This window comes from Massilistercora timonensis (assembly GCF_048354975.1).
GTDB lineage: Bacteria > Bacillota > Clostridia > Lachnospirales > Lachnospiraceae > Massilistercora > Massilistercora timonensis.
On sequence record NZ_DBGCJQ010000033.1, the window covers coordinates 1 to 46565 of the forward strand.

General features: G+C 54.0%; 45 protein-coding genes, 1 tRNA gene, 1 riboswitch and 1 other annotated feature. Of the genes, 8 read left to right on the top strand and 38 right to left on the bottom strand.

Annotation, left to right across the window (positions count from 1 at the left end; translation table 11 throughout):
* The 3 genes from ACML7B_RS02545 to ACML7B_RS02555 all read right to left on the bottom strand — a co-directional run.
* A partial coding sequence (locus ACML7B_RS02545) for a hypothetical protein (protein ID WP_418539215.1) occupies positions 1-262 on the bottom strand: 262 nt, incomplete at its 3' end.
* A 98-nt stretch (positions 263-360) separates the two neighbouring features.
* Positions 361-1131, bottom strand: a complete 771-nt coding sequence (locus ACML7B_RS02550) for a hypothetical protein (RefSeq protein WP_418539216.1) — start codon at positions 1129-1131, stop codon at positions 361-363.
* A complete protein-coding gene (locus ACML7B_RS02555) occupies positions 1128-1862 on the bottom strand; it encodes a sigma factor (protein ID WP_418539217.1) in 735 nt (244 codons plus the stop codon). The genes ACML7B_RS02550 and ACML7B_RS02555 overlap by 4 nt, the downstream gene beginning before the upstream one ends.
* A 215-nt stretch (positions 1863-2077) precedes the next feature.
* On the opposite strand from ACML7B_RS02555, the gene ACML7B_RS02560 reads away from it, so the two are divergent.
* The 4 genes from ACML7B_RS02560 (at position 2078) to ACML7B_RS02575 (ending at position 5105) form a co-directional block, all read left to right on the top strand.
* Positions 2078-2449, top strand: a complete 372-nt coding sequence (locus ACML7B_RS02560; RefSeq protein WP_418539218.1) for a GntR family transcriptional regulator — start codon at positions 2078-2080, stop codon at positions 2447-2449.
* A gap of 3 nt (positions 2450-2452) precedes the next feature.
* Entirely contained in the window at positions 2453-3301 is an 849-nt protein-coding gene (locus tag ACML7B_RS02565) for an ABC transporter ATP-binding protein (RefSeq protein ID WP_418539243.1), read from the top strand.
* Positions 3302-3955, top strand: coding sequence for an ABC-2 transporter permease (locus ACML7B_RS02570; RefSeq protein WP_418539219.1), 654 nt, complete (start codon positions 3302-3304; stop codon positions 3953-3955).
* Between the two features lie 73 nt (positions 3956-4028).
* The gene (locus ACML7B_RS02575; protein WP_106790360.1) at positions 4029-5105 is read left to right on the top strand and encodes a mandelate racemase/muconate lactonizing enzyme family protein; all 1077 of its coding nucleotides are present in this window, start codon (positions 4029-4031) and stop codon (positions 5103-5105) included.
* Positions 5106-5123: 18 nt separating this feature from the next.
* Here ACML7B_RS02575 and ACML7B_RS02580 read toward each other — a convergent pair whose 3' ends face one another.
* The 14 genes from ACML7B_RS02580 to ACML7B_RS02645 form a co-directional block, all read right to left on the bottom strand.
* The gene (locus tag ACML7B_RS02580) at positions 5124-5561 is read right to left on the bottom strand and encodes a cupin domain-containing protein (RefSeq protein ID WP_418539220.1); all 438 of its coding nucleotides are present in this window, start codon (positions 5559-5561) and stop codon (positions 5124-5126) included.
* A 20-nt stretch (positions 5562-5581) separates the two neighbouring features.
* Entirely contained in the window at positions 5582-6349 is a 768-nt protein-coding gene (locus ACML7B_RS02585; protein ID WP_418539221.1) for a carboxymuconolactone decarboxylase family protein, read from the bottom strand.
* A gap of 137 nt (positions 6350-6486) precedes the next feature.
* On the bottom strand, positions 6487-7359 hold the full coding sequence (locus ACML7B_RS02590; RefSeq protein WP_418539222.1) for a LysR family transcriptional regulator: 873 nt from the start codon (positions 7357-7359) through the stop codon (positions 6487-6489).
* Between the two features lie 54 nt (positions 7360-7413).
* A complete protein-coding gene (locus tag ACML7B_RS02595) occupies positions 7414-8661 on the bottom strand; it encodes a HipA domain-containing protein (RefSeq protein WP_418539223.1) in 1248 nt (415 codons plus the stop codon).
* Between the two features lie 128 nt (positions 8662-8789).
* Entirely contained in the window at positions 8790-9815 is a 1026-nt protein-coding gene (locus ACML7B_RS02600) for a branched-chain amino acid aminotransferase (RefSeq protein WP_106790345.1), read from the bottom strand.
* 89 nt (positions 9816-9904) lie between these two features.
* A complete protein-coding gene (gene ilvN, locus ACML7B_RS02605) occupies positions 9905-10414 on the bottom strand; it encodes an acetolactate synthase small subunit (RefSeq protein WP_418539224.1) in 510 nt (169 codons plus the stop codon).
* An 18-nt stretch (positions 10415-10432) separates the two neighbouring features.
* Complete coding sequence (gene ilvB / locus ACML7B_RS02610; protein WP_106790343.1) at positions 10433-12154, bottom strand: biosynthetic-type acetolactate synthase large subunit; 1722 nt, start codon at positions 12152-12154, stop codon at positions 10433-10435.
* 52 nt (positions 12155-12206) lie between these two features.
* Positions 12207-12464, bottom strand: a binding site (T-box leader).
* 78 nt (positions 12465-12542) lie between these two features.
* Positions 12543-13733 carry a glycosyltransferase family 4 protein gene (locus tag ACML7B_RS02615; protein WP_418539225.1) on the bottom strand — a complete coding sequence of 397 codons (1191 nt, stop codon included), beginning with the start codon at positions 13731-13733 and terminating at the stop codon, positions 12543-12545.
* On the bottom strand, positions 13730-14221 hold the full coding sequence (locus ACML7B_RS02620) for a dihydrofolate reductase (RefSeq protein WP_106790341.1): 492 nt from the start codon (positions 14219-14221) through the stop codon (positions 13730-13732). The genes ACML7B_RS02615 and ACML7B_RS02620 overlap by 4 nt, the downstream gene beginning before the upstream one ends.
* Before the next feature lie 9 nt (positions 14222-14230).
* Positions 14231-15079, bottom strand: coding sequence for a thymidylate synthase (gene thyA / locus ACML7B_RS02625; RefSeq protein ID WP_346708166.1), 849 nt, complete (start codon positions 15077-15079; stop codon positions 14231-14233).
* A 109-nt stretch (positions 15080-15188) separates the two neighbouring features.
* The gene (locus ACML7B_RS02630) at positions 15189-15470 is read right to left on the bottom strand and encodes a DUF2325 domain-containing protein (protein WP_106790339.1); all 282 of its coding nucleotides are present in this window, start codon (positions 15468-15470) and stop codon (positions 15189-15191) included.
* A gap of 102 nt (positions 15471-15572) precedes the next feature.
* Entirely contained in the window at positions 15573-16004 is a 432-nt protein-coding gene (locus tag ACML7B_RS02635) for a MarR family winged helix-turn-helix transcriptional regulator (RefSeq protein WP_106790338.1), read from the bottom strand.
* A gap of 12 nt (positions 16005-16016) precedes the next feature.
* Positions 16017-16577 (bottom strand): folate family ECF transporter S component, encoded by a 561-nt coding sequence (locus ACML7B_RS02640; RefSeq protein ID WP_418539226.1) that lies wholly within the window; start codon positions 16575-16577, stop codon positions 16017-16019.
* A gap of 69 nt (positions 16578-16646) precedes the next feature.
* A riboswitch (THF riboswitch) is annotated at positions 16647-16757 on the bottom strand.
* A 44-nt stretch (positions 16758-16801) separates the two neighbouring features.
* Positions 16802-18088, bottom strand: a complete 1287-nt coding sequence (locus tag ACML7B_RS02645) for a homoserine dehydrogenase (RefSeq protein WP_418539227.1) — start codon at positions 18086-18088, stop codon at positions 16802-16804.
* A gap of 159 nt (positions 18089-18247) precedes the next feature.
* Here ACML7B_RS02645 and ACML7B_RS02650 point away from each other — a divergent pair.
* A tRNA-Gly gene (locus ACML7B_RS02650) sits at positions 18248-18320 on the top strand.
* Between the two features lie 97 nt (positions 18321-18417).
* Here the strand turns inward: ACML7B_RS02650 and aspS are convergent.
* From aspS to spoVT, 12 genes are all read right to left on the bottom strand, one after another.
* Entirely contained in the window at positions 18418-20214 is a 1797-nt protein-coding gene (aspS, locus tag ACML7B_RS02655) for an aspartate--tRNA ligase (RefSeq protein WP_418539228.1), read from the bottom strand.
* A 40-nt stretch (positions 20215-20254) separates the two neighbouring features.
* Positions 20255-21520, bottom strand: a complete 1266-nt coding sequence (gene hisS, locus ACML7B_RS02660) for a histidine--tRNA ligase (RefSeq protein WP_418539229.1) — start codon at positions 21518-21520, stop codon at positions 20255-20257.
* Positions 21517-22938, bottom strand: a complete 1422-nt coding sequence (gene hemZ / locus ACML7B_RS02665) for a coproporphyrinogen dehydrogenase HemZ (protein WP_418539230.1) — start codon at positions 22936-22938, stop codon at positions 21517-21519. Before hemZ ends, hisS begins: the two co-directional genes overlap by 4 nt.
* Before the next feature lie 9 nt (positions 22939-22947).
* A complete protein-coding gene (locus ACML7B_RS02670) occupies positions 22948-23568 on the bottom strand; it encodes an MBL fold metallo-hydrolase (protein ID WP_418539231.1) in 621 nt (206 codons plus the stop codon).
* A 12-nt stretch (positions 23569-23580) separates the two neighbouring features.
* Positions 23581-25869: a RelA/SpoT family protein gene (locus ACML7B_RS02675; protein WP_418539244.1), complete on the bottom strand. Its 2289-nt coding sequence runs from the start codon at positions 25867-25869 to the stop codon at positions 23581-23583.
* Between the two features lie 110 nt (positions 25870-25979).
* Entirely contained in the window at positions 25980-26504 is a 525-nt protein-coding gene (locus ACML7B_RS02680; protein WP_346708159.1) for an adenine phosphoribosyltransferase, read from the bottom strand.
* A 57-nt stretch (positions 26505-26561) separates the two neighbouring features.
* Entirely contained in the window at positions 26562-28280 is a 1719-nt protein-coding gene (recJ, locus tag ACML7B_RS02685) for a single-stranded-DNA-specific exonuclease RecJ (RefSeq protein WP_418539232.1), read from the bottom strand.
* A 99-nt stretch (positions 28281-28379) separates the two neighbouring features.
* The gene (gene secD, locus ACML7B_RS02690; protein WP_418539233.1) at positions 28380-30638 is read right to left on the bottom strand and encodes a protein translocase subunit SecD; all 2259 of its coding nucleotides are present in this window, start codon (positions 30636-30638) and stop codon (positions 28380-28382) included.
* Positions 30639-30659: 21 nt separating this feature from the next.
* Positions 30660-32060: a thioether cross-link-forming SCIFF peptide maturase gene (gene scfB, locus ACML7B_RS02695; protein ID WP_418539234.1), complete on the bottom strand. Its 1401-nt coding sequence runs from the start codon at positions 32058-32060 to the stop codon at positions 30660-30662.
* 100 nt (positions 32061-32160) lie between these two features.
* Positions 32161-32304 carry a six-cysteine ranthipeptide SCIFF gene (gene scfA / locus ACML7B_RS02700; protein WP_106790327.1) on the bottom strand — a complete coding sequence of 48 codons (144 nt, stop codon included), beginning with the start codon at positions 32302-32304 and terminating at the stop codon, positions 32161-32163.
* Positions 32305-32376: 72 nt separating this feature from the next.
* Positions 32377-32751, bottom strand: coding sequence for a TIGR04086 family membrane protein (locus tag ACML7B_RS02705; RefSeq protein WP_346708155.1), 375 nt, complete (start codon positions 32749-32751; stop codon positions 32377-32379).
* A gap of 54 nt (positions 32752-32805) precedes the next feature.
* Complete coding sequence (gene spoVT, locus ACML7B_RS02710) at positions 32806-33354, bottom strand: stage V sporulation protein T (protein WP_418539235.1); 549 nt, start codon at positions 33352-33354, stop codon at positions 32806-32808.
* A 135-nt stretch (positions 33355-33489) separates the two neighbouring features.
* Here spoVT and ACML7B_RS02715 point away from each other — a divergent pair, with 135 nt between their 5' ends.
* Positions 33490-33936: a GatB/YqeY domain-containing protein gene (locus tag ACML7B_RS02715; RefSeq protein ID WP_346708153.1), complete on the top strand. Its 447-nt coding sequence runs from the start codon at positions 33490-33492 to the stop codon at positions 33934-33936.
* Positions 33937-33992: 56 nt separating this feature from the next.
* Here the strand turns inward: ACML7B_RS02715 and ACML7B_RS02720 are convergent, their stop codons facing one another.
* Genes ACML7B_RS02720 through pth form a run of 3 tightly spaced genes read right to left on the bottom strand, consistent with a single transcriptional unit; the run spans position 33993 to position 39055 of the window.
* Complete coding sequence (locus ACML7B_RS02720; RefSeq protein WP_418539245.1) at positions 33993-35072, bottom strand: peptidylprolyl isomerase; 1080 nt, start codon at positions 35070-35072, stop codon at positions 33993-33995.
* A 52-nt stretch (positions 35073-35124) separates the two neighbouring features.
* Entirely contained in the window at positions 35125-38469 is a 3345-nt protein-coding gene (gene mfd / locus ACML7B_RS02725) for a transcription-repair coupling factor (RefSeq protein ID WP_418539236.1), read from the bottom strand.
* Position 38470: 1 nt separating this feature from the next.
* Positions 38471-39055 carry an aminoacyl-tRNA hydrolase gene (gene pth / locus ACML7B_RS02730; protein ID WP_418539237.1) on the bottom strand — a complete coding sequence of 195 codons (585 nt, stop codon included), beginning with the start codon at positions 39053-39055 and terminating at the stop codon, positions 38471-38473.
* Between the two features lie 151 nt (positions 39056-39206).
* Between pth and ACML7B_RS02735 the strand changes: the two genes are divergently transcribed.
* Entirely contained in the window at positions 39207-39641 is a 435-nt protein-coding gene (locus ACML7B_RS02735; RefSeq protein ID WP_346708149.1) for a hypothetical protein, read from the top strand.
* Positions 39642-39712: 71 nt separating this feature from the next.
* Here the strand turns inward: ACML7B_RS02735 and ACML7B_RS02740 are convergent, their stop codons facing one another.
* The 3 genes from ACML7B_RS02740 to sigG all read right to left on the bottom strand — a co-directional run bounded on the left by ACML7B_RS02740 (position 39713) and on the right by sigG (position 41540).
* Complete coding sequence (locus ACML7B_RS02740) at positions 39713-39976, bottom strand: glyoxalase (RefSeq protein WP_346708148.1); 264 nt, start codon at positions 39974-39976, stop codon at positions 39713-39715.
* A gap of 18 nt (positions 39977-39994) precedes the next feature.
* Positions 39995-40651, bottom strand: coding sequence for an HAD family hydrolase (locus ACML7B_RS02745; protein ID WP_418539238.1), 657 nt, complete (start codon positions 40649-40651; stop codon positions 39995-39997).
* 112 nt (positions 40652-40763) lie between these two features.
* On the bottom strand, positions 40764-41540 hold the full coding sequence (gene sigG / locus ACML7B_RS02750; RefSeq protein WP_106790293.1) for an RNA polymerase sporulation sigma factor SigG: 777 nt from the start codon (positions 41538-41540) through the stop codon (positions 40764-40766).
* Positions 41541-41748: 208 nt separating this feature from the next.
* On the opposite strand from sigG, the gene ACML7B_RS02755 reads away from it, so the two are divergent.
* Positions 41749-43371, top strand: a complete 1623-nt coding sequence (locus ACML7B_RS02755; protein ID WP_418539239.1) for a Na/Pi cotransporter family protein — start codon at positions 41749-41751, stop codon at positions 43369-43371.
* Positions 43372-43437: 66 nt separating this feature from the next.
* Here the strand turns inward: ACML7B_RS02755 and ACML7B_RS02760 are convergent, their stop codons facing one another.
* From ACML7B_RS02760 to ACML7B_RS02770, 3 genes are all read right to left on the bottom strand, one after another.
* Positions 43438-45048, bottom strand: coding sequence for an MBL fold metallo-hydrolase RNA specificity domain-containing protein (locus ACML7B_RS02760; RefSeq protein ID WP_418539240.1), 1611 nt, complete (start codon positions 45046-45048; stop codon positions 43438-43440).
* Between the two features lie 50 nt (positions 45049-45098).
* Positions 45099-45839: an RNA polymerase sporulation sigma factor SigE gene (sigE, locus tag ACML7B_RS02765; RefSeq protein WP_418539241.1), complete on the bottom strand. Its 741-nt coding sequence runs from the start codon at positions 45837-45839 to the stop codon at positions 45099-45101.
* An 11-nt stretch (positions 45840-45850) separates the two neighbouring features.
* Positions 45851-46565: sigma-E processing peptidase SpoIIGA (locus ACML7B_RS02770; RefSeq protein ID WP_418539242.1), on the bottom strand; the 715-nt coding region annotated here is incomplete at its 5' end.

Genomic DNA, 46565 nt, shown 5'->3' on the forward strand with positions numbered 1-46565 from the left:
CATAATCTTTGTAAGCTTCCGCCACAGCCACGCCTTCTTCATTGGCGCCCTCAATGGACTTTACCTTTCCCTCTCCGTCATAGGAGATCTCCATCTCCGGGTTTACGCTGAGGAGGATCGTTCCCATGATCTCCTCTGATTTCTGGACGGCCGCTTCCTCTGCCTCGCCTGCCGTTCCTCCGCCCCCACATCCGGTGAAGACCATCATCCCACATACCATCGCTGCTACTGCTGTCCCTTTTAAATTTCTTCTCTTCATCATATCCTTTTTCTCCTTTTTTTGATTTTTTTTAGGTTGTATTGATAGAATACGGGGCTGCTTTTCAGAAAACGGGGTCGAAAGAAATTTTTTTTATTTTTTTAATCATCATCATCGTCATCACCGTCATCATCATCGCCATCGTCGTCATCGTCACCGCCGTCATCATCGTCGTCATTGTCGTCATCACCATCATCGTCGTCATCGTCGTCAATGACCACATTCCCGGAATTTCCGCCACTTCTTCCGCTCCCCGGATCGCTGTAGCTTTCCTGCGGCAAAACCGGATCTTCTCTTTCCATCTCTTCTTCGGCCTCCCCGGCTGTCCGGATCTCTACGGAAGAATCCAGATGGATGGTAAGTTCTGTGATCAGCAGATCCTCTGTGGCTGTCTTCCAGTCCTCATGCTCTGACTCCACCGTCAGGGTGATCTGATCTCCCTCCTCCAGGAAGCCCTGGTCCACCGCCCGGTCCGCCAGTTCATCCGATACCTGATCCACCTTCTTACCTATATAATGATAATCCTCCACAAGTTCTTCTCCATCATCGTTCATCCCTTCCACGTCTACCGCGTAATCCCAGCGGTTTACGGAGATCATTACATCCGGGTTGATCTGGATCCGCACGGTTCCGTAGGGTGAAAGGATATACTGGAATCCTCCCAGAAAGACCAGACACAGGCAGGCTGCCGCTGCAAGAACCGGGATCACCCGCCGGGACGTCCGGCTCTTCTTCCGTTCCTCCTGGAACGGGATCACCGAATCCACCGTCTGTCCCACTGCATAGCCCAGATTCGCTACCTTCAGGAATCTTCCCTGCTGATCCAGCACCACCGCGTAGCTGAATCCGCATTCCATTACTAGATATCTCAAGCCCGTCCGCCTCCTTTCCCCACGGATATCTGGCACAGATGCCCGCGGATGATCTCATAGCCATTGGTATAAGCCAGGAACAAAGCGGCGATATACTTCCTGTGCCGCTCCAGCGTCTTCCTGGACACTCTGGACAACTCCGTAAGATCCTGGATCGGGAGTTTCCTGGTAGCAAGAAACCGTTCCAGAAGCCATGGATTTTCTTTTGCACAGGCCAGCGCCTGATAGCAGGCCTCCAGAGTGCGGTCCTGCTTTGGACAGTTGTCCGCCACGTCGGTAAGAGAGATCACGAATTCCGCCAGCCCTCTGGCATATTCCTCAATCTCTTCCCTTGCCGCCATCCGGATCTGCCCCTCTTCCACGTTACTTTCACCGCTCTCCAGCGTATCCAGCAGTGTCCGGTCCTCATCCTTACTGTCCGGCTGATCAAAGGAGATCACCTTCCCGTGGCGGCTCTCCTTCCGATAGTGATCGATCAGCCGGTTCCTGATCCCCCGGCTGGCAAAAGCCAGAAATGTCCCCCTGGCTTTTTCATAATTCAGGACTGCTTCATAGAAAGCAAACATGGCAATAGAAAGCTCGTCATCCTGCCCTTCCACCGGCGGCCGGTGTAGGAATTTTGCTGTTTCTGCTTTGATAAATGGAAGATAGTCCCTGACCAGACGATCCGCTTCTTCTGAGCTGCTCCTGGCCGCGGCAACCCGCTTCACGATCTCATGTTCCTGGTTCATATAGCTCTCCTGTCTGTAGTATACGTATGGATAAACTGCATTTTCGGGGTCAGTCCCGCATATGCGTATAAATTTGTAAAAGTTTATCATTCCTTTGTTAAATCCATGTATTTTCACTGTTAAATCTATATAAAGTGAAAACAAACAGCATATAACAGTTGACAACAGTTTCTCACTGTTATATACTGTTTATACAGAAAGGGGAGAAAACTACTATGAAGATCATGATCAACCATTCCCTGATGATCCCCATCTACGAGCAGATCACCGATCAGATCAAGACGTTGATCCGCAGCGGGGAACTGAAGGAAAATGATGTACTTCCATCCGTCAGGGCACTTTCCCGGGAGCTTAAGATCAGCGCCCTGACGGTGAAGAAGGCCTATGATGCCCTGGAGGAGGAAGGCTTCACTGTCACCGTCCACGGCAAGGGAACTTACATTGCCGCGACCAACAGAGAACTTCTCCTGGAAGAGCAGAAAAAAGAACTGGAGGAAGCCCTTTACCAGGCCATCCAGAAAGGCCGCCGCTACGGTATCAGCGACGGCGACATCCAAGAGTTGTTTGCATTGCTTATGGAGGAATAAATGATGTTGAAGATCGAACATTTACAGAAAACCTATCCCAATTTTACGCTGGACTGTTCCCTGGAAGTGCCCTCCGGGTGCGTGACCGGACTGATCGGCCAAAACGGCGCCGGGAAGAGCACCACCTTCAAGGCGGTGCTGGGACTGATCAAAAGAGATGAGGGCAGGATCACCCTCCTTGGAAAGGATCTGGACGACTTCACCGCCAGAGACAGAGAGCAGCTGGGAATCGTCCTCTCCGACTCCGGGTTCAGCGGTTATCTCACCATCCGGGACTTAACGCCCATGCTGCAGACCTTCTATCCCACCTTCGACACCGGACGGTTCCTGGAGAAGGTAAAGAAATTCCGGCTTCCTGTGGATAAGCGGATCAAAGAATTCTCCACCGGAATGCGGGCGAAGCTGAAAGTCCTTTCCGCCACCTGCCACGATTCCCGCCTGCTCATCCTGGATGAGCCCACCGCGGGACTGGATGTGATCGCCAGAGATGAGCTTCTGGACATTCTCCGGGAATACCTGGAGGCGGACGAGAGCCGGTCCATCCTGATCAGCTCCCACATCTCCGGCGACCTGGAAGGGATCTGCGACGACCTCTATATGATCCACGATGGGAAGATCGTGCTCCATGAGGAAACCGACGTCCTGCTGGACCGCTACGGGATCCTGAAAATGGATGAATCCCAGTACCAGACACTGGACCGGCAGTTCATCCTGCGCAGCCGCAGGGAGACTTACGGGTACTGCTGCCTTACTGACCAGAGAACCTATTACTCTGAGAATTTCCCGAAGATCGCCGTAGAAAAAGCCGGCATCGATGAAGTGATCACTATGATGGTAAAGGGGGAAGCATAAATGAAAGGATTATTGATCAAAGATTTTAAACTGATGAAAATGCAGCGGAATTTCTTCTTTGTAATCGTCATGATCAGTGTGGGGCAGGCGCTGTTCTCCGACAGTCTCTCCGTCCCCATCGGCTTTGCCACCTTTGTATTTCCTTTGTTTACCCTGAGCACCATCAGCTATGACGAGTTTGACAACGGAAATGCGTTTCTGTTCTCTCTGCCCATAACCCGGGCAGGCTATGTGGTGGAAAAGTACTGCTTTGCCCTGATCCTGGCCCTTTCTGCCTGGACCATCTCCACCCTTCTGGTGGTGATCGCAGGGACGGTCCGGAGAGGCCTGGATGTGATGGAACTTGTCCTGACCGCCGTTGCCATCCTGCCCGTTCTCTTCCTGATCCTGGCGGTCATGCTGCCCGTCCAGTTAAAATTCGGGGGAGAAAAAGGTCGGATCGCCCTGATCATCGGTATAGGAGCTATCTTCCTGCTGGGATTCCTGGCGACAAAGATTTCCGGACTCCTTGGCGTCGACCTGCTGGCCGCGCTGAACAGCCTTCCGGATGTAAGTGCGGGCATGCTGGCCGGATGCGCCATCGGCGTCACAGCCCTGATCCTTCTTGGCTCTGCGCTGCTTAGCATCCGCATTGTCCAGCATAAGGAATTCTAAATTGACAGTTCCAAAAATAAAGCGTACACTTTTATTATCAGAAAATTCCAAAAAATGCACGGAGGGAACCACCATGAAAATTACAGATGTAAAAATGGAAAAGTTTTCTATTGAGCTGGAGGAACCTTTTAATGTGGCGTTTGCCGAGATCACCCATACCGTCAGTATTATCGTAAAGATCGAAACCGACGAAGGGTATACCGGATACGGTGAAGCAGCGCCTTTTGCGCCGGTTACCGGCGAAACGGTTGACGGATGCCTGGAAGTGCTCCGCATGTTCCGCCAGGGGCTCATTGGCATGGATCCTCTGGAGATTGAGAAGATCCACGCAATGATGGACAGCTATGTCCACGGAAACGGTTCCGCCAAATGTGCCATTGATATCGCTCTTTATGATCTGAAGGGGAAATTCATGAACCAGCCCCTGTACCGGGTACTGGGCGGCTATGACAATCAGGTATTGAATGACATTACCGTTGTCATCAATCCTCCTGAGAAAATGGCGGCCCAGGCGAAACATTTTGTCGAGGATCTGGGGTATCACATCCTGAAGATCAAGATGGGGATTTCCCCGCAGGATGATCTGGAAGCCCTGCGCCTCATCCGGGAAGCCGTAGGCCCGGATATCCGCCTGCGGATCGATGCGAACCAGGGCTATGACTACAGTCAGGCGCTCTTTATGCTCCAGGAAATGAAAAAATACGGGGTGGAAGCTGCAGAACAATGTCTTCCCGACTGGGATCTGGACGGCGCCGCAAGGCTTCGCAGACAGTCCAATGGCGTCCAGCTTATGCTGGATGAATCTCTTCATACGATCCGGGACGCAGCCAGGATCTGTAAAGCAGAAGCCGCAGACATTATGAACATCAAACTCATGAAGTGCGGCGGACTCTACCGCGCTTCCCAGATCAACGCCGTTGGAGAAAGCTTTGGCGTTCCCTGTATGGTAGGCTGTATGATCGAAACAAAGATCTCCATTACCGCAGGTCTGAGTCTGGTAGCCGCCAAGAAAAATATTACGGAATCCGACTGTGATACTTTCTTGTTCTACAAAGACGGAGATACCGGAATGCCGGGCGGTTTCCAGATGCAAAACGACCGATTCTTCCTTCTGGACCGCCCGGGACTTGGACTGGACATCTCCTTTTAGCCTAATGGGAAGAAAGTCTTACTCCAGCCCGTTGTAAGCCTCATCGTCCACCGGTTCGCACCACTCGTTCCCGGTCTCCTCGCCGGGCACTTCTACTGCAATGTGGGAAAACCAGCTGTCCTTTTTGGCTCCGTGCCAGTGCTTCACCTCCGCCGGAATGGTGATGACCGTGCCGGGCGTCAGGCTGACGGCAGGTTTTCCCTCCTCCTGATACCAGCCCTCGCCGGCGGTACAGATAAGAAGCTGTCCGCCGCCGCTTTTGGCGTGGTGGATATGCCAGTTGTTGCGGCACCCCGGCTCAAAGGTGACATTTGCCAGAAATACCGGGCATTTTTTCGCCTCTGTCAGGGGATTCAGATAGGAATTCCCCACAAAATACTGAGCATAGGCCGTGTTGGCGCTGCCAAGACCAAATACATTTTCTTTGCTAAATTGTTCTTGATCATTGATACGCATCGTTTTTCTCCTTTTCAATCTTATTCCATTTCCAACAATTCCCTGCACCCGTTCAGCGCATTGAACAAACGGGGAAGCCCCATATATCCGCTGGCATGGACCAAAGCGCAGACCACTTCTTCCCGGCTGTTGCCAGCCTTCAGCGCTCCTTTTACATGACTTCTTAACTGCACTTCCGCGCCGCCCAGAGCCGCCAGCAACACTACCGTGAGCAGCTCTCGGGTCTTGCCGTCGAGGCCGGCGCGAGTCTGAAAGTCCCCGAAGCTCAGCTCAGTCAAGAAGCGGGGCACTGCCTGGGCAAACTCGCCGGGCAGCCAGGTATAACGGTCCGCGATCTCTGTTCCATAGAGAGGCTCCTGGATCTTTAATCCTTTCTGATAGCGCTCCTCATCGTTTTCGCCAGTCAAAGTCTTCTGGGACGGCAGGGGCAGTTCAATTCCATTCTCCGTAAACACTTCATTCATGGCGCCAATAGCATTGAGTGTCTTTGGAAAACCGATAAAGGGCGCACACTGGTAAACTGCCTCCCGGATCTCCACCGGTGTGCAACCGGCGTTGAGGCTGGCCTGCACATGGGCTTTGATCTGGGGCAGGGCGCTAATCGTAGTCAGCACGGTAACCGTGACCAGCTCCCTCATGCGGTTGTCCAGACTGCCTGTATAGCAGACATCTCCAAAAATGTAACCCTGCAGGATCTGCATGAATTCGCCGTCCGTTCCTTCATCCCCGGCAGCATGGCTGTGAAACAGCTCCTGCATTTTCTGTTCTGTTTTTTCTTTTCGATTCATGATTTACCTCTTTTTTTATTCATTATCCCCCGTCTTCTGTATCCTGTCTAATACCTGTCCGCTATGAAAAACCATACGTTTTCCGTATATTAAAAAAAGCCATGGCACCAGCGCTTTCACTGATACCATGACCATTTCTAATATTCCTGAATTGTCTGTACGAAAAGGGACGTCGCCTGGGAAAACAGATGGTTCTTTTTCCACAGGATCACACTCCTTGTTGTGTGCTCCGGCAAGATCTTACGAAAACAAAGATTGGGATCCGCATGTATGGACAATGCGCCGTCCAGACAGACTGCGCAGCCCATCCCGGCCTCTACCAGCAATGCGGCGTTGGAAAGAAGATTGTAAAAAGCCGGGATGTTCAGGTGCCTTTCCTCGCACTGCATCCAGTGAAGAACTTCCTCTTTTGCATTCTCTCTTCCCGGCATGATCAGCGGATACTGCCGGATCTCCTCCACGGTTAAGGTTTCCTTTTCCGCAAGTTCATGATCCTTTCTTAAAAGAAGTCCCCAGGTCTCTTTCTGGGGAAGCCTTACATATTCAAATTTTGCAGTATCAATGGGCTCCAGAACAAGTCCCAGGTCAAGAAGCCCTCGTTCCAGCATTTCTTTGATGTTGTCCGCCATTCCATTATAGAGATCAAACTGGACATCCGGATATCTCTCCCGGAATTCTTTCATGTAACGGGCTAATGCACGGCAGCCTACCGCTTCTGAAGCGCCGATCCGGATGGTACCGCAGACCACATCTTTTTTATCTTTAAAGGTATGTTCCAGCTTGTCTGAGAGCTCTACGATCATTTCCGCCTGCTGTTTAAACAGAAATCCTTCGTCTGTTAAAGTCACGGAACGTTTCCCCCGGATCAGGAGCGCCGTTCCCAGTTCGTCTTCCAACTCTATCAGCTGGCGGCTTAAGGTGGGCTGGGTAACATGAAGGATATCCGCAGCCCGTGTAATATTTCCTTCATCCGCTACCGTCAGAAAATATTTCAGCACACGCAATTCCATATCCATCACCTCCCATCACAGCTTTTTGTATTTCCCCATCAAGTTCTTGAATGATTACAGATCTATTTTTGGTGCATAATCCGCAGCAACATTTTCTTCCACATCATCCTCCGTAGAATACTCCTGCACTGGCGTCCGGCTCATAGAAAACTGGGATAAATACTCAATCCGCTGCTTAACCGATCCTTTAATCGCACGAATACGGATTTCATCCACATAATCCTCTGTTCCTTCTGCGGTCAGTACACTCTCAATCAATCTGTCCACATCCTTCAGCCGGTCAAAATCAATCCAGCTAAAATCAGACACCAGCTTTAACTGCTCCGCATGGTGATTTTTAAAAGGCTTGCAGACTATATCTTTCTCTGAGCGTATCTGCATGGGCGTCTTATCGTAGCCCAGTGAGGAACCACTGTCATAAATTGGGGCGAAACCAATCCATTTCAAGGTTTCCGCCTCCCGCAGCATACCAAAATTGTTAAAATGCCGATCTTCATTGGCGATAATAAAATCCAGCACGATCATACGGTCAAGGAAGGGAACGGCATCCTGGATACCAAGCCTTTCACAGCAGTTGACAAAATGCTGATACACCGAGACGCTGTTACTCTTTTTCTGCGTTTTGAGGATACGCCATGCCGGAACCAGTTCCGTATCCCTTGTGATAAAATCTTCGCACACACTGTAAGGCGCGCCTTTGTTCCAGGTGACTTTATACGGCACATAAGGAATTCCCAGGCGCTCCATGATCCCGGCAGCGATCACCTCATTAAAGGGCTGCTGTCGGAATGGGTTGCTGCCGCCTTTTACCAGGCACCGTTTCCCGTCTATGATCTTCCAGCGTTTTTTCAGATTACCGTCTGAAGTATTATCCGGAGATGAAAAATCTAAAGCATCCGTTTTCTTTTCCGCTCCGAACAGGACGTCGCCAATATCGTCTGAAAAACCATTGTCAAAAAAGTTGATGGCGTCCCATGTCAGGCCGGAACCTTTCGGACAGATCCAATACTGATCCGACAGACTCAGTCCATAACAACGTACCAGAAGCAATTTTGTGCTGGTTATCTCCAATGTTTCCAGAGCCTCCCGGATACCAGACCGGCTGGCCGGGATAGACCGGTCTGTCCACCACTCATTTAACGCCGTCCGGTCAGCAACACCCTTTTTTACTGGGATCCCCACAGGAAAATGCTCTGGCGCATAGACCATGCCAATCTTTTGTATGAAACCAGTAGCGTCATCCAGTTCTAACTCCGCTACAGCGATTCGTTTATGCATTAAGATACACTTCAAACTACTCACCCCGCCTTCTGACCATTGATGATAATAGATGGATTATACCCTTTTTTAACCCCTTCTGTCAATGAAACGGTATATACAACCGGGGACGTGGTATTTCTGAAAATACCACGTCCCCGGTTTATCTCTCATTAACAGATCTTGTGGATCCATCCTTCCGGAGCCTCGATGTGCCCCATCTGGATCCCGGTTAATGTATCATACAGCTTCTTGGTGATCGGTCCCATCTCATCCATGCCGCTTGGGAAGCAGATCTCTTTTCCATGATCATTGATCTTCCCTACCGGAGAGATGACTGCTGCCGTTCCGCACAGACCGCACTCTGCGAAATCTTTTACTTCGTCAAAGTAGATCTCCCGCTCTTCTACTTCCAGTCCCAGGTACTTCTCAGCCACATACATCAGAGAACGTCTGGTGATGGAGGGAAGAATGGTGCTGGATTTGGGTGTTACCACCTTGTTGTCTTTGGTCACAAAGATGAAGTTGGCTCCGCCGGTCTCCTCCACCTTCGTACGGGTGGCCGCATCCAGGTACATATTCTCGTCGAATCCCTGTCTGTGGGCGTCCATGATGGCGTACAGGCTCATGGCGTAATTAAGGCCTGCCTTCACATGACCGGTGCCGTGAGGCGCTGCCCGGTCATAGTCGCTGACACGAATGGTGATAGGCTTTGCGCCGCCCTTGAAATAAGGTCCCACCGGTGTGGTAAATACACGGAACTGATACTCGTCCGCCGGCTTTACACCAATGATCGCATTGGAGCCAAACATAAAGGGTCGTACATACAGGGTCGCACCAGAACCATAAGGCGGTACATATGCCGCATTGGCTTCCACCGTCTTGTGGACTGCCTCCACAAACCGCTCCTCCGGGAAGGGCGGCATCTCCAGCCGCTTCGCTGTATTGGCCATCCGGGCGGCGTTCAGGTCCGGGCGGAACATCACGATACTTCCGTCCTCCGCCGTATAGGCTTTCAGCCCCTCAAAACAAGTCTGGGCGTATTGCAGGACGCAGGCGCATTCATTGATGACAACATTGGGGTCGGAGGTCATTGTCCCCTCATCCCAGGCGCCGTCCTTATAGTTGGAGACATACCTCTGATCCGTCTCCAGATAAGCAAAACCAAGATTCTGCCAGTCGATATTCTTCTTCTCCATCTCAATTCCTCCATTCCGTATGTAACTTCTGTCTATCTATGGATTATTATAGTACGCCTAAAATCAAAATTCAAGAGTGCGCTCGGTTTTTATCTCTCCATCATACTGATGGACTCGATCCCTACGCTTCCGCCCCGGACCACTTCAATGCTCTTGAACTCTTCCTTCATCAGCTTGATCACCGCGTCATTCTTGGTGGCTGTCTGGACAAACTCCAGCAACAGGCTGTCCTTGCCGTAGTCGATGACTTTCGCCTTGAAAGTCTCCGCGATCTGGAACAGCTCCACCTTATCCTCCGGCGTACATTTGCGCACCTTTACATAGAGGATCTCCTTCATCCGCACGAAGATATCGGTAAAATCGATCACCTTGATCACTTCCACCAGACGGTTCAGCTGCTTCTTGATCTGCTCAAAGGTCTCATCGTCGCTGACGGTGGCGATGGTCATCCGGGATACGGTTGGATCCTCCGTGGTTCCAACGGTAAGACTGTCCAGGTTATAGGACTTGCCGGAGAACAGTCCGGAGATCTTCGAGAGAACACCTACCTGGTTCTCTACATACAGGGATATCCAGCGTTTCTTCATTCCATTGCTCATGCTCTTCCTCTCCTCTCTCTAACAGTCCAGGATCATGTCTTCCAGTGTTCCGCCGGGTTCGATCATGGGATATACCAGATCCTCCGGATCGATCACGAACTCCAGGATATACGGGGTCTTTTCACTCTTCATGGCCTCCCGGAAGGCAGGCTCGATCTCCTCCACTTTGGTGATCCGGATCCCTTTGGCGCCGTAGCTCTCTGCCAGTTTTACAAAGTCCGGCGTATATTTGGGACATTCCACCTCGCCGCATCTGCCTCTGCAGGCTGCGCCTGACCTTAAGCAGGTCATGGAGTAGCGCTTGCCGTAGAACAGCTTCTGCCACTGCCGCACCATCCCAAGATTGCTGTTGTTAAAGATACAGGAGATGATGGGAAGTTCTTCCAGAACTGCTGTCGCCAGCTCCTGGATATTCATCTGCATTCCCCCGTCTCCGGAGATGGAGATCACCGGGGTATCCGGATGTCCGATCTTGGCTCCAATGGCTCCCGGCAGCCCGTATCCCATGGTCCCCAGTCCGCCGGACATGAAGAGACGCCGCTTCTCATTTACCTCCAGGAACTGGGCGGTAAACATCTGGTGCTGCCCTACGTCGGTAAGGACAATAGCCTCGTCAAACAGCCGGTTGATGGCGTCCAGCACATCTTTTGGCGTCATAATGGGACGGGGCTTCATGGTAAGCGGGTGCTTCTCCTTCCACTCCTTTATCTGGGCTCTCCACCCTTCCGTCTCACAGGGCGTCACATACTCCAGCATCTTAGTCACCGCTTCCTTGGCGTCCGCCACGATGGGCACGTCTACCTGCACGTTCTTGGAGATGGCCGCCGTGTCGATATCAATGTGCACGATCTGGGCATGAGGCGCGAAGGAATGGAGCTTCCCGGTGATCCGGTCATTAAACCTTGTTCCGATGGAGAACAGAAGGTCACATTCATTCACCGCCATATTGCAGGCATAAGCGCCGTGCATTCCCAGGTTGCCGATATAAAGCGGATGATCTGTGGGGATGGCCCCCCGGCCCATAACGGTGGTCACCACCGGGACGTTGGTCTTCTCCACCACCTCTGTGAATTCCGGCCAGGCATGGGCGATATTGACGCCGCCCCCCGCCAGGAACAGAGGCTTCTTCGCCTTGCTCAGCATCTTGATGGCCCGCTTCAGCTGGCCGATATGTACATGGGTGTTAGGCTTGTAGCCCCGGATATTTACGTCCGTGGGATACTCCCCGTCTCCCAGTTCCGCCATCACGTCCTTGGGCAGATCCACCAGCACCGGTCCAGGTCTTCCGGTGCGGGCGATATAGAAGGCCTCCTTCAGGATCCGTCCCAGGTCTTCTCTTCTTCTTACGGTAACTCCGTACTTGGTGATACTCCGGGTGATCCCTACGATATCTACTTCCTGGAAGGCGTCGTTTCCGATCAGATGGCGGGCCACCTGTCCGGTAAAGCACACCAGGGGCACGCTGTCATAATAGGCAGTGGCCAGCCCGGTCACCAGGTTGGTCGCTCCCGGTCCGCTGGTCACCAGACAGACCCCCACCTTGCCTGTGGATCTGGCATAGGCGTCCGCCTCATGGACCAGGGCGATCTCCTGCCGGGGCAGGATCACCTTGACCCGGTCCTGCCGGTACAGTTCGTCGCTGATATCAATGGTACAGGCCCCAGGATAGCCGAACACGGTATCCACGCCTTCTTCCCACAGCGCTTTCACCAACAATTTGTTTCCACTGATCTTCTTCATATACATACCTCCCTGTCAACACCTCTGCCAAAAAAATGCCCCAAGCCTTCTGGCTTAGGGCGAATCTGCATCCGTGTTACCACCTAACTTCAGAGAAATCTCTCTGCACTCTGCCGGCACGGGAAAACTTATGTCTTCCGATACCGTTCCCCTCTAACGCCGGGATATGCGTTGAAGTCTACTTAGGCCTGCCGCCTGTTCGGTCCACTGCTCGAGGGCTACTTCCATAAGTCTTTCACGAAGATTCCCACCGTCCATCTTCTCTCTGTGCTTGCAAGGCCTATGTACTCCTCCCTGTCATAGCATTTCTCTGATAAATTACATCTATTATAGTTGACCCCTGATTCCTTTGTCAACCATACATTCTTAATGGATTTCTTGATCTTTGTTACGATTCTTCCAGTACCCGTCTGCTGATCCCTTCCCAGGAAATGCCGCTTACATCCGCCTTCGTCCCCGTGCTGCTGTGGATACTCTCCTCCAGGGCTTTGGCCAGCCGCTCTTCGAAAGCCGGCAGGTCTTCCGCCACCGGTTCGTCAGTATTCTCCATCCTGGGCAGCGGCACATAGCGCACGTCCGCGCCCGGCGCATTGGCTCCCAGCCACTCCTGGATCCCCGGCAGGTCTGTCACTACCACCCGGTCGCCGCAGGCCAGGGCCTCGATCACCGTCAGGGGCAGGGCGTCGAAGAAGGACGGAAGGACAAAGATCTGGCACAGATTATAGACCTTCGCCAGCGCCTCCTGGGACAGCCTTCCCAGGAATTCCACCCGGTAGGGGCTCCCTTCTGCCAGCCGGCGGATCTCCTGATATTCCTCAACATTTCCCGCTCCTCCGGCCAGGTACAGCACCAGGTCTTCCCTCTCTTCCTTCAGATAGTCGAGGGACCGAAGAAGGCTCATGACCCCCTTTTTCTCCGCGATCTTCCCGGCAAAGACCATCCGGGTCACTCCATCCTTTGGCTTTTCGCCGCTGCTCTCAAAGATCTGGCTGTTATAGCCCACTCCTACCCGGCAAAGCTTCTCCGGATCCGCCTGATAGATCTCCAGCACTTTGTCGCCCTGGGCCTTCTGGGGCACGAAGATCCGGTCCAGCTTCCGGATCTGTCCGGCGATATAAGCCCGCTTAAGATCCGTCTTCTCCATCTGCCGGATATCCGTATTGTGGCAGAATCCGTAGATCCTGCGGTCCGGGAAATGTTCCCGCACCAGCGCGGTGAGAAGATAGAGATGGTGGCAGAGGATCAGATCCGGGTCAAGGGCTTCCACCGCCTCCGTTACCTTCTCAAGAAACGCTTTGCCAAATGCTTCTGTCATTTCTTCCGTCATATCACAGTACCGGGTGCTGGGATAGGGCATCTCATCCGACATTCCCGCGATGGGATAGGGAAGGGTTTCCGTCTGAAAATACACCGGGTAGAATCCCACTTCCGCCGGCAGGCTGATCTGGTCTTCCCGGTAGACTCCCGCCACCACCGCCTGAGAGTGGCCTTTTCTGGCGAATTCTTTCACAAGCTCCGTAAGATAGACCCCGCTTCCTGTACTGGATGGTTTCTGTGCTGTTATGCTTAAGATCCTCATGCTGTCCTCTCATACACCGCGAAGACATATTCCAGGTCAAAATACGTCTGTTCCTCGCTGACTTTTGTCATCTTCCACTGGGGATCCTGATCCAGATCCGGGAAATACACATCCGCGTCAAAGGCCCGGTCTACCTTGGTCACATAAGCCTTGTCGCATAAGGGCAGAAGTTCCCGGTAGATCTGGCCGCCGCCGATCACGAAGATCTCTTCCCCGGAATACTTCTTCAGCTCTTCTTTTAACTCCTCCATGGAGTGTACCACCACTGCGCCGGGGGCCTGATAACCCTGATCCCTGGTGAGCACAATATTCACCCGATTGGGCAGGGGCTTGCTCTCCGGGAAAGACTCCAGGGTCTTTCTGCCCATCACCACTACATGCCCGGTGGTCATGGAACGAAAATATTTCATATCCTGGGGGATCCGCACCAGCAGCTTGCTGCCAAGGCCGATAGCCCAGTTCTTGTCTACATTTACGATCAGATTCATAGTTCCTCCTTAGATGGCTACCGGAATATTCCGGATCTGCTCATGGGTCTCATAGTCAAGAAGCTTCACGTCCTCCGGCGTGAACTCATAGAAGTCCTTCACCTCCGGGTTCAGCCAGAATCTGGGCGCCGGCAGAGGCTCCCGCGCGATCAGTTCCTCGATCATGGGGATATGCCGGTCATAGATATGAGCGTCGGCGATCACATGGACGAACTCGCCCACTTCCATATCACACACCTGAGCCAGCATGTGAAGGAGCACCGAATACTGACACACGTTCCAGTTATTGGCCGCCAGCACGTCGTTGGAACGCTGGTTCAGGATCCCGTTCAGGGTCAGCTTCTCACTGCCCGGCCGCTTTGTCACATTGAAGGTCATGCTGTAGGCGCAAGGATAGAGATTCATCTCATGAAGGTCCTGGTGCACATACAGGTTGGTCATGATCCGCCGGCTGTAAGGATTATTCTTCAGATCATAGATCACCCGGTCCACCTGGTCGAACATCCCTTCTTTATACTGGTGCTTCACACCCATCTGATACCCGTAGGCCTTGCCGATGGAGCCGTCCTCATCCGCCCAGCTGTCCCAGATGTGGGAGTGGAGCTCATGGATGTTGTTGGACTTCTTCTGCCAGATCCACAGAAGCTCGTCGGTACAGCTTTTGATAGCCGTCCGACGAAGAGTCAGGGCCGGGAATTCCTTTGACAGGTCATAGCGGTTCACCACCCCGAACTTCTTCACCGTATAGGCCGGCGTCCCGTCCTCCCAGACCGGGCGGACCTTCTCGCCTCTGGTATCTGTCCCGTTATCTATGATGTCTCTGCACATATGGATAAAAACACGATCCGCATAACTCATAATCTATACCTCCGTATATTATCACTTTCCCTATTGTACCATGGATCCGGGCAAAAAAAAAGAATCCGGATGCATCTTCCGACTGCACCCGGATTCTTTTTCCCGCTCCTTAACAGCAACATTCCTTCAGTACGCTGTCCAGGGCGCTGGCGCTGCTGCTGTGGGCCCGCTCCACAGGGATATTATAGCGCTGCGCTTCCCGGAGGGCGCAGTGGACCATCTTGTGGGCCACCGTAGAAGTAAACAAGATGATCAGATCCGGCTGTCCGATCTGGGTCTTCAGGTTCCCTGACATCCGGGTAAATACCTTCGCCTTGCAGCGATAGCGCTTACAGATCTCTTTGTACTGCTGTTCCATCCGCTCATTTCCACCTATGATCACCACACTCATGATCCGATCCTCCTGTCTTTTTATTGTATTTTGATTATGATTATCATTTGCATTTAAATAATACCATATACACAACCAAAATGCAAGAAAAAACCGAGCCTTTTATGGCTCGGTTATGTTGTACAGCACCTTGTCCAGCAATCGTTCCAGGGCTGCGGTCTCCTTCTTGGTAAGCCCCAGGGTCAGCATCTTATCCAGCTTCTTTCTGTCCATCTCCATCCTTCTCTGGATATCATAGGCCTTCTCCGTGGGATAGATATTCTTGCACCGCTTATCCCTGGCGCTTGGCACCGAGAGGATGAACCCCTTCTCGTCCAGGCGCTTGAGGAGGCCGGTCACCGTGGGGTTCCGCAGGTTCAGTGCTTTCTCGATATCCCTCTGGGTCACCTCTTCTTTGCTCCCGCTCAGGAGATAATCCAGCACCTCGCACTGGGAAGCGGTGATCCCGATATTCTTCAGCTGCCTGTTGAATTCCTTCTCATATCCGTTGTTGATCTGCTTGATCCGAAATCCAATAGTCCTGCGTTTCTGCATCTTATGCTCTCCTTATCCGATGGTCTTGCGGATCCCTTCCAGAACTCCCGTCTTGCCAAGAAGCTTTGCCACGGTGTAGAACAGGATCACATCGATGGGAAACATCAGCGCCTGCTTCAGGGCTCTGGCCGGGAACAGCACCATAAAGGCATCCCCGTAGAGCACGGTCATCCAGTACGTGTTGAGCAGAAGATTGATGAACACCGTCACCAGCCCGTTGGCCAGGATCACCCGTCCCAGGCTTAAGGGCTTCCGGTAGAGGATCACGCCGTAGATCACACTGCCCGCCATGGCGCTCAAGGTAAGCCCCGGGAAAAAAGCTCCGATGGGCTTCATGATATAGGAAATGATATCCGCAAGGCCGGCCACCGCGCACCCGGCCACCGGGCCGAACAGCATGGCCGTCAGTTCTTTTGCCAGCGGGTCGAATCCGATCCGCAGATACTCCGTGATCTGCAGCCGGTAGAACCCAAGCACCACCGTGATGGCCAGCAGCATGGAGACTGCGGCCAGGTTCCTAAGATCCTTCAAATCCTGAAAGGACTGTGTAAATGATGTTTTCCATCGTTTCATAAAAAATACCTCCTTCGCAGTAGTCCTTAAAGCTACGCATAAGCAGGTAGTTTTTATCTGTCTATGTGTAGCAGCGGGATGCGGAACGTATACCGCGGAAGGCTTCTTCTGAGCCCTTCCTTCGTCCGCGCGGCAACTCCCCGTCCCCGCGGCACTTAACGCACACATTCCTACTCTGCTTTCTTTATTTTGTTCATTCTAGCATATCCGGCCGGAAAAGACAATCACTTTCCATACTGCCGGATCACGCTGCTGATCTCCCGCACCGTCTCCAGTTCTTCCAGATGGCGCAGGGCATCCTGCATATGGAATTCCTTCACTGCCTCTGTCACGATGACCAGCTCTGCCGAGCCTTTTGCCACGATCTTCTGTACCACCTGGGAGATACTCACCTTATGGCTGCCAAAGATACTGGCGATCCCGGCCAGGACTCCCGGCTTGTTTTCCACCTGCATCCGGACAAAAAACAGATTCTTCATCTGCTCAAAGGGCTTCACCGGCGTATCCCGGTAGCAGGTACAGTTGATCCGTCCGGTACAGTGATACCCAAGATTCCTTACCACATCGATCACATCCCCCATGACCGCGCTGGCTGTGGGAAGCTGTCCTGCTCCCCGCCCGTAGAACATGGCGTCATCCACCGCGTCTCCGTGGACAAAGATGGCGTTGAAAGAATCCCGCACCGAGGCCAGCGGATGATGCTGGGGAAGCAGCATGGGGTACACCGCCGTCTCAATGCCTTCCGGCGTATTCCTGGCGATCCCCAGAAGCTTGATCACACAGCCCAGTTCCCTGGCATAGGCAATATCCCTGGCTGTGATCCGGGTGATCCCTTCTGTATATACGTCCGAGAAGCCGATCCGGGAATGAAAGGCGATGGAAGCAAGGATGGCGATCTTGCGCCCTGCATCCAGTCCCTCCACATCCGCCGTGGGGTCTGCCTCCGCATAGCCAAGCTCCGTCGCCTGGGCAAGAGCCTCGTCAAAATCCATCCCTTCTTCAAACATTTTCGTCAGGATGTAATTGGTGGTCCCATTGACGATGCCCATCACCTCATCTATCTCATTGACAGCCAGGCACTGCTTCATAGGCCGGATGATGGGGATCCCGCCGCCCACTGCCGCCTCAAAGAGGAAATCCACTCCCTTTTCCGCCGCCGTATCCAGAAGCTCTCCGCCGTACTCCGCCACCAGATCCTTGTTGGCAGTCACCACGTTCTTCCCTGCCTTCAAGGCTTCCAGGATCATGGTACGTGCCGGCTCAATGCCGCCCATCAGCTCGATCACGATCTGGATCTCTTCATTGTTGATGATATCTTCCCAGCGGTCTGTCAGAAGCGTTCTGTCCACACCTTCCCGCTCCTTGCCAAGGTTATGGACCAGGATCGCAGCGATCTCAATGGAAGCTCCCGCCTTGCTGCTCATCTCCTCTTGCTGCCTTTCGATCAGTTTATAGACTCCGCTCCCTATGGTCCCCAGACCGAGAAGGGCTACTTTTACCGTATCTGCCATCGCTCATCCCTCCGTTTTCCTGTCCCTGTTTTCAGGTATTCATTGTACCACATCCGACTTGGGTCAGGCAATCTGAGAAAAAAGATAATTTTCTGGTTGACAAATCATTTCCCGTATAGTATAGTATCTATTGTGCTGAGGAGCACAAGACAAATAAATGCGACAGTGGCTCAGTTGGTAGAGTACGACCTTGCCAAGGTCGGGGTCGCGGGTTCGAGCCCCGTCTGTCGCTCTTAAGAAGCCCGGAAGAATATCTTCCGGGTTTTTTGTATGCCAAAAATAAATCTCCGCAGGAACATCATCCTGCGGAGATTCTTTTTCTTTTTCTTCTATTCTTCTTCCTCTTCTGCCACCACAGCGATCCCCAGCTCGTCAAGCTGCTCCTTCGTTACTCTGGCCGGAGCCTCGGTCATAAGGTCGGAGGCGTCTTTCACCTTGGGGAATGCGATCACGTCCCTTATGCTGTCTTCTTTCGCCATCAGCATCACCAGACGGTCCAGTCCGTAGGCCAGCCCTGCGTGAGGCGGCACTCCGTACTTGAATGCAGTCAGAAGGAACCCGAACTGAGCCTGGGCCTGTTCTTCTGTGAAGCCCAGTACCTCAAACATCTTGCTCTGGATCTCCGGGTTGAAGATCCGGACGCTTCCGCCGCCGATCTCATTTCCGTTAAGCACGATGTCGTAAGCCTTGGCCCGCACCCGCCCCGGATCGCTGTCGATATACGCAAGGTCCTCCTCCATGGGCATGGTGAAAGGATGATGCATAGCCGTAAACCGGTTCTGCTCTTCGCTCCACTCCAGCAGCGGGAACTCGGTGATCCACAGGAACTTGTACTCGTTCTTGTCCAGAAGCTCCATCTGACGGGCCAGCTCCAACCGGAGGGCGCCCAGGGAATCCCAGACTACCTTATTCTTGTCTGCCGCAAAGAGGAGCAGGTCTCCTGCCTCTCCCCCCATAGCCTCTATAAGGGCGGACATCTCTTCCTCTTTCATGAACTTGGCGAAGGAAGACTTCACCGTACCGTCCTCCTGAATGGCAATGTAAGCCAGTCCTTTCGCGCCGTAGTCCTTTACAAAGCTTACCAGCTTGTCGATCTTTTTCCTTGGCATACCGCCCTGTCCCTTGGCGTTGATTCCCCGGACCGTGCCGCCATTCTCGATGGCTCCTTTGAATACGGCAAACTCACAGTCTCTCACCACATCTGTCACATTGGTGAGCTCCATGCCAAACCGGATATCCGGCTTGTCTGAGCCGAACCGGTCCATGGCCTCCTGCCAGGTCATCCGTGGAATGGGCAGGGACACGGTAATCCCCAGCACTTTTTCAAAAAGATAAGCCAGCAGGCGTTCATTTACATCAATCACATCGTCCACGTCCACAAAGGACAGCTCCATGTCGATCTGGGTAAACTCCGGCTGCCGGTCCGCCCGCAGGTCTTCATCCCGGAAGCATTTGGCCAGCTGGAAGTACCGGTCGCACCCGGAACACATGAGAAGCTGCTTGAAGATCTGAGGCGACTGAGGAAGGGCATAGAAACTTCCCTGGTGGATCCGGCTGGGCACCAGATAATCTCTGGCTCCCTCCGGGGTGCTGCCGATCAGCACCGGCGTCTCGATCTCCAGAAAGCCTTCTTCCGCCAGGAACTGACGGGTCAGGGTTGCCACCTGGCTTCTCATCAGCAGGTTCTTCTGCAGATCTGGTCTGCGAAGGTCCAGATAACGGTATTTCAGACGGACCTCTTCCTTGGTCTTGGAATTCTCTTCGATAGGGAAGGGAGGCGTCTCCGATTCGGAAAGGATCCGCAGTTCCTCCGGGATTACTTCGATCTCCCCTGTCTTCAGATTCTCATTGACCGCGCCGGACCGCTTTTCCACGGTTCCCACCACAGCCACTACATATTCAGACCGCAGGCGGGCCGCCTTCTCGATAAGAGCCGGGTCCGTCTTTCCTTCTTCACATACCACCTGGATGATGCCGGACCGGTCCCGTACATCGGTGAACACCAGTCCTCCTTTATTCCGGTTCTTCTGGACCCACCCCATAATGGTCACTGTCTTTCCGATATCCCCGGCGGAAAGCTCCCCGCACCGGTGTGTCCGTTTTAATCCCTGCATTGATTCTGCCATGTCTTTATCCCTCTCTTCTCTGTTCTCTCACACATCCTGCCTACAGCCGCTCTACACTGTCCGGATAACAGTCGGTGATCTCCTCATATCCCTCCTGGGAAAGCTGCTCTTTCTGGAACTTCTTATTCTTCTTCATATTGGCGATCAGCACCTGGCAACCGCTCTCCCGCTCTTCCTTCGCCCGCTTAAGCACCGTAAGAAGCGCCTGGGCAGGAAGGTTCTTGTCCAGAAGATAAGCTTTCTTCTCCCGGCGGTCCGGTACCTGGTATCCCTGCTCCAGAAGCAGCATGACGATCCGCTCAAACCCGATGGAGAATCCACAGGCCGGGGTGTCCTGGCCGGTGAATTTCCCGATCATCTTATCGTAGCGGCCGCCGCCTGCCACAGACCCTCCGAAGTCGTCCATCACTACCTCGAAGATCGTCCCCGTATAATATGACTGCCCCCGCACCAGCGTAGGGGTGAATTTCAGGCGGAACTCACATTCTTTGGCCGCCTCCACGCAGGACATGATGTGCTCCATCCGCTCCGCCGTTTCTTTAGGAAGACATTCTCCCAGCTTGTCCTTTAAGTATCTTACGCCAGTGATATCTTCCTCCACCTGGGCAAAAAGACCCAGATAAGTATCCACCTGGTCCGCCGAATATCCCAGATCCTTCAGTTCCTGGGCAACACCCTCCTGTCCGATCTTGTCCATCTTGTCAAGGCTTATGAAGACTTCGTCGTAGTCTTCCTCCTTAAAACCACTGTACGCCGCCATGGCCCGCAGGATCTCCCGGTCATTGATGCACACGGTAAAATTCCGGAAATCCAGTTTGCCCAGCATAGCCGTGGTGGCCAGGATCAGTTCGATCTCCGCCAGAGGTCCTGCCTCTCCCAGGATGTCGATATCACACTGGGTGAACTGGCGGAACCGGCCTCTCTGAGGGCGGTCTGCCCGCCATACGCTGCCGATCTGCATGGCTTTGAAAGGAGACGGCAGCTCATTGGCATGCCCTGCGTAATACCGGGCCAGAGGCACCGTCAGGTCATAACGCAGCCCGGAATCCGCCAGGTCGTTCTCTTCTTTTGCCTCCTGGATCTTCAGCTTCTCCCCCCGCTTCATGATCTTGAAGATCAGCTTCTCATTATCTCCCCCCTGCTTGCTGCACAGATTCTCGATGTGCTCCACGCAGGGCGTCTCCATAGACTGGAATCCATAGGTTTTATAAGTATCTTTGATCAGCCCGATCACATAATCCCGGATCTCCATCTCCTCCGGCAGGATATCCTTCATCCCGGTAACCGGCTTCTTCTTTAATGTCATAGCCATTCTCCTTTTCGCTCGATCATCTCGTCCACCCGCCTTACATACGCGTCGATAGCCTTCACATTCTCCTGCCGGATCAGGTTGGTCTTCTTGCCCCGTCCCTCCGGACTTGGAACTGGCTCTTTTAGCACTATCTTAGTGGAAGCCCCTGCTCCCGCGGCGATGATGGACTGCTTCTCTTCCATAATAAGTATATTGTATATTCCCGCTTTGTCAACCTTTGCATAGCCTGTGTTCTCAAAATTCCCGGCAATATTCTTCTGCCGGTACAGATAATAGGGGGACATTCCCATCTCCCGGGCTGTCTCTGCCGCCAGATCCAGCATGTCCCCGATCTCTTCCCCGCCGGGGATATACCCTTCCTGTCCCATCCTGGCCGCCCGCTTCACTGCCAGAGAATGGACCGTCAGGCTGTCCGGATCAAGAGCGCGGATCTTCTCAAGGGTATCCTTCATATCCCCGGTCTTCTCTCCCGGCAGTCCGGCGATCAGATCCATGTTGATATTGTCAAAGCCTTCCTCCCTGGCCATCTGAAATGCAGACAGCACCTCTTCCACGCTGTGCCGTCTTCCGATAAGATCCAGGGTCCTCTGCTGCATGCTCTGAGGGTTGATGGAGATCCTGGTCACTTCGTGGCTTCTAAGGACTTTAAGCTTCTCCCGGTCAATACTGTCCGGGCGTCCGGCCTCCACCGTATATTCCAGCAGATGCTCCCTGGAGAACAGCTCGTCCACCCAACCAAGCAGCCGGTCCAGCTGTCCGGCGTCAAGACTGGTGGGGGTGCCCCCTCCAAAATAAATGGTGTTAAGCTTTTTCTCCCTGCAGGCCCGGCTGATCCATTCCAGCTCCTTATAAAGGGCCGCAAGGTAAGGCTCCACGTAACCGCCCCACTGTTCCAGCGATCCGGAGCTGAAAGAACAATAGGTACAGACAGACGGGCAAAACGGGATCCCCACATAAAGGCTGTACCCATCCTGGTAATCCAGCCGCTCAAGGAGGGCCTGTTCCCGCCCTGCGATCTCATAGGCCAGCCTCGCCTTCCTGGGGCTTATCAGATAGGTTTCTTCAAACCAGGTGAGGAAGGCTTCTTCCTCCATTCCCTCTTCCCGCTTCCCCATGGCGATCTTGGTAGGCCGCACACCGGTCAGGATCCCCCAGGCAAGACTTCGCCCGGTCTCTCTTGCCAGCGCCTGATAGAGTTTCCGGTCCATCCGCCGCTTGCGGATGCTCCGCTCTTCTTTTTCCCCCGGTTCTTCATCAAGGGCAAGGGTCTTCCCGGAAGGAAGATAAAGGACAACATAATGAGAGGCTTTTTCCTCCGCCGAAGCCTCAACCGGCTCCGATGGGTAAAAAGCCTTTCCCATATGATATGCGTTATAGACATAAGTTTCTTCCTGACAAAGGATCTTCAGCATATATGCCCCCTACAGAAATGGATTATATTTGCGCTCATGGCCGATGGTGGTCTCCCCCATATGTCCGGGATACACCACCGTATCGTCCGGAAGGGGCAGAAGCTTCTCCCGGATGGAACGGATCAGATCAGAAGTACTGCTGTTGACAAAATCCGTCCTTCCCACCGAATTCTGGAACAGGGTATCCCCGCTGAACAGCACATGTTCCGACGCCACGTAATAGCAGCAGCCGCCCCGGGTATGCCCCGGCGTATGGAATACCTGGAAATCATAGCCGGCCAGCGAAAGGACCTCTCCGTCTCTTACGCTCCGGGCCCCGGAAAATGTATAACCCGCCGTATAAATAGCGGACTGATTCAGCTGCGTGTCCATCAGGATCTCCTGATCCTCCTCCTCCACATAGACCGGCACCTGCCACAGCTTCAGAAGCGTATCCAGCCCCAGGATATGATCAAAATGCCCATGGGTCAGAAGCACTGCCTGGATCTCCAGGTTCTCCCGCTCCACCGTCTCAGTCAGCGCCCTTGGCACTGCCGCCGGATCTATGATCACCGCCTGGCGGGTCTCTTCATTGCTCACCAGATAACAGTTGGTGCTGATGATTCCTGTCACAAATTTCTCAATCTTCATTGCATGTCTCCTTTAACCGGTAGTCCTGGTAATATCGATCACGCCTTCCAGCTGCCGCAGCTTCTTCACGATCCTTGCCAGCTCCTCCTTGTCATGGACGATAAAGCCGGTCTCGATGGTGGCGGTTCCCTGCTTGCTGGTGCGCACATTCATGGATTTTACATCCACCTCCGCCTCGGTAAAGATACGGGACATCTCCATGAGAAGCCCCTGGCGGTCGTGGGCGTACATCTTGATCTCCGACAGATACTGGCCGCCGGACTCTTCTGTTACTTCGCTCTCCCACTCGGCGTCAATAAGCCTTGCCCGCTCCGCCTCGGTAAGATGGAGCATGTTCACGCAGTCGGTCCGGTGGATGGAAAGTCCTCTTCCTCTGGTGACAAAGCCTACGATCTCATCGCCGGGCACCGGATTACAGCACCGGGAGAACCGCACTGCCATATCGTCGATGCCTTTCACCACGATACCGCTCTTGGACTTGGCGATGTGGACCTTGTTCTTGGCCGCCTCTGCCACCCGCTCCAGAACCACCTCGTCGGTGATCTCCTGCTTATGCTCCTTGCCATACTCTTCCACCAGACGGTTGACCACCTGGCCTTCCTTTAAGCCGCCGTGTCCCACTGCCGCCAGGACCGATTCCCAGTCCCGGAACCCGTATTTCTTCTGGACCACTTCTTCGTATTTATTCTGAAGGATATCCGGGCCGTTGATTCCCTTGGCTTTGCAGTAGGCGTTGATCAGTTCTTTTCCCTTGACGATATTGCTCTCTTTGAATTCCTTTTTAAACCACTGGTTGATCTTATTCTTGGCCTGGGTGCTCTTCACGATATTCAGCCAGTCCCGGCTGGGGCCTCTGGAATTCTGGGAAGTCAGGATCTCAATACGGTCTCCGTTCTGGATCTTGTAATCAATGTTCACCAGCTTGCCGTTGACCCTGGCTCCCACCATCTTATTGCCCACCGCGCTGTGGATGGCATAGGCAAAGTCAATGGGCGTAGAGCCGTTGGGCAGGTTCTTCACATCCCCCTGGGGCGTGAAACAGTAGACGTCCTCGGCAAACAGGTCCAGGTCGCCCTTGATCAGGCTTAAGAATTCCCGGTTGTCCGACATGTCTCTCTGCCACTCCAGGATTTGCCGCAGCCAGCTTAACTTCTCCTCCTCCTGGGCCTCCACGCTCTTCTTGCCGTCGTTGGACTCTTTGTATTTCCAGTGGGCGGCGATACCATATTCCGCCGTCTTGTGCATCTCCTGAGTCCGGATCTGGATCTCAAAGGGCTGCCCCACAGAACTCATCAGCGTAGTGTGCAGAGACTGATACATATTGGGCTTCGGCATGGCGATATAATCCTTGAACCTCCCCGGGATGGGGGTGTAGAGCTCATGGATCACACCCAGGGCCGCGTAGCAGTCCTTCACCGAATCCACAATGATCCGCACGGCGAACAGATCGTAGATCTGGTCCACCGTCTTGTCCTGGTTTACCATCTTCCGGTAGATGCTGAAGAAATGTTTCACACGCCCGTTGACCTCCGCCTTGATATTGGCGTTCTTCATATGGGCGGAAACTTCTTTTACAATCTGTTCTACAAATTCCTCCCGCTCCGTCTTCCTGGCATTGATCTGACGGACCAGATCAAAGAAGACTTCCGGCTGGGAGTATTTCAGCGCCAGGTCGTCCAGTTCTGTTTTGATCTTGGAGATACCAAGCCGCTGGGCGATGGGCGCGTAGATGTCCATGGTTTCTTTTGCTTTTTCCTTCTGCTTCTCCGGCGTCATAAACTGGAGGGTCCGCATATTGTGCAGCCGGTCCGCCAGCTTGATGATGATGACCCGGATATCCTTGGCCATGGCCAGGAACATTTTCCGCAGGTTCTCCGCCTGCACTTCCAGTTTGTCGGAAGAATAGGACAGCCGTCCCAGTTTGGTGACGCCGTCCACCAGAAGAGATACCTCTTCCCCGAACATTTCCCGGATCTCGTCCTCGCTCACCTTGGTGTCCTCCACCACATCGTGGAGGAGTCCCGCCGCGATGGTCTCCTTATCCATCTCCAGATCCGCCAGGATAATGGCCACCCACAGAGGATGGATGATGTAAGGCTCCCCGGATTTGCGGCACTGGTCGCCGTGGGCTTTCTTCGCCGTCTCATAGGCCTTCCGGATCATGCTCACGTCCGTGGAAGGATGGTACTTACGGATACGGGCAATTAACATGTCAAAAAGCTGGTCCGGATCTTCGTAATCGCCCGGCGCCTTGACTGCGTGCCCGTCTACGATCTCAAGCCCTGCTGACATGTCTTTCATTACGGATTCCGGCGCGATGCGGTCATCCAGAGATTCATAGGTTGTTACTCTCTCTGACATCTTAATGCCTCCTTTCTTCCGTCGGGCGCTTCCGCCCCCCTTCCGGCAGTCTATTTCCCGGGATAGATGATCACCGAGTCCACGTCGTATCCCTGCAGCCGTTTCCTACCTTCCAGTCCTGCAAGTTCCATCAGGAATACGGTCTTCACCACTTTGCCCCCAAGGCCCTCGATCAGCTTGATCATGGCCTCGTTTGTGCCGCCGGTAGCGATCAGGTCGTCAATGATCACCACCCGCTGGCCAGGCTTCACCGAATCCCGGTGCATCTCCAGCTCCGCGGTGCCGTACTCCAGATCATACTGGATAGAAACCGTCTCACAGGGAAGCTTTCCCTTCTTACGGATGGGGATAAAAGGTTTGTGCAGGTTGTAGGCGATGGGAACGCCGAAAATAAATCCCCGGGATTCCGGTCCTACCACCAGGTCAAAATCTACTCCCTCAAGCTTCTTCTGCAGCAGATCAATGGCCAGATGCAGCCCCTCCGCATCCTGCAGCACACTGGTCACGTCCCGGAAAATGATGCCCGGCTCCGGGAAATCCGGGATACTTCTTACGTACTCCTCGATTGATTTCATATGATCCTCTCCCATGCTGATTTATCTCATACTTTATTAGTATAACATTCCTGCCGCCTACTGGCAATGGGTGATCACGATCTGAAGGCTTCTCCTTCCCATATATTCGTTGATCCCCGGGTAGAAGGTGACGGACATCCGCCCGTCCTCCTTTTGCTCCAGCACCTTCCGGAATTCTTCCGGATCGCCAAAATACAGGGCTTCCATCCGGGTCCCCCCAAGGTCTTCCGCCTGCATTTTCAATACCTTCCGGTTCCTTCCCAGGATCTGCAGGTTCAAAGGCCTCACCCCCCGGGCGGCAAAAACCGGCTTGGTATTGCCCTTGCCAAAGGGCTCCAGAAGCTCCAGTTCCTTCACAAACGCCTCGGTAATACAGGCAAAGGGAAGTTCCATGTCAATGACCACCTTTTCTCCCAGATCTTCCTTCCCAAGCCCACAGGTCTCATTCAGCTTCCGGCGCAAAGAAGGGATATTCTCCCGCTCGAGAGACAGGCCCGCCGCCAGCTTATGGCCGCCAAACCGGATAAGAAGCGGAGCGCAGCGATTCAGCCCCTCATACACGTGATAGGCCTCGATGGAACGGCCGCTTCCTTTTACTTCCCGCTCCCCGTCCGTCAGCACCAGCGCCGGGCGTCCGTACCGCTCCCGCAGCCGGCCTGCCACGATGCCTGCCAGGCTCTCATGGCACTCCGGGAGATATACCACCAGCACCTTATCCTCCTTCAGAGGACCGCCCTCAATCTGGCGGCAGGCTTCCTCCACCGCCTTCTCCGTCATCTCCTTGCGGCTGTCGTTGAGGGCCTTTAAGTCTCCTGCCAGCACCGCCGCTTCCTTCCGGCTTCCTGCCCGCAGGAGCGCCAGGGAACGCTTGGCCGTGTCCAGCCGGCCTCCTGCGTTCAGGCAGGGCCCCAGGACGAACCCGATGTGATAGGCGCTGATATGGTTCTTGTCCAGTCCGGTGCACTCCATCAGCGCATTGAGCCCCAGGTTCCGGCTTCGTCCCAGCATGGCCAGCCCTTCCCGGACGAAGATCCGGTTCTCATCGGTCAGGTCCATCACATCACCTACCGTGGCAATGGCTACATTTTCAATCAAGTCATCCAGCTCTTCGGAATCTCTCCCGGAGGCCTCATAGAGTGCCTCCATCAGCTTATAGGCCACCGCCGCGCCGCATAAACCTTTGAAAGGATAGCCGCAATCCGCCCGCTTAGGGTCGATCACCGCATCCCCGGGGGGCAGCTGGTACACCTTCTCCCCATCCGTCTCCACATAGGGCACCTCGTGGTGGTCGGTGACGATCATGGTCATGCCAAGCCGCTTCCCACAGGCGATCTCCTCCGCCGCGGCAATGCCGTTGTCACAGGTGAGGACAGTATCCACCCCTTCCCGGTAAGCCCGCTCCACAAGCTCTATGTTCAGCCCGTAGCCATCCCGGATCCGGTCCGGGATGTCGCTGTCCACCTCTGCCCCAAGCCGTTCCAGGCCTTCCAGCAGGATGTAAGTGGCGTTCACCCCGTCAATATCATAGTCACCGATCACCCGGATCTTCTTTCCTTCACTTATCTTCTCCCGCAGGATATCCACCGCCCGGTCCATATCCCGCATCAGCATCCCGTCATAGAGATCCGCGATGGTCCCGTTGAGATAACGCTCCATCTGGTCCTCTCCCACAACCTCCCGGTTCCGGATGAGGCAGGCCAGACGGGGACTGATCCCAAAATGAGCTCCCATGGCCTGGAAATCTCCGCCTTTTCGCAGCAGCACCCATCGTTCCATTTCTCTCTCCTGCCCTTTCTTTTTTAATAAACAGAAAGCCAGAAAAGCAGCCAGGCCATCCTCCGATAGCTACGGCTGCTTTCCTGTATGTTCTGTCTGTTATTTCTGTTTCTTCTTCTCGCTGCGGGTCTTCATCACATACCACAGAGCGCCTGTGATACATACGGATGAATAAGCTCCCACCACGATACCGATCATCAGCGGCAGCGCGAACTCCTTGATGGAGCTTACGCCCAGCACATAGAGCACCGCGATGGAGATAAACGTGGTAAGAGAAGTATAGATACTTCTGGTCAGCGTCTGGGTGATACTCTTATTCACCACATAAGAGAGCTCGGTAGTCTTGGTCCGGTAATGAAGTTCCTCACGGATCCGGTCGAAGATGACAATGGTGGCGTTGATGGAATAACCCACCAGAGTCAGCATACAGGCGATAAACGTACTGCCCACCGCGATCCGGGACACAGCATAGAAGCCTACCACTACCAGCACATCGTGGAGCAGAGCTGCCACTGCGCTGGTGGCGAACCGGATATCCTTGAACCGGAACCAGATATAAAGCAGCATGAAGACGCCGGCCACCAGTACTGCCACAACGGCATCCTGGCGCATCTCATTGCTGACCGTGGAGCTGATGTTCTCCGCGGTGATCTTGCTCTCATCCACGCCAAAGTTCTCTGCCAGCGCCTGGTTGAGGGCCTCTCTCTGATCCAGGTCCAGAGTCACCGTCTTGATGATCACCTGGTTGGTTCCGTCTACCTTCTGGGTCTGCACATTGGCATCCCCTGTTACCTCCTCTACCACCGGGACGATCTCCTGATCGATCTCGTCAATAGAGTAACCTTCGTTAAATGTTACATTGGTGGAAGTTCCTCCCTGGAAGTCCAGGCTGTAGGCAAAGGCTCCTTCCCCTCTTCCATGGTTGACTCCCATGACCACGAATCCCAGCAGGATCACGGCAAGGGATACGGAGAAGAAAATCTTCTTCCTGCCAAGGAAATTGATGGGCTCCCGCTCTTTCTTAGGACGGTAGTAGATCTTGGGATTGCGGATCCCCACCGCATAGAACGCGTACACGATCATCCGGGTGATCACCAGCGCCGTGAACATGGACACGATGATACCGATGGCCAGAGTCTGGGCGAATCCCTTTACCGATCCGGAGCCTAAAAACCACAGTACCGCCGCCGCGATCAGGGTGGTCACATTGCCGTCCACGATAGCGGACAGGGCTTTATGGAATCCGGCCTTCAGCGCGTTTCTCACGCTGATTCCCCGGGACATCTCCTCCTTCACACGGGCGAAGATGATCACGTTGGCGTCTACCGCCATACCGATACTTAAGATAATACCTGCGATACCCTGCAGGGTCAGCGTTACGTCAAAGGCATTCAGGATCACCAGCACCAGTTCGGTGTAGATGATCAGCGCAAGGCTTGACGCAAGGCCAGGCAGGTAGTACACAAAGATCATGAACACAAAGATGATGGCCAGGCCGATGGCTCCCGCCATCAGGCTGGTGCTGATAGCCTGCTCTCCCAGCTGGGCTCCCACCACGTTGGAACGCAGTTCCTCCAGTTCCAGCTGAAGGCCGCCGATACGGATGGTGGAGGCCAGGGTCTCTGCCTCGTCATAGGACATGCTGCCTGTGATCTGAGCCTGTCCGTCATTGATCTCACTGTTTACATTGGGTACGCTCACGAAAGCACCGTCATAGTAAATGGCAATGCTCTCTCCATTTTCATAGGCTTTCTTGGTGGCTTCCGCGAATTTTTCCGTTCCCTCCTTGGTAAAGGTAAGGGAAACTACATTCTCATCTCTCCGGGTAGTCTGATCCTCGATGATCCCGGCTCTGGCATCCTTCACTTCATTGCCGGTGACTACGATGGAACCGTCTTCCTCCAGTTCCTCCACGGACTTGTTCAGCACATAATCCTTCGCCGGATCGCCGGTGGAATCCACCATACTGTAGTTCTCAGACCCGTCGCTTCCCGTCTGGGCGATGAAATAAAGAGAACCCGGCTGTCCCAGTTCTTCCAGGATCTCATTGGCATCGGACACACCCGGGATCTCAATATTGATCCGGTCGCTTCCCTCCTGGTAGACCTGCGCCTCTGTACTGTACTCCTCCACACGTCTCTGAAGCTTGTAGATGGTATCCGCCATATCCTCGCTGGACGGATTGTCTTCCTTTACCTGGTAGGTGATGCTCACGCCCCCTGCCAGATCCAGACCCAGCTTGATGTTCTTTGCCGATCCGGTGGCTCCTGCGCCGAACCCAAAGATGGTCGTATATCCCAGCAGCACGATAAGTACTGCCGTAACCACCAGGCTGAGTACGCCTCTGCTTTTCTTCATGTTCAACTTCCTTTCCGCGCTTTACTCCTTCTCCTGAGATAACGCCGCTTTTATCATGATCGCACACTCCACTCGTTTCCGCTCCATCTCACACCCGATGTCGTAGGTGTCGTGGATGGTTCCGTGGAAATGATAGGAATTCGCCATACACCCTCCGCTGCAGTAGAATTTCGCGAAGCAGTTCCTGCACTTCTCCTTGGAGTACACGTTGCAGCTCCGGAACTCATCCGCAATGTCGGGACGGGTGATCCCCTCCTCGACGGTCCCCATCTTGAACTCTTCCTGCCCCACAAACTGATGGCAGGGATACAGGTCTCCCCAGGGAGTCACCGCCAGGTACTCTGTGCCGGACCCGCAGCCGGACAGCCGCTTGGCCACACAGGGACCACCGTCTAAGTCTATCATAAAATGGAAGAAATTAAAACCTTTTCCTTCCTTTTCCCTCTGGATCATGATCCTGGCAAGCTTGTCATATTCTGCAAGGATCTTTGGCAGGTCTTCCTCCCGGATGGCGTAAGGATCGCTCTCATCCCCCACCACCGGCTCCACGGACACCTGCTGGAAGCCAAGGTCCGCGAAATGCAGGATATCCTCCGAGAAATCCAGGTTGTTCCTGGTAAAGGTTCCCCGGACATAGTATTTCTCCTGGTTCCGGCTTTCGGCCAGCTTCTGGAACTTGGGCACGATCAGGTCGTAGCTTCCCTTGCCGTTGCGGAAGGGCCGCATCCGGTCGTTCACTTCCTTGCGTCCGTCCAGGCTTAATACCACGTTGTCCATCTCTTTGTTGACGAACTCCTGGATCTCATCGTTCAAAAGGACTCCGTTGGTGGTAACGGTAAAGCGGAAATGCTTGTCATGAAGCTTCTCCTGCTCCCGCCCGTAGGCCACCAGGTCTTTTACCACCTGCCAGTTCATCAGCGGCTCCCCGCCGAAGAAATCCACCTCCAGGTTCCGACGGTTCCCGGAGTTGGCGATCAGGAAATCCAGCGCCTTTTTCCCCACTTCAAAGCTCATCAGCGCCCGTCTTCCATGGTACTCTCCTTCTTCCGCGAAACAGTAGCGGCAGGCCAGGTTGCAGTCGTGGGCAATGTGGAGACAGAGAGCCTTCACCACCGTCTTGCGCTGTTTGACCTGATCGATCAGGCACTCATATGTATCCTCTGTGAACAGCTGTCCCGCCCGGGTCAGTTCCGCCAGATCCCCAAGGGCCTCGGCGATCTCACTCTCCGGGTACTTCTCCTTCAGCGCCGCGGCTGCTGCCGATGCCAGTTCCGGCGCCTCCAGTTCCTTGGCGGTATAGGACTCTTTCCCGGCAGTCAGCCATTCCATCAGCTCATAGCACAGCGGGTCCACCACATGGACCGCGCCGCTGTTCACATCCAGGATGATCTGATATCCGTTATTCTCATACTGGTGAATCAAGGTTTGATACCCCTTTCCTTTTTTCTCTTTTATACGACAAGAAACAGCGGACCTTAAGACCGCTGTCTCCGGTATTCCTTATCCACAAATGAATCTCTGACTACTTTCTGTTCTCGCAGGTCTGATTTCCCACGGTACAGGATGTCTTGCATGCGGACTGGCAGGATGTCTGGCACTCGCCGCAGCCGCCTTTCTTAACGGTGTTGTTCAGTGTCTGTGTATTTAATGTCTTTACATGTTTCATGTGTTTTCCCTCCTTAGTCTGGCTTAACTTATGCTATTATACCATCCCGGCGTACTTTTCGCAATCCCTTTATCACGAAATCATTCCACCCGCCATTCCTCCCCCTGCGCAGAGAATCAGAGTGGTGGCCAGATCCACGCCGTCTGTGCTAAGCGAGTGATACACCCCCAGGGTGATCAGAAGGAGCAGGGCAAAATACACAAGCCCCAGGCCCATCCCCCACAGGAATCTCCTTACCTTCGCCATCTTTCCGATGGCGATCCCCCCGATCAGCGTGGAGATCACGTAGATCGCCACGATCGCCGCCGACACCGCCTTCTCGTTCAGCTCCAGTTTATAGAGAAGCGCCGTCAGAAGCGCCAGAAGGGCCCCTGTGACCAGATACGCCGCCAGCAGGGCCTTCAGCACCCACATGACCGGGGAGCTTTTGCCAACTTGTCTTTCCATCTCATCCCTCCTTGTCTGCTACCACAAGGTATGAGACGGACCCTTGGAATATTCCTACTGTTCCATCTGTCTTCCCAGAAATGCGGCGGCGCAGGAGGCCATCTTCTGCTCCACCTCCCCCAGCTTTTTCTTCCCGTCTCTCACAAGGAAGATCACGCCGCCGATCACATCCCCCTCGCAGAGGATAGGGCTGATCACCTGGCAGGCATATGTTTCTTCCTGGTCCTTCACAATGGGCGTATACTTCTTGTCCCCTGCGCATGCCAGCAGAGCGCTTCTCTCTCCTAACACCTTCTCCAGCTGCCGGCTGATCAGCCGGTCCTGCAGTTCTTTCTTCCCGGCGCCGGAGGCCGCCACCACCTGGTCCATATCGCAGACCCCCACCAGACAGCCCATGGTCTGGGACAGGCTCTCCGCATACTGCCCCGCGAAGGCAGAAAGCTCCCCGATGGGAGAATATTTCTTCAGAATGATCTCCCCCTCCCGGTCTGTAAATATTTCCAGCGGATCCCCCTCCCGGATCCTTAAGGTTCTCCGGATCTCCTTGGGGATCACCACCCGTCCCAGGTCGTCGATCCTCCGGACGATTCCTGTTGCTTTCATAGATCGTTCCTCCATTTGTCATATTTGGCAGACACAGTATAGTATCTGTAAAAGAAGGAAAATTTATACAGTATTGAAAATGCCTTCTTGTTCTGTTAAGATTGAAACAGCAAAACCAACGGGAGGGATATCATTATGAGCAAGATCGACGAAGTAAGAAGCGATATGGTAAAAGCCATGAAAGCCGGCGAGAAGGAGACCAAAGAGACGCTCTCCATGCTCCTGGCAGCCCTGAAGAATAAAGCCATTGACAAGCGTTCCGACCTGACAGAGGAAGAGGAGATCCAGGTGGTATTAAAAGAGATCAAACAGACCAAAGAGACCCTGGAGATGACCCCTGCGGACCGTCCGGAGATCATAGAAGAGTGCAACCGCCGCCTGCAGGTGCTGGAGCAGTACGCGCCAAAGCTGATGGACGAGGGCGAGATCCGGGATGTGATCACAGCCACTCTCTCCGAGCTTGGCATCGACGCCCCCACCGCCAAGGATAAGGGCCGCATCATGAAGGTGCTGATGCCCAAGGTAAAGGGCAAGGCGGACGGAAAACTGGTCAGCGAGACCCTGGGAAGCTTTTTCCAATAAAAAATTGTATGCAAAAAAGTCTGCGGCAAATCACCGCAGACTTTTTTACATAAATCCTATTCTGTTTCTTGTGCGCTCTCCTGGGCTTCCGCCTGATCGTCCGTCTGGACCGCATCCGCATAAGGCTCCTCAGAAGACTGCTTGATGGTCACGCTCAGATCGTTGAAATCAATCTTCTTCCACACGCTGTCGTGCTCTTTGATATCCGCTTCTTCCCTCCAGCCCTCACAGGTATCCTGATAGAGCTGGGCCTTACGTTCTTCCACGATCTCCTCTTTTTTGTCCTTTGTAGCATCCTTATCAAGGAGACTGGTCACCTTGGCCACATAGCAGCCGGCGTCCGTCTCGATCACATCTGTATTTTCTCCCTTTTTAAGCTGATCCGCGGCAGCCACCACTTCCTCGGAGGGCACGTTGGACTCTGCGTCAAAAGTAGCCTCTGACACATCCCCGCCATGTTCTTTGGCAGATTTCTCAAAATCCGCGCCGTCCTTTACATCCTTGACAAAAGCCTCTGCATTGGCTTTCGCCTCCTCCTTCTCCTCATCGGACAGGTCCTGGACTGCTCCGCTGTCATCGGTGGTGGTATAAGTAAAGTAGGCATACTGCATCGCCTTCTGGGCAGCTTCTTCGTCAGAAACCTCGGTATCCGCGCCTGCCTCAATAGCCTCCTGTACCTTGCCCTGGATGGCGATCAGCGTCAGAAGCCGCTCTGCCGTCTCGGCGCTGCCGGAGATCTTCTCCTTGTCGTCCAGGGAATTATCCTCGTCAAACTCCTTGGCCAGCTTGGCGATCTCTTCTTTCTCGCCGTCGCTTAACGACACCTCATAGTCGTCCATGTGTTCTTCACACAGCAGCATGACCTCCAGGGACTCTTTTGCTGTGTTCTTCACCGACTCTTCATAGGTCTCTCCCTCTTCCGCCTCGGTATTCCACATATCATCACCCATGTATGCTCCGTAATAGGTCTCATACTGAGCCTGCATATATCTGGCGTAGAAATTCGCCACATCTGCCGTCAGCTCCTTGTCGTTGACGCTGACCGCCACCGCGTTCTCATCCAGAGATCCGCACCCGGTCAGACTCCCCGCAGCAAGCATGGCTGACAAAAACAGGATAACCGCCTTCTTTTTCATAATCACCTAAAACCTCCTTAGTACCTGCTAACCCGTTTATTATAGCCTTTTTTCAGTGGTCTATCAATCCTTTTATCCCAATTAAAACTTTTTTCACAATTTCCAGGCTGTCTGCGTTCTTCTCAGCGCCGCTTTTTCCCTTCTTCCGGTAAGTGAAGCCGGGATGCTCTGCATCCGCCCGGAAGGACAGTTCTCCCCGGAAGGACTCAATAAGGGGCGGGATCCGCTCCGGGAGCACCGGAGCCTTCTCATACATGATGAATTCATAGGTCTCCCCTTTTTGCTCCACTGCCGTCACATAGACGCTGTGAGCCAGGGCCTTGAGAAGGGAGATCTCCAGCAGCGTATTCACTTTCTTTGGAATATCTCCGAAACGGTCCAGAAGCTCGTCTTTCATATCCTCCACTTCCTCCTGAGACTCAATGGCCGCGATCCTTTTATAGATATCCAGCTTCTGATATTCATTGGGAATATAAGAATCGGGGATATAGGCGTCCACATCCAGATCCATGGTAGTGGTGTAAGTTTCTTCTTCCATCTCTCCCTTCAGATGCTTCACTGCCTCGTTGAGCATCTTGCAGTACAGGTCGTACCCCACTGCCTCCATGTGGCCGTGCTGCTCCGCTCCCAGAAGATTTCCCGCTCCCCGGATCTCCAGATCCCGCATGGCGATCTTAAATCCAGAGCCAAGGTCGGTAAATTCCCGGATAGCGGCCAGGCGCTTCTCCGCCACCTCTTTTAGAAGTTTATCCCTGCGGTACAGAAGGAAGGCGTAAGCCATCCTTCCGGAGCGGCCCACCCGGCCCCGCAGCTGATAGAGCTGGGAAAGTCCCATCCGGTCTGCATCGTGGATGATCATAGTATTCACATTGGAGATGTCGAGCCCGGTCTCGATGATGGTGGTGGACACCAGCACATCGATCTCCCCGCCGATGAAGTCGTACATGATCCGTTCCAGCTCATGCTCCTTCATCTGACCGTGGGCGTATGCCACCGTATATTCCGGCACCAGCTTCTGGATGCGGGCGGTTACCTCCCCGATATCCTCCACCCGGTTGTATACATAATACACCTGTCCCTGTCTTGCGCACTCCCGCTCGATGGCTTCCCGCACCATCTCTTCATTGTACTCCATCACATAGGTCTGGATGGGGAGCCGGTCCTCCGGCGCCTCCTCCAGCACGCTCATGTCCCGGATGCCGATCAGGCTCATGTGGAGGGTCCGGGGGATGGGGGTGGCCGTCAGGGTCATCACGTCTACATTTTCCTTTAATTTCTTGATCTTCTCCTTGTGCTGCACTCCAAAACGCTGTTCCTCATCGATGACCAGAAGCCCCAGATCCTTGAATTTCACATCCTGGCTCAGGACCCGGTGGGTGCCGATCACAATGTCCACCAGCCCTTTCTGCAGGTCTTCGATGGTCTTCTTCTGCTGGGCGCTTGTGCGGAACCGGCACAGAAGATCCACCCGCACGGGGAAGTCTTTCATCCGCTGCAGGAAGGTATTGTAGTGCTGCTGGGCAAGGATGGTGGTGGGCACCAGATACACCACCTGCTTATCCTCCTGGACTGCCTTGAAAGCCGCCCGGATGGCGATCTCCGTTTTCCCGTAGCCTACGTCCCCGCAGATCAGCCGGTCCATGATCCGACGGCTCTGCATATCCCGCTTCACCGCCTGGATAGCCAGAAGCTGGTCCTCTGTCTCCTCAAAGGGGAACATTTCTTCAAATTCCTTCTGCCAGACCGTATCCTCTCCATAAGCATACCCTTCCTGGTTCTGCCGTGCCGCGTAGAGTTCCACCAGATCTCTGGCGATCTCTCTTACCGCGCCACGCACCCGGGTCTTGGTCTTGTTCCACTCCTGAGTGCCCAGCCGGTTGAGTTTTGGCTTCTTGGCATCCGATCCGGCATACTTCTGAATCAGATCCAGCTGGGTGGCCGGGATATAGAGGTTTCCGCCCTGGGCATAAGAGATCTTCATATAATCTTTGGCCACCTTATCCACCTGGATCTTCTCGATCCCCCGGTAGATGCCAAGCCCGTGGTTCTCATGGACCACATAGTCCCCGGGTTTGAGCTGGGCAAAATCCTGGATCTTGCGCCCCTCGTAAGTCCTGTGCCTGCGCTTTTTCTTTATCTTGCCGAAAATATCCGTCTCTGAGATCACGGTAAATTTCAGAAGCGGATATTCATACCCGGTCCCCACATGGCCGTAGGCCGTCATAAGTTCCCCGGGAAGTACTTCCCGCTCCAGGTCGTCACTGTAATAGCTGCTTAAATTATAGTCCCGCAGATCCTCCGCCAGACGCCGGGCCCGGGTCCGGGAGCCGGACAAGAGCACCACCCGGTAGCCGTTTCGTTTCAGCCGCTTTAAGTCACGGGTCAGAAGGTCGAAGCTGCTGTTGTAGGGATTGACGCTCTTGGCCTGGATGGAATAAGACCCCCGCTGGGCAAATCCTTTCCCCGCCATATCCAGGGCGCACATCCCGATACTGCTGTATGCGTCCATCCTGGCCGCAAGCTCCCGGGTGGTATAGAGCCGCGCCTCTTCCTCCGTGACTTCCATCCCGCTTTCCACCCGCCGCTTCTGGGCTTCCAGGAACTCTTCCTCCACTGCCTGCCCCTTCTCCAGGAGACGCACCGGTTCATCCAGGAACAAAAGGGTATCTTTGACCGGGAAATAATCCAGGAAGGACACTCCTTTCTCTCCTTCTCCCGGGAATTCCGCCGCCGGATAGATCCACACTTCCGTCAGATTTTCAATGGAACGCTGGGTCTCCACGTCAAAGGACCGGATGGAATCCACCTCGTCTCCCCACAGTTCGATCCGCACCGGCAGCTCCGCTGTCAGCGGATAAACGTCCAGGATCCCGCCCCGCACGGCGAATTGGCCCGGGCCTTCAATCTGGGCTTCCCGGTCGTAGCCGATCCCTGCAAGCTTCCTCTCCAGCTCTGCCATATCCACCGTGCTGTCCGCTCCGATCCGTATGGCCCGGTCCGCCAGCACCTCTCTTGGAAGCAGAACGTCCATAAAAGCGTCAAAACTGGTCACCACTGTAAGAGCCGGGCGGGTGATCACCGCCTGGAGCACCTCCATCCGCTCCTTCACCAGCGCCTTGTTCCTAAGATCCGCCTGGTAGAACAGAAGGTCCTTGGCCGGGTACAAATAAGTCTCCCCGCTGAGGAAACGGTATTCTTCATAGACCTGCTTTGCCTTTGTCTCACTGGAACAGGCGATGACTTTATAAGGACAGCCATCGCCAAGTGCATACATCATATGAGTTTTCTGGGAAGAGACGCAGCCGGTGATCTTGAGCATCCCCGGCCCGTCCATTTTCTTTTTACAGATCTCTTCAAATTCCGCCAGTTCCTTAAGCGGCCCGATCAAGGCTTGCATGCTAATTCTCCCCCGGTTTTACTTTCCTGTTATATTTATTCATCGCCCCGTCTACTTCTCCTTCCAGGATCATCTCCGCCGCCCGGACCGCTTTCTCATATCCTTCTTCCATGGCCTCCTGCTCCTGGGGAGAGAAACGGCTGAGCACATAATCCGCCAGGTCGAAATTCCTGGGCTTTTCCCCCACGCCAACTTTGATCCGCGGGAACACCTGTCCCCCCAGATGGGCGATGATATTTTTCATCCCATTATGGCCGCCCGCGCTTCCTTTCTTGCGGATCCGGATCTGGCCGGGCGCCAGGCTGATGTCGTCGTAGATCACCAGAAGTTCCTGCTCCACGTCGATCTTGTAATAATCCGTCAGGCCCCGGATGCTCTCCCCGCTTAAGTTCATATAAGTCTGGGGCTTTGCCAGGATCACCTTCTGACCGGCGATGATCCCTTTTCCCACGTAGGCCCTTGCCTTCTTCCCGTCTACAGAGATATTGTATTTGTCCGCCAGGGCGTCTATGACAGAAAACCCGGCGTTATGCCTGGTTCCCTGGTAGCGCGCTCCCGGATTTCCAAGTCCTGCTATGATAAACATATTGCTTTCACCTTCCTGATTTTCTCTTCATCCATTCTACAGGAAATGCGTTCCTTTGTCACGCAAAAACCGGCAGGAATAATTTGCGCCGGTTTTTCATACATTATAGAAGATGAACTGGGATTCCCAGGATATCAGACAGGAGGTCTCTATGAGTTCCAGAACCAAGATCATTGTACTGCACATGAAAGAAATCATCTATACCGTGGTATTCGCCCTTCTGGCTATCGTGCTGATCCTGCTGCTTGTGTTCATGTTCCGCCCGGGCAGGGACAGTTCCCATAAGGAGGAGGCCCGCTACGTGCCCGGAGTCTACACTTCAGCCATGTCCCTGAACAACACGGCGCTTGAAGTGGAAGTCACCGTAGATGAATCTCATATCAATTCCATCCGGTTCTCCAACCTGGATGAGACGGTCGCTGCCATGTATCCTCTGATCCAGCCGGAGATCGAGAATATCGCACAGCAGGTCTACGAACAGCAGTCCCTGGAAAATGTGACCCTTTCCCAGGAGAATCCTTACACCTCCCAGGTGATCCTGAACGCCATCCGGGAGGCTCTTGAGAAAGGACAGATATCCGACTGATGATATTAATAAAAGCGTGACACTCCTGATATGCCAGGACTGCCACGCTTTCTTTTTCTCTTTTTGCCCTCTTATCCTTCCACGATCAGATAACGGCCGTCAGAGAGCGGAAATACTTCGGAAGCCTCCTCCACTTCTTCCGGAGACATTCCTTCTGTATCCATCCCTTCCTCTTCGAAGAACCGGCAGACATCCTCCAGGCTGTCCGCCACCACCGCCATACAGTCCTCAAGGAAGGCTTCCGCTTCCTCCAGAGTCTCCGCCACCGGCTCGTCAAACAGCTGAGACTGGCGTTCCAGGAATGTTTTCAGGCATTCTTCATCATATTCGTACATGCTGCGTTCCCTCCTTTCTTACGGTTCCTCATATTCCAGCAGTTCTTCCGTCCGCTCCAGGATCCTTCCGGCTCCTGCGTCCTCAAGTTCCTTCCGGGTCCGGAATCCCCAGCCTACAGACACGGTGCGCACACCGGCCCGCTTCCCGGTCTCCAGATCCACCTCGGAGTCTCCCACATACACGCAGTCCTCCACCGATACCCCCAGCTTCTCCAGGATCCGGTAGATCCCCGCCGGGTCAGGTTTGCGCTTCACGCCCTCCTGCTGCCCCTGGGCGCAGTCGAAGAGCTCCTTTCCAAAGACCGCTTCCACCACCTTCACCGTCTGCCTGTGCGGCTTGTTGGAGAGGACCGCCAGGCGGATCCCCTTTTCCTTCAGCCTACGCAGCACATCCTCCATTCCGGCGTAAGGTGTTACATGATATGTACAGTTCTCATCAAATATACATCCATAGACCTCCATGGCCTCCTCCAGCCGCTCTCCTTCCGGGTCTCCCGCGGCGCGGATAGCGTGGTCCATCAGGTATCTGGCCCCGTTCCCCACAAAATGCCTGCACTGCTCGTCTGTGATCTCATCAAGATCCATCTCCCGCAGCGTGGCCTTCACCGAGAAGACCAGCGATTCCAGCGTATCAGCAAGGGTTCCGTCCAGATCAAAAATAAAAGCTCTCGTCATATCAAATCCCTCCATGCACCCATGATAGTATGAACCAGATCAAAATTCAAGCATCAATTGGGGACGTGGTATTTTCGAAAATACCACGTCCCAGATTGAAAATACCCTGTCCCTACTTGAGATACTGGCGCATGATCCGCAGGGCGTTTTTCTCCAGGCGGCTCACCTGCGCCTGGGAGATCTTGATCTCCTCTGCCACTTCCATCTGGGTCTTTCCCTCGAAGAACCGCAGCCGGATGATGTGCCGCTCCCGCTCATCCAGGTGATCCATGGCGGCTTCCAGGGACAGTTTCTCCACCCACTTTTCTTCCCGGTTCTTTGTATCGCTCACCTGGTCCATCACATAGAGTGCGTCGCCCCCGTCGTTATAAACCGGCTCCTGCAGGCTCATGGGCGCCTGGATGGCGTCCAGGGCGAAGACGATATCTTCCTTGGAAATGCCGATCTCATCCGCGATCTCCTGCACCGTGGGCTCTTTTAAGTTCCGGCGGACGTAATTTTCTTTGGCGTAGATGGCCTTGTAGGCCGTATCCCGCAGGGACCGGCTCACCCGGATGGAATTATTGTCCCGCATATAGCGGCGGATCTCCCCGATGATCATGGGAACCGCGTAAGTGCTGAACTTCACGTCCAGCTCTGTGTTAAAATTGTTCACTGCCTTGATAAGCCCGATGCAGCCGATCTGAAAGAGATCGTCCGGGTTCTCCCCGCTGGCGCCAAAGCGCTTGATCACACTGAGCACCAGCCGCAGATTCCCTTTGATGTACTCCTCTTTCGCCTCCTGATCCCCCTCTTTGATCCGGGCGAACAACGCTTCCTTTTCTTCCTCCCCCAGCACCGGAAGACTGGCCGTATTCACCCCGCATATCTCTACTTTTCCCTGTGCCATCCCAAGAACCTCCTTACCAGATGTTGTCCAGATTTTCTGTCTAGTAAAAATTTTCTCCAGATGTATTTTCCTTATTCCCGGCCCCCGAAAATAAAAAAAGTTTTAGTCCTTGACAAATGATTGCAACTGCGAAAACTCCATGCTATAATTGTTAAGGTTTTGTAACAATCATGTAAATTATTTCAAAAATCTAAAGGAGAGTCCTCACATGAAAACAACAGACATCCTGATGTTGCTCGGCGGCCTGGCCCTCTTCCTCTATGGAATGCAGATGATGAGCAACGGCCTTGAGACGGCTGCAGGAAACAAGATGAAGCAGATCCTGGAGAAACTGACCTCCAACCGGATCAAGGGTGTACTGGTAGGCGCCATCATCACCGCCGTGATCCAGTCCTCCTCCGCCACCACCGTCATGGTAGTAGGCTTTGTAAACACCGGTCTTATGACCCTGAACCAGGCAGTCTGGGTCATCATGGGCGCCAACATCGGTACCACCATCACCGGTCAGCTGATCGCCCTGGACATCGGGGCCATCGCTCCCCTCATCGCCTTCCTTGGCGTTGCCTGTATCATGTTTGTTAAAAATGAAAAGGTCCGGCATATCAGTTCCATCTTCGCCGGACTGGGTGTGCTGTTCATCGGTATGGATATGATGGGAGACGCCATGGCGCCTCTCCAGGATTCAGCCACCTTCATCAACTTTATGACCACCTTTAAGAATCCGCTGATGGGGATCGCCATCGGAGCCATCTTTACCGCTCTGATCCAGTCCTCCTCCGCGTCCGTTGGTATCCTGCAGGCCCTGGCCTCCACAGGGATGATCCCCCTGTCAAGCGCAGTGTTCATCCTGTTCGGACAGAACATCGGTACCTGTATCACCGCAGTGCTGGCGGCTATCGGCACACGGCCCAACGCCAAGCGGACTACCATCATCCACCTGATGTTCAATATCATCGGAACCATTATCTTTACCATCATCAGCCTGACGACCCCGTTCGTCTCCATTATGGAAGGCATAACATCCGATCCGGTAGCTCAGATCGCCAACGTGCACACCACGTTCAACATCATTACCACCCTGCTTCTCCTTCCATTCGGCACTTATATGGCCAAACTGGCCACCAGGATCCTTCCGGAGAGCCAGGAAGAGAGCGAACAAGTCCAGCACCTCAAATACATCGTGCCCTTCGAGAGCAACTATACGGTTGGTCACGCCACTCTGGTCATCTCTCAGATCCAGCGTGAAGTAACCCGGATGATCGAGAAGGTAAAAGCAAATGTGGAAGCCAGCTATAACGCCCTCCTGAAAGGAGAGGGGGCTTCTCTGGAGGAGATCGAGGAGACCGAGGAATACATCGACTATCTGAACACAGAGATATCCAGGTATATCGTCCGCCTTATGTCCGTGGAAATGTCAGAGGATGACACCCGCCGGATCAACAACTACTACCTTGCTCTCAGCAACATCGAGCGCATCGGCGACCATGCCATGAACATTGCGGAATATACCAAAAACATGAAGAAATGGGACATCTCTTTCTCAGACGATGCCCGCACCGAGATCAAGAAGATGAAACAGGTGAGCATGAACATCCTGGACGTCATCGACTTCACAGACGCCACCACGCCTGCCGCCCAGCTGGAGACCATTTCCAAATACGAATTCCTGATGGACGACATGGAGAAGAAATACCGGAAGCGTCAGATCAAGCGTGCCAAGAAAGGAGACTGCAAGGCCGAGTCCGGCATTCTGTTCTCCGAGCTTCTCACCGATTTCGAACGGATCGGCGACTACGCCCTGAATATCGGGGAGCTGCACGCAGACATGTAAAAAACCGCAAAATAGCAGGAGGGAGCATATCAGAATGCTCCCTCCTGTTTTATTCTCTTAATTCTTTTAATCCTCCCGGTCCCACTTATCCGCCAGATTCTGGATCTGGGACTCGAGCTTCACCAGTTCCTTGTTAGCCAGTCCTTCGTTCTTATAAACCACCTGCAAAAGCCGTTTGGCAGCGGCCACAACACGCTCGAAGACTTCCCGCTTCTTTGTGCGGGCAGGCTTGGCTTCCCGCTTGGGCTCCCGGATCCCTTCTGAGAGGATCTCTCCTGTGGCAAGGTCCACACAGCCGCCGGAATAAGGCGCGAAGGCAGGCCAGCCAAACCGCTCGGTCACCGCCTGAGCAAAACTATCGGTCACCGTATCCTCCCCGTGTACCACGAATACATGGTCCGGCGCCTTCTGGAACCCTTCCAGCCATCCCAGCAGCCCGTTCTTGTCCGCATGTCCGCTGATCCCCTGGAGTGTCTCGATCTGGGCGTTCACCTCCACCGTCTCGCCAAAGAGCTTCACCGCCTCGGCTCCTTCGATCAGTTTCCGCCCCAGCGTCCCCACCGCCTGGTAGCCTACGAAGCAGATGGTACTCTCCTTCCGCCACAGGTTGTGCTTCAGATGGTGCCGGATCCGGCCGGCCTCACACATGCCGGAGGCAGAGAGGATCACCTTGGGCTTCTCGTCAAGATTGATCATCTTGGACTCATCGGAGGTGATGGTGGTGCGAAGCCCCGGGAAGATCAGCGGGTTAATCCCCTGCTCCACCAGGGAGAGCGCCTCCTCGTCAAAACAGGACTTTACATTCTTATTGAACACATTGGTGGCCTCGATGGCCAGCGGACTGTCCACATATACTTCAAAATTCTGATACTGGGGAAGCAGTCTCTTCTCCTTGATCTCCCGGAAGAAATAGAGAAGTTCCTGAGTCCGCCCCACCGCGAAGGAGGGAATCACCAGGTTGCCGCCCCGGTCAAAAGTCTCCCTCAGGATCCGGGTCAGGTCTCCCACATAGTCCGGCCTCTCCGTGCCGTGGAGCCGGTCCCCGTAGGTGGATTCGATCACAATATAATCCGCCTCATGTACCGGGGAGGGATCCTTGATGATGGGCTGATCCAGATTCCCCACGTCTCCGGAGAATACCATCTTCTTCGATACCCCGTCCTCGGTGATCCACACCTCGATGGCCGCCGAGCCAAGGAGATGACCCACATCGGTAAACCGCACCTCGATACCCTCACACAGCCGGATCTTCTGTCCGTAATCACAGGGGTACAGAAGCTTGATGGCTGCCTCCGCGTGCTCCATGGTATACAAAGGCTCATACAGAGGCGCTCCGCTTCGCAGCGCCTTCCGGTTCCGCCACTGGGCCTCAAATTCCTGGATATGGGCGCTGTCACGAAGCATGATGCTGCACAGATCCGACGTGGCAAATGTGGTGACGATGTCTCCTTTGAACCCCTCCTTGCAAAGCATGGGGATCTTGCCGGAATGGTCGATATGGGCGTGGGTGAGAAGAACATAGTCGATATCCGATGCCTTCACCGGGATCTCCTGGTTCTCGTAGAGATCCGGCCCCTGCTCCATCCCGCAGTCCACCAGGATATGCTTCCCGCAGGCTTCGATCATATGGCAGCTTCCGGTCACTTCATGGTCTGCTCCAATAAAAAAAAGTTTCATACGCAACGCCCCTTTCTTTTCTTCATTGTAGCACCTTTTCCCTCAGATGGCTATGAATACTTTACCATCTCCCGGCGCAGCCTCTGCATGATCTTCTTCTCCAGGCGGGAGATATAAGACTGGGAGATCCCCAGCATATCCGCCACTTCCTTCTGGGTCTTCTCCTCCCCGTCCGGGGTCCCAAGGCCAAAGCGCATCTTTATGATGGCCCGCTCTCTCTTCCCCAGCCTCTGGATGGCCCGCACCAGAAGCTTCCTCTCTGCCTCAGACTCCAGATCCCGGTAAATGGTATCCTCCTCCGTCCCCAGGATATCCGAAAGAAGCAGTTCATTCCCATCCCAGTCCACATTCAGCGGCTCGTCGATGGACACTTCCATCCGGGTCTTGTTATTTCTCCTTAAATACATCAGGATCTCATTTTCAATACAACGGGAGGCGTAGGTAGCAAGCTTGATCTTCTTTGCCGGGTCAAAGGTATTGATGGCCTTGATAAGCCCGATGGTCCCGATGGAGATCAGATCCTCCACCCCTACCCCGGTGTTGTCAAACTTCTTGGCGATATAGACCACCAGCCGCAGATTGTGCTCGATCAGTATCTTTTTGGCCGTCTCTTCCTCCTCGCCCCCAAGCCTTGCGATCTGCCGGGCCTCCTCTTCTGTGTCAAGAGGCGCGGGGAGGATCTCCGATCCCCCGATATAGTGGATATCCTTCTTATCCGGGAAAAACAACGTCCGGAAATCCGGGATCACTCTGAGTTTAAATTGATGAGGTACCGCTACTTTTATGATCATTTCTTTTCCTCCTATAAGACATCAGGATTCAGGAGCATCTGATGATCGTCCCGGGAAATCTCCTGGCAGACCGCCACCAGGGGGCGCTCCACCACCCGGACCGGATTCCCCGGAAGTTCCATCTTATCCAGCGGGAACGCAGGCAGAACGCCTTCCCGGCGCCCCACCGAGTGGTAAGGCAGGAAACGCAAACCCTCCGGCTTCTCAAAAAGCCCCAGCGCATCAGCGGTCTTCTGGTCGATGACACACACCGGCTTCCCGGTAACGGCATCCCGCAGGGTATTGCCGGTGTCCACAATAGCCCGCACCCGGCAGCTTCTTTCTCCCCGGAAGAGACGAACCTCCCGGCGGGACTTCTCCCGTCCTGCCAGCGCCCCAAGAAGCTTCCAGACCCCAAGGGCCCCGTAGTAACTGACCACCGCGAAGGCAAAGAAAAGCCCTGCCGTTCTAAGATACGGGCGGAACGCGCCCAAAATCCCTCCCACCAGAAATCCGCTGATATACAGCAGCAGAAACGCTTTGGCCGTCTCCCGGCCCCACCGGATCCCAAGTCCTGTTTTCAGCATAATAAGATTGATAAGCCCATGGCCTGCAATAATCCTGACGAACCCATATGGAACCGGCAGGCACAGGACCAGACAAGCCCCGAGCGCTCCCGCCCCGGCCCCCAGGAACACCCTGCCGTGAGAGACCGGACATCCCAGGATCCTCCGGAGGATCTCCAGA

Coding starts and splice junctions, on each gene's coding strand:
- ACML7B_RS02555 (WP_418539217.1), bottom strand. CDS start 1,862: ATGAACCAGGAACATGAGATCGTGAAGCGGGTTGCCGCGGCCAGGAGC.
- ACML7B_RS02560 (WP_418539218.1), top strand. CDS start 2,078: ATGAAGATCATGATCAACCATTCCCTGATGATCCCCATCTACGAGCAG.
- ACML7B_RS02565 (WP_418539243.1), top strand. CDS start 2,453: ATGTTGAAGATCGAACATTTACAGAAAACCTATCCCAATTTTACGCTG.
- ACML7B_RS02570 (WP_418539219.1), top strand. CDS start 3,302: ATGAAAGGATTATTGATCAAAGATTTTAAACTGATGAAAATGCAGCGG.
- ACML7B_RS02575 (WP_106790360.1), top strand. CDS start 4,029: ATGAAAATTACAGATGTAAAAATGGAAAAGTTTTCTATTGAGCTGGAG.
- ACML7B_RS02580 (WP_418539220.1), bottom strand. CDS start 5,561: ATGCGTATCAATGATCAAGAACAATTTAGCAAAGAAAATGTATTTGGT.
- ACML7B_RS02585 (WP_418539221.1), bottom strand. CDS start 6,349: ATGAATCGAAAAGAAAAAACAGAACAGAAAATGCAGGAGCTGTTTCAC.
- ACML7B_RS02590 (WP_418539222.1), bottom strand. CDS start 7,359: ATGGAATTGCGTGTGCTGAAATATTTTCTGACGGTAGCGGATGAAGGA.
- ACML7B_RS02600 (WP_106790345.1), bottom strand. CDS start 9,815: ATGGAGAAGAAGAATATCGACTGGCAGAATCTTGGTTTTGCTTATCTG.
- ilvN (WP_418539224.1), bottom strand. CDS start 10,414: ATGAGCAATGGAATGAAGAAACGCTGGATATCCCTGTATGTAGAGAAC.
- ilvB (WP_106790343.1), bottom strand. CDS start 12,154: ATGAAGAAGATCAGTGGAAACAAATTGTTGGTGAAAGCGCTGTGGGAA.
- ACML7B_RS02615 (WP_418539225.1), bottom strand. CDS start 13,733: ATGAGGATCTTAAGCATAACAGCACAGAAACCATCCAGTACAGGAAGC.
- ACML7B_RS02620 (WP_106790341.1), bottom strand. CDS start 14,221: ATGAATCTGATCGTAAATGTAGACAAGAACTGGGCTATCGGCCTTGGC.
- thyA (WP_346708166.1), bottom strand. CDS start 15,079: ATGAGTTATGCGGATCGTGTTTTTATCCATATGTGCAGAGACATCATA.
- ACML7B_RS02630 (WP_106790339.1), bottom strand. CDS start 15,470: ATGAGTGTGGTGATCATAGGTGGAAATGAGCGGATGGAACAGCAGTAC.
- ACML7B_RS02635 (WP_106790338.1), bottom strand. CDS start 16,004: ATGCAGAAACGCAGGACTATTGGATTTCGGATCAAGCAGATCAACAAC.
- ACML7B_RS02640 (WP_418539226.1), bottom strand. CDS start 16,577: ATGAAACGATGGAAAACATCATTTACACAGTCCTTTCAGGATTTGAAG.
- ACML7B_RS02645 (WP_418539227.1), bottom strand. CDS start 18,088: ATGGCAGATACGGTAAAAGTAGCCCTTCTCGGTCTGGGGACCATAGGG.
- aspS (WP_418539228.1), bottom strand. CDS start 20,214: ATGGCAGAATCAATGCAGGGATTAAAACGGACACACCGGTGCGGGGAG.
- hisS (WP_418539229.1), bottom strand. CDS start 21,520: ATGACATTAAAGAAGAAGCCGGTTACCGGGATGAAGGATATCCTGCCG.
- hemZ (WP_418539230.1), bottom strand. CDS start 22,938: ATGCTGAAGATCCTTTGTCAGGAAGAAACTTATGTCTATAACGCATAT.
- ACML7B_RS02670 (WP_418539231.1), bottom strand. CDS start 23,568: ATGAAGATTGAGAAATTTGTGACAGGAATCATCAGCACCAACTGTTAT.
- ACML7B_RS02675 (WP_418539244.1), bottom strand. CDS start 25,869: ATGAAAGACATGTCAGCAGGGCTTGAGATCGTAGACGGGCACGCAGTC.
- ACML7B_RS02680 (WP_346708159.1), bottom strand. CDS start 26,504: ATGAAATCAATCGAGGAGTACGTAAGAAGTATCCCGGATTTCCCGGAG.
- recJ (WP_418539232.1), bottom strand. CDS start 28,280: ATGGAACGATGGGTGCTGCTGCGAAAAGGCGGAGATTTCCAGGCCATG.
- secD (WP_418539233.1), bottom strand. CDS start 30,638: ATGAAGAAAAGCAGAGGCGTACTCAGCCTGGTGGTTACGGCAGTACTT.
- scfA (WP_106790327.1), bottom strand. CDS start 32,304: ATGAAACATGTAAAGACATTAAATACACAGACACTGAACAACACCGTT.
- ACML7B_RS02705 (WP_346708155.1), bottom strand. CDS start 32,751: ATGGAAAGACAAGTTGGCAAAAGCTCCCCGGTCATGTGGGTGCTGAAG.
- spoVT (WP_418539235.1), bottom strand. CDS start 33,354: ATGAAAGCAACAGGAATCGTCCGGAGGATCGACGACCTGGGACGGGTG.
- ACML7B_RS02715 (WP_346708153.1), top strand. CDS start 33,490: ATGAGCAAGATCGACGAAGTAAGAAGCGATATGGTAAAAGCCATGAAA.
- ACML7B_RS02720 (WP_418539245.1), bottom strand. CDS start 35,072: ATGAAAAAGAAGGCGGTTATCCTGTTTTTGTCAGCCATGCTTGCTGCG.
- mfd (WP_418539236.1), bottom strand. CDS start 38,469: ATGCAAGCCTTGATCGGGCCGCTTAAGGAACTGGCGGAATTTGAAGAG.
- pth (WP_418539237.1), bottom strand. CDS start 39,055: ATGTTTATCATAGCAGGACTTGGAAATCCGGGAGCGCGCTACCAGGGA.
- ACML7B_RS02735 (WP_346708149.1), top strand. CDS start 39,207: ATGAGTTCCAGAACCAAGATCATTGTACTGCACATGAAAGAAATCATC.
- ACML7B_RS02740 (WP_346708148.1), bottom strand. CDS start 39,976: ATGTACGAATATGATGAAGAATGCCTGAAAACATTCCTGGAACGCCAG.
- ACML7B_RS02745 (WP_418539238.1), bottom strand. CDS start 40,651: ATGACGAGAGCTTTTATTTTTGATCTGGACGGAACCCTTGCTGATACG.
- sigG (WP_106790293.1), bottom strand. CDS start 41,540: ATGGCACAGGGAAAAGTAGAGATATGCGGGGTGAATACGGCCAGTCTT.
- ACML7B_RS02755 (WP_418539239.1), top strand. CDS start 41,749: ATGAAAACAACAGACATCCTGATGTTGCTCGGCGGCCTGGCCCTCTTC.
- ACML7B_RS02760 (WP_418539240.1), bottom strand. CDS start 45,048: ATGAAACTTTTTTTTATTGGAGCAGACCATGAAGTGACCGGAAGCTGC.
- sigE (WP_418539241.1), bottom strand. CDS start 45,839: ATGATCATAAAAGTAGCGGTACCTCATCAATTTAAACTCAGAGTGATC.